This window comes from Nostoc sp. JL31 (genome assembly GCF_017114965.1).
Lineage (GTDB): Bacteria > Cyanobacteriota > Cyanobacteriia > Cyanobacteriales > Nostocaceae > Nostoc > Nostoc punctiforme_A.
The window spans coordinates 1-57,671 of record NZ_JABXKO010000042.1 but is presented as its reverse complement, the minus strand read 5'-3'; the positions used below and the strand labels follow the sequence as shown (position 1 = coordinate 57,671).

Annotated in this window: 47 protein-coding genes, 3 tRNA genes and 1 pseudogene; 23 read left to right on the top strand and 28 right to left on the bottom strand. The window is 41.8% G+C overall.

Going from position 1 to position 57,671, the window contains the following annotated elements; genetic code table 11:
• Positions 1-118: 118 nt before the first annotated feature.
• Positions 119-1,309: a transporter substrate-binding domain-containing protein gene (locus HWQ43_RS09710; protein WP_292732455.1), complete on the top strand. Its 1,191-nt coding sequence runs from the start codon at positions 119-121 to the stop codon at positions 1,307-1,309.
• Between the two features lie 194 nt (positions 1,310-1,503).
• Here the strand turns inward: HWQ43_RS09710 and mazG are convergent, their stop codons facing one another.
• Both mazG and HWQ43_RS09700 read right to left on the bottom strand, forming a co-directional pair.
• The gene (gene mazG / locus HWQ43_RS09705; protein WP_292732453.1) at positions 1,504-2,328 is read right to left on the bottom strand and encodes a nucleoside triphosphate pyrophosphohydrolase; all 825 of its coding nucleotides are present in this window, start codon (positions 2,326-2,328) and stop codon (positions 1,504-1,506) included.
• 41 nt (positions 2,329-2,369) lie between these two features.
• On the bottom strand, positions 2,370-2,960 hold the full coding sequence (locus tag HWQ43_RS09700) for a metal-binding protein (protein WP_292732451.1): 591 nt from the start codon (positions 2,958-2,960) through the stop codon (positions 2,370-2,372).
• Positions 2,961-3,103: 143 nt separating this feature from the next.
• Between HWQ43_RS09700 and HWQ43_RS09695 the strand changes: the two genes are divergently transcribed.
• A tRNA-Val gene (locus HWQ43_RS09695) sits at positions 3,104-3,176 on the top strand.
• 39 nt (positions 3,177-3,215) lie between these two features.
• On the opposite strand, the gene HWQ43_RS09690 is transcribed toward HWQ43_RS09695, so the two are convergent.
• The 6 genes from HWQ43_RS09690 to HWQ43_RS09665 all read right to left on the bottom strand — a co-directional run bounded on the left by HWQ43_RS09690 (position 3,216) and on the right by HWQ43_RS09665 (position 12,673).
• The gene (locus HWQ43_RS09690) at positions 3,216-3,602 is read right to left on the bottom strand and encodes a PIN domain-containing protein (protein ID WP_292732449.1); all 387 of its coding nucleotides are present in this window, start codon (positions 3,600-3,602) and stop codon (positions 3,216-3,218) included.
• A gap of 166 nt (positions 3,603-3,768) precedes the next feature.
• Positions 3,769-3,984, bottom strand: a complete 216-nt coding sequence (locus tag HWQ43_RS09685) for a hypothetical protein (RefSeq protein WP_292732447.1) — start codon at positions 3,982-3,984, stop codon at positions 3,769-3,771.
• A gap of 119 nt (positions 3,985-4,103) precedes the next feature.
• A complete protein-coding gene (locus HWQ43_RS09680) occupies positions 4,104-4,847 on the bottom strand; it encodes an alpha/beta hydrolase (protein WP_292732445.1) in 744 nt (247 codons plus the stop codon).
• A gap of 104 nt (positions 4,848-4,951) precedes the next feature.
• Positions 4,952-5,566, bottom strand: a complete 615-nt coding sequence (locus tag HWQ43_RS09675) for a hypothetical protein (protein WP_292732444.1) — start codon at positions 5,564-5,566, stop codon at positions 4,952-4,954.
• 96 nt (positions 5,567-5,662) lie between these two features.
• Complete coding sequence (locus tag HWQ43_RS09670) at positions 5,663-11,095, bottom strand: ribosome assembly protein 4 (protein WP_292732442.1); 5,433 nt, start codon at positions 11,093-11,095, stop codon at positions 5,663-5,665.
• A 225-nt stretch (positions 11,096-11,320) separates the two neighbouring features.
• A complete protein-coding gene (locus HWQ43_RS09665; protein WP_292732440.1) occupies positions 11,321-12,673 on the bottom strand; it encodes a P-loop NTPase fold protein in 1,353 nt (450 codons plus the stop codon).
• A gap of 324 nt (positions 12,674-12,997) precedes the next feature.
• Between HWQ43_RS09665 and leuC the strand changes: the two genes are divergently transcribed.
• Together leuC and leuD are read left to right on the top strand one after the other, a co-directional pair.
• Positions 12,998-14,401 carry a 3-isopropylmalate dehydratase large subunit gene (gene leuC, locus HWQ43_RS09660; RefSeq protein ID WP_292732438.1) on the top strand — a complete coding sequence of 468 codons (1,404 nt, stop codon included), beginning with the start codon at positions 12,998-13,000 and terminating at the stop codon, positions 14,399-14,401.
• Positions 14,402-14,489: 88 nt separating this feature from the next.
• Complete coding sequence (gene leuD / locus HWQ43_RS09655; RefSeq protein ID WP_292732436.1) at positions 14,490-15,098, top strand: 3-isopropylmalate dehydratase small subunit; 609 nt, start codon at positions 14,490-14,492, stop codon at positions 15,096-15,098.
• Between the two features lie 21 nt (positions 15,099-15,119).
• On the opposite strand, the gene HWQ43_RS09650 is transcribed toward leuD, so the two are convergent.
• Positions 15,120-15,284, bottom strand: coding sequence for a hypothetical protein (locus HWQ43_RS09650; RefSeq protein ID WP_292732434.1), 165 nt, complete (start codon positions 15,282-15,284; stop codon positions 15,120-15,122).
• A 447-nt stretch (positions 15,285-15,731) separates the two neighbouring features.
• Here HWQ43_RS09650 and HWQ43_RS09645 point away from each other — a divergent pair, with 447 nt between their 5' ends.
• On the top strand, positions 15,732-17,339 hold the full coding sequence (locus HWQ43_RS09645) for a sorbosone dehydrogenase family protein (RefSeq protein ID WP_292732432.1): 1,608 nt from the start codon (positions 15,732-15,734) through the stop codon (positions 17,337-17,339).
• A 284-nt stretch (positions 17,340-17,623) separates the two neighbouring features.
• On the opposite strand, the gene HWQ43_RS09640 is transcribed toward HWQ43_RS09645, so the two are convergent.
• Positions 17,624-18,589, bottom strand: coding sequence for an NAD(P)-dependent alcohol dehydrogenase (locus tag HWQ43_RS09640; RefSeq protein WP_292732430.1), 966 nt, complete (start codon positions 18,587-18,589; stop codon positions 17,624-17,626).
• A 113-nt stretch (positions 18,590-18,702) separates the two neighbouring features.
• Here HWQ43_RS09640 and HWQ43_RS09635 point away from each other — a divergent pair, with 113 nt between their 5' ends.
• Together HWQ43_RS09635 and HWQ43_RS09630 are read left to right on the top strand one after the other, a co-directional pair.
• Positions 18,703-19,125 (top strand): XisH family protein, encoded by a 423-nt coding sequence (locus HWQ43_RS09635; RefSeq protein ID WP_292732428.1) that lies wholly within the window; start codon positions 18,703-18,705, stop codon positions 19,123-19,125.
• Positions 19,107-19,448, top strand: coding sequence for a XisI protein (locus HWQ43_RS09630; RefSeq protein ID WP_292732426.1), 342 nt, complete (start codon positions 19,107-19,109; stop codon positions 19,446-19,448). The genes HWQ43_RS09635 and HWQ43_RS09630 overlap by 19 nt, the downstream gene beginning before the upstream one ends.
• A 105-nt stretch (positions 19,449-19,553) precedes the next feature.
• On the opposite strand, the pseudogene HWQ43_RS09625 reads toward HWQ43_RS09630, so the two are convergent.
• From HWQ43_RS09625 to HWQ43_RS09610, 4 genes and pseudogenes are all read right to left on the bottom strand, one after another.
• A pseudogene (locus HWQ43_RS09625) lies at positions 19,554-20,131 on the bottom strand (Uma2 family endonuclease).
• A gap of 385 nt (positions 20,132-20,516) precedes the next feature.
• Positions 20,517-20,732 (bottom strand): hypothetical protein, encoded by a 216-nt coding sequence (locus tag HWQ43_RS09620; protein ID WP_292732424.1) that lies wholly within the window; start codon positions 20,730-20,732, stop codon positions 20,517-20,519.
• A gap of 15 nt (positions 20,733-20,747) precedes the next feature.
• Complete coding sequence (locus HWQ43_RS09615; protein WP_292732422.1) at positions 20,748-21,023, bottom strand: hypothetical protein; 276 nt, start codon at positions 21,021-21,023, stop codon at positions 20,748-20,750.
• 1 nt (position 21,024) lies between these two features.
• Positions 21,025-21,291: a hypothetical protein gene (locus HWQ43_RS09610; RefSeq protein WP_292732420.1), complete on the bottom strand. Its 267-nt coding sequence runs from the start codon at positions 21,289-21,291 to the stop codon at positions 21,025-21,027.
• Between the two features lie 1,250 nt (positions 21,292-22,541).
• Between HWQ43_RS09610 and nifB the strand changes: the two genes are divergently transcribed.
• The 8 genes from nifB (at position 22,542) to HWQ43_RS09570 (ending at position 30,674) form a co-directional block, all read left to right on the top strand.
• Complete coding sequence (nifB, locus tag HWQ43_RS09605) at positions 22,542-23,993, top strand: nitrogenase cofactor biosynthesis protein NifB (RefSeq protein WP_292732418.1); 1,452 nt, start codon at positions 22,542-22,544, stop codon at positions 23,991-23,993.
• A gap of 117 nt (positions 23,994-24,110) precedes the next feature.
• Positions 24,111-24,467 (top strand): 4Fe-4S binding protein, encoded by a 357-nt coding sequence (locus HWQ43_RS09600; RefSeq protein WP_292732416.1) that lies wholly within the window; start codon positions 24,111-24,113, stop codon positions 24,465-24,467.
• Positions 24,468-24,497: 30 nt separating this feature from the next.
• The gene (gene nifS, locus HWQ43_RS09595) at positions 24,498-25,706 is read left to right on the top strand and encodes a cysteine desulfurase NifS (protein WP_292732414.1); all 1,209 of its coding nucleotides are present in this window, start codon (positions 24,498-24,500) and stop codon (positions 25,704-25,706) included.
• Between the two features lie 114 nt (positions 25,707-25,820).
• The gene (nifU, locus tag HWQ43_RS09590; RefSeq protein ID WP_094349931.1) at positions 25,821-26,720 is read left to right on the top strand and encodes a Fe-S cluster assembly protein NifU; all 900 of its coding nucleotides are present in this window, start codon (positions 25,821-25,823) and stop codon (positions 26,718-26,720) included.
• Positions 26,721-26,942: 222 nt separating this feature from the next.
• Positions 26,943-27,299: a group 1 truncated hemoglobin gene (locus HWQ43_RS09585; protein ID WP_104898466.1), complete on the top strand. Its 357-nt coding sequence runs from the start codon at positions 26,943-26,945 to the stop codon at positions 27,297-27,299.
• A 349-nt stretch (positions 27,300-27,648) separates the two neighbouring features.
• Entirely contained in the window at positions 27,649-28,542 is an 894-nt protein-coding gene (nifH, locus tag HWQ43_RS09580) for a nitrogenase iron protein (RefSeq protein WP_190730906.1), read from the top strand.
• Positions 28,543-28,692: 150 nt separating this feature from the next.
• Complete coding sequence (gene nifD, locus HWQ43_RS09575) at positions 28,693-30,135, top strand: nitrogenase molybdenum-iron protein alpha chain (protein WP_292732409.1); 1,443 nt, start codon at positions 28,693-28,695, stop codon at positions 30,133-30,135.
• Positions 30,136-30,434: 299 nt separating this feature from the next.
• Complete coding sequence (locus HWQ43_RS09570; RefSeq protein WP_292732407.1) at positions 30,435-30,674, top strand: DUF2281 domain-containing protein; 240 nt, start codon at positions 30,435-30,437, stop codon at positions 30,672-30,674.
• A 29-nt stretch (positions 30,675-30,703) separates the two neighbouring features.
• Here the strand turns inward: HWQ43_RS09570 and HWQ43_RS09565 are convergent, their stop codons facing one another.
• The gene (locus HWQ43_RS09565; protein ID WP_292732405.1) at positions 30,704-31,615 is read right to left on the bottom strand and encodes a Bpu10I family restriction endonuclease; all 912 of its coding nucleotides are present in this window, start codon (positions 31,613-31,615) and stop codon (positions 30,704-30,706) included.
• A 9-nt stretch (positions 31,616-31,624) separates the two neighbouring features.
• Positions 31,625-32,977, bottom strand: a complete 1,353-nt coding sequence (locus HWQ43_RS09560; protein ID WP_292732404.1) for a DNA methyltransferase — start codon at positions 32,975-32,977, stop codon at positions 31,625-31,627.
• 25 nt (positions 32,978-33,002) lie between these two features.
• On the opposite strand from HWQ43_RS09560, the gene HWQ43_RS09555 reads away from it, so the two are divergent.
• Complete coding sequence (locus HWQ43_RS09555) at positions 33,003-33,158, top strand: hypothetical protein (protein ID WP_292732403.1); 156 nt, start codon at positions 33,003-33,005, stop codon at positions 33,156-33,158.
• 86 nt (positions 33,159-33,244) lie between these two features.
• Here the strand turns inward: HWQ43_RS09555 and HWQ43_RS09550 are convergent, their stop codons facing one another.
• From HWQ43_RS09550 to HWQ43_RS09505, 10 genes are all read right to left on the bottom strand, one after another.
• Positions 33,245-34,126, bottom strand: a complete 882-nt coding sequence (locus HWQ43_RS09550; protein ID WP_292732401.1) for a DUF5677 domain-containing protein — start codon at positions 34,124-34,126, stop codon at positions 33,245-33,247.
• 166 nt (positions 34,127-34,292) lie between these two features.
• Complete coding sequence (ppk2, locus tag HWQ43_RS09545; RefSeq protein WP_292732399.1) at positions 34,293-35,246, bottom strand: polyphosphate kinase 2; 954 nt, start codon at positions 35,244-35,246, stop codon at positions 34,293-34,295.
• A 154-nt stretch (positions 35,247-35,400) separates the two neighbouring features.
• Positions 35,401-40,323 carry a DUF4011 domain-containing protein gene (locus tag HWQ43_RS09540; RefSeq protein WP_292732397.1) on the bottom strand — a complete coding sequence of 1,641 codons (4,923 nt, stop codon included), beginning with the start codon at positions 40,321-40,323 and terminating at the stop codon, positions 35,401-35,403.
• 72 nt (positions 40,324-40,395) lie between these two features.
• A complete protein-coding gene (locus HWQ43_RS09535) occupies positions 40,396-41,919 on the bottom strand; it encodes a slipin family protein (RefSeq protein ID WP_292732565.1) in 1,524 nt (507 codons plus the stop codon).
• A 616-nt stretch (positions 41,920-42,535) separates the two neighbouring features.
• A tRNA-Met gene (locus HWQ43_RS09530) sits at positions 42,536-42,610 on the bottom strand.
• Positions 42,610-42,685, bottom strand: a tRNA-Met gene (locus tag HWQ43_RS09525). The genes HWQ43_RS09530 and HWQ43_RS09525 overlap by 1 nt, the downstream gene beginning before the upstream one ends.
• Before the next feature lie 340 nt (positions 42,686-43,025).
• Positions 43,026-43,520 carry a COP23 domain-containing protein gene (locus tag HWQ43_RS09520; RefSeq protein WP_292732395.1) on the bottom strand — a complete coding sequence of 165 codons (495 nt, stop codon included), beginning with the start codon at positions 43,518-43,520 and terminating at the stop codon, positions 43,026-43,028.
• Between the two features lie 282 nt (positions 43,521-43,802).
• Entirely contained in the window at positions 43,803-44,060 is a 258-nt protein-coding gene (locus tag HWQ43_RS09515) for a hypothetical protein (RefSeq protein WP_292732393.1), read from the bottom strand.
• Positions 44,061-44,250: 190 nt separating this feature from the next.
• Positions 44,251-45,834: an NAD(P)/FAD-dependent oxidoreductase gene (locus HWQ43_RS09510; protein ID WP_292732392.1), complete on the bottom strand. Its 1,584-nt coding sequence runs from the start codon at positions 45,832-45,834 to the stop codon at positions 44,251-44,253.
• A 132-nt stretch (positions 45,835-45,966) separates the two neighbouring features.
• Positions 45,967-46,545 carry a hypothetical protein gene (locus HWQ43_RS09505; RefSeq protein ID WP_292732390.1) on the bottom strand — a complete coding sequence of 193 codons (579 nt, stop codon included), beginning with the start codon at positions 46,543-46,545 and terminating at the stop codon, positions 45,967-45,969.
• Between the two features lie 234 nt (positions 46,546-46,779).
• Here HWQ43_RS09505 and HWQ43_RS09500 point away from each other — a divergent pair, with 234 nt between their 5' ends.
• The 3 genes from HWQ43_RS09500 (at position 46,780) to HWQ43_RS09490 (ending at position 50,410) form a co-directional block, all read left to right on the top strand.
• Positions 46,780-47,433: a TraX family protein gene (locus HWQ43_RS09500; protein ID WP_292732388.1), complete on the top strand. Its 654-nt coding sequence runs from the start codon at positions 46,780-46,782 to the stop codon at positions 47,431-47,433.
• 696 nt (positions 47,434-48,129) lie between these two features.
• Complete coding sequence (locus tag HWQ43_RS09495) at positions 48,130-49,089, top strand: orange carotenoid protein N-terminal domain-containing protein (RefSeq protein ID WP_292732386.1); 960 nt, start codon at positions 48,130-48,132, stop codon at positions 49,087-49,089.
• An 895-nt stretch (positions 49,090-49,984) separates the two neighbouring features.
• Complete coding sequence (locus HWQ43_RS09490) at positions 49,985-50,410, top strand: hypothetical protein (protein WP_292732384.1); 426 nt, start codon at positions 49,985-49,987, stop codon at positions 50,408-50,410.
• A gap of 139 nt (positions 50,411-50,549) precedes the next feature.
• On the opposite strand, the gene HWQ43_RS09485 is transcribed toward HWQ43_RS09490, so the two are convergent.
• Entirely contained in the window at positions 50,550-51,434 is an 885-nt protein-coding gene (locus HWQ43_RS09485) for a glycoside hydrolase family 75 protein (protein ID WP_292732382.1), read from the bottom strand.
• A gap of 441 nt (positions 51,435-51,875) precedes the next feature.
• Here HWQ43_RS09485 and HWQ43_RS09480 point away from each other — a divergent pair, with 441 nt between their 5' ends.
• Together HWQ43_RS09480 and HWQ43_RS09475 are read left to right on the top strand one after the other, a co-directional pair.
• On the top strand, positions 51,876-54,083 hold the full coding sequence (locus HWQ43_RS09480; protein WP_292732380.1) for an ATP-binding protein: 2,208 nt from the start codon (positions 51,876-51,878) through the stop codon (positions 54,081-54,083).
• Positions 54,084-54,511: 428 nt separating this feature from the next.
• Positions 54,512-55,159 (top strand): methyltransferase domain-containing protein, encoded by a 648-nt coding sequence (locus tag HWQ43_RS09475; protein ID WP_292732378.1) that lies wholly within the window; start codon positions 54,512-54,514, stop codon positions 55,157-55,159.
• Between the two features lie 54 nt (positions 55,160-55,213).
• On the opposite strand, the gene HWQ43_RS09470 is transcribed toward HWQ43_RS09475, so the two are convergent.
• Entirely contained in the window at positions 55,214-56,011 is a 798-nt protein-coding gene (locus HWQ43_RS09470; RefSeq protein WP_292732376.1) for a dienelactone hydrolase family protein, read from the bottom strand.
• A gap of 318 nt (positions 56,012-56,329) precedes the next feature.
• On the opposite strand from HWQ43_RS09470, the gene HWQ43_RS09465 reads away from it, so the two are divergent.
• Positions 56,330-56,869: a DUF2267 domain-containing protein gene (locus HWQ43_RS09465; protein ID WP_292732374.1), complete on the top strand. Its 540-nt coding sequence runs from the start codon at positions 56,330-56,332 to the stop codon at positions 56,867-56,869.
• Positions 56,870-57,085: 216 nt separating this feature from the next.
• Positions 57,086-57,610, top strand: a complete 525-nt coding sequence (locus tag HWQ43_RS09460) for a Uma2 family endonuclease (RefSeq protein ID WP_292732372.1) — start codon at positions 57,086-57,088, stop codon at positions 57,608-57,610.
• The last annotated feature ends 61 nt before the right edge of the window (positions 57,611-57,671 follow it).

Here is a 57,671-nt window from a genome sequence, read left to right as displayed (position 1 = left end):
CCAATCCCCAGTCCCGCTAAATCTGAAAAAAATTGGTATTAGGGGGATTATGAACGTGATATTTGGTATGGGGTGGGCATGATAAATAGATTATGCACACAATCCTGAGAGAATTCTGATGATAAATGCGATCTTTAGGAGATTTCGCCAACTTATAGCTGGGAAAAACAACCCAATTGGCAGATATGACCCGAAAAACAAAACCAAGCGTTCCTTAGCACTGTATACCTGCATAGGATTAATAGGTGGAATTCTGGCATTGTTGTTAATGTCTTCCCCAGGAATGGCCCAAAAACCACAACTCCAACAACCGTTATTAGTAGCTACACGAGTTATACCGCCTTTTGTGCTATCAAACAAAAGTGAGCTATCAGGGTTCAGTATCGACCTCTGGCGCAACATCACTAACCAAATAGGTGTAGAGTCTAAATTTATTGAATATTCCAGTGTGCCGCAACTGCTTTCGGCTATTAAAGAAAGCAAAGCCAACTTGGGGATTTCAGCCATCTCAATTACAGCCGAACGCGAGCAGAATTTTGATTTCTCCTTACCGATTTTTTCTGGGGGGCTGCAAATTATGGTGAGAAACCCAGAGAGCAACAGCAGTGCCTTCCCAAATATTTTGCAATTGTTTTTCTCTACTAGCCTCTTGCAGGTAATAGGCGTTGCCCTAGTACTAATTGTGGTAGCAGCCCACATTATTTGGTTATCTGAGCGTCATCACCAAGATGGGATGATTCCTAAATCATACTTTCCTGGCATTTTCAAAGCCTGTTGGTGGGCAGCTGCCACATTAGCAACCCAAGCTGACGAAATGCCCAAAGGAGTAATGGGACGGTTAGTAGGTATTGTTTGGATGTTCATCGGAGTACTTTTTGCCGCCTACTTTACAGCCAGCGCGACTACCTCATTGACAGTGCAACAACTTCAGGGCGATATCAGGAGTATAGACGATTTACCCGGCAAGGTAGTAGCCACAACTGCGGGTAGTACAGCCGCCACATACCTGCGAGAACATAAGATTTCAGTTTTAGAAGTTACCAAGATTGAGCAAGCTTACAATGCTCTGCAAACAAAAAAAGCTGATGCCGTAGTATTTGATGCGCCTGTACTCCTCTTCTATGCTGCCAATGAAGGCAAAGGGAAAGTACAGATTGTTGGCAGTATCTTGCGTGAAGAAAGCTATGGTATCATTCTGCCCAACAACAGTCCCTACCGCAAACCAATTAATCAGGCTCTGCTGAGTCTTAAAGAAAATGGCACTTATCAATCGCTATATGATAAGTGGTTTAATGCTGAAAAATCTTGAAGAAACGAGCAGAGGAGCAGAGGGGCAGAGGAGACAAGGGGACAAGGGGGAATTATTGAACAAGTCTTTCCCTTGTCTCCCCCCTCTTCCTTGTCTACCTTGTCTCTTCTCCATGCCCCATGCCCCATGCCCCATGCCCCATGCCCCATGCCCAATGCCCCATGCCCCATGCCCAATTCCCCATTCCCCATTCCCTATTCCCCATTCCCTTCTTTCGCCAGTTGAGCTTTTGCCTGTTGCCACAAGTTTTCTAATTCATTCAAACTGTAATCAGAAAGGGGACGGTCAACAACCGCCTCCATTTTTTCTAATCGCTGGACAAAGCGTTGATTTGTGCCTTGTAAAGCGTTGCTGGGGTCAAGATTATGCCAACGCGCTAGCTGAATAACTGCAAATAGTAAATCGCCTAATTCTGCTTCTTGCCGTTCGGGTGTTTCCTCAGCTAAAGCTTGCTGGAATTCTCCTAACTCCTCATGAAACTTATCCCAGACACCCTGAATATTTTCCCATTCAAACCCGATCGCCGCAGCCTTTTGAGAAATCTTCATCGCCGCCGTCAGTGGGGGAAGAGTACGTCCATAACGAGCGAGTTTAGCACTAAATTTTTGCGCGTCTGGAGATGCTTCGCCCTTTTCCGCAGCTTTGATTTGTTCCCAATTTTGCCGCACCTCATCCACACTGGCCACCGACACATCACCAAACACATGAGGATGACGGCGAATCAACTTTTGGGAAATCCCCTGAGTGATTTCCTTGAGAGAAAATTGCCCCGCTTCGCTAGCGATTTGGGCTTGTAATACCACCTGTAATAATAAATCGCCTAACTCCTCTGCGATCGCACCCTGATCCCCACTCTTAATCGCATCCACCACCTCATAAGCTTCCTCAATCACATAAGGCGTCAAAGTTTCGGCAGTTTGAGCCAAATCCCAAGGACAACCACCATCAGGCTCACGCAACTTCGCCACCACCTCAATCAACTCCTGCAACGCCGCCAAAGTCTCTTCTTGCTTTTCCATACCTCTGCGCTTCCCTTAGCTACCTAAAGCGTTTAAAAAAATTATTTCTTTACTCTCGGACGACGACTACCACCCCTGATCACTTTCCGCCTCTTAATTTTGCCACTAGGAAGCAACCCCCGAACCCCCTGCTTTCGCACGCGCTTATAAGCCGAACCGCCCCAATCGCTAAGAGAATGACTCATCGCACCGAGTTCCAGCCCCAAAAACAGAGCGATATATTCAGTATCGTATTGCAGGAGCGATCGCCCCACAATTCCCCACAATTCCTGCCAACTAAAACTCAGATTCCAAAACCTTTGAGCGATCGCCAAAACAAAAATTGCCAAAATAGCAAGCAAACACCCCAGATAAAGTATCCGCAAAATCGTGCCAATAATCGGCCCGTGGGATAAAAAAGAACGATGCCGCAGACTTTTTTGATAAGGTAGCCAAATCCAGCGCAAGAAACCCCAGCGTTGGAATTGCACAGAGTAAATATCCAAATCGGGGCCAAACATCAGCCCGCCAAATATAAACCCGCCTGCAACCAACAAAGTCGCACTGCTACTGCGAGTCTGCCAGAAAGTAACGCCCGCCACGAATGGTAGAGCGTACATAGTAATGCGATCGTGCGTTCGACCAGAGGGCATCCTAAATCCTGTTAGCGATAGCGGGGCGTTGAGCCAGTGCTGAATAACTGAATACTGAGTCAGTATAAGAGAAAAAAAGATTTTCTTGAAACTAGTAGCGCAATGCGAAATGTTTTGCTATATTAGTTAAGAATTAGTCAAACGGGCGGTTAGCTCAGTTGGTAGAGCGCCTGCCTTACAAGCAGGATGTCATCAGTTCGAGTCTGGTACTGCCCATTCAGTAAATAAAGGCTAGAGACAGCTTAAATGCGGCTTCTAGCCTTTTTTAAATGGATTCACAATCTCTAATTGATCAGCGACTACTAACCCATCTTGCATATTTTCAGAATAGAGAATACTTGCTCTTGCGGATAGCGCACAAGAAATAATTAGACTATCCCAAAAAGAAAAATTATATCGACTGCGGATATCTGATGCAGATTCAAAAATAGTCAGATTGAACTCTACGACAGTACAGCGGCGATAAAGCGACTGAATCACAGCTTTAATTTGCCCTTCGTTAAAGGCTGCTTTTTTGAGCAAATTGGCAGCAACCTCATTCACAACTTGTGTACTAATGATGATTCCTTCAGCTTCTGTAATTGCAATAGCAATATAGCGATTCCCTGTTATGTCAGGTACAGATAATATTTTGAAACGCAAAGGGACGCAAAGTAAAGCGCAGAGGTACGCAGAGATTTGTACCTCAGCAGACTAGGAAACGCTATATTACGCTTTCTTGTTCTTTCTGCAACCTCCATCTTGTTATCGTCAAATAAACGATAAAGCCAAACATTCGTATCAATAAAAAATGCACCAGAACTCATAATTATCGGTTATAAATTTCCTCACGGCTGAATACACCATCGACTTGAATAGGATTTTCTGTTAATTCATCAATTATGTCTCTTTTTTTAGATGATTTTTTCGTCATCAAAACGATTACTTTAATATCATCTCCTTCACCAAGTTCTTGTTTGTACTCATCAGGAATATGAATTAAACCATTTTGAATCTTTGCTTGAAACTCAATCGCATTTAGCATCTTTAACCTCTCTTATATCTATGGGGCTTCATTTATTATGAGCGATACCTACGGCGGGCTGCGCCAACGCACCAGTAAGATAGTCCACTTGGGCAAAAGATTTTTGATTGCTCAAACAATTAATCACTAGTTAATATTGAGGCAAGAAGGTCAGGATGAGACAGATGTGGGCAATGTCCAGAAACTAGCTCAATGGCATCGACTCCTAAACGCTTGCGTGCGGCGTAGCGTGACCATGTAGGAGATATTATTCGATCGTTGGTACAAACAATATATTTACGCTCAACATTTGGCAAAGCTTTTAGAGGATTGGTTTCAAATATATATGCCATAGATTGTTGCGAACGACTTTTCGAGATTGCCCACTGTGTTACATCTGGTTGACAATCATGAAAGAAAAACTCCCTTAATACTGCTTCGTCTGAATAATCTTTGCCTACGGAAGCTGGTTCATACATATCAGGCTCATCGTAGAACTGTTGGAGTTTACTTGGGTCTTTTGGTTGGTAATAGAATGATTTGAGCGTGTCAGAATCGAGACGATGAGAAAATTGGTCGAGTGTACTGACTCCGGGATATGGAAGTAGCGCTGCCACAAACACTAGTTGACGCACTTTTACCGCTTCTGCAACCAAGGGAATTATAGTACCAGCCATTGAGTGACCGACTAGCACAATATCATCATCAGTTTTTGGCAGTGCTTGAATTACTACATCTGCAAGTTGGGACAAAGTAGCAGATTCATTTTCAATTGGTAAATCCATTGCTACAGTTTTGTTACCCTGTGTTTCTAAGTAGGGAATTAGCAAATCCCAACACCAGGTGGCTTGGAAAGCACCGTGAACTAGACAAAATAGACTCATATAAATTGAATAGTGGTAATGGTGGACGAGTTTTTTAACTTTTCTTATTTTTTAGCAAATTTTTAACCTTGCCCAGGTAAGTTACATCAGTACCTGCTGTATATTCAAACAGCAGTTAAAACAGGTTGAAAAGGTTGCAATAAAATACCCAAAATTTTATCAACTTCTTTAATATAGTACTCAGTCAAATCTATATAAACAGTTGTCCCTTCTAAAAATAAAAACTTCCAGTTAGTTCCACTAGTAACCGAGCCATAAATCCGCCCAACTTCATTGCCTTGATTTTGATTGAACAACTGTGCTGCAATCATTGCCGCTACACATTGACCCAAACCACCGATAATATCTTCTTTTTTTGCTTCAAAAATAAACATTACCGGAGCAGAAATAAATAATTGTTCCTGAGAATTGCTGATGATGTAATCGCAAAAGCCTTGCAAGCCTTGAGTCGCATCAACATTAAATTCATTTCCAGAGAACAGCGAGATTTTATTATTTAATAATCGTCTGACCTCTGCGAGGATTGGTGCAATTAAAAACTCCGATCTGGCTTTTTCGGTTGAAATTGCAGTTGCTAAAGGAATGTAATCTATTAAAATCGTTCTGAGTGTTTCTGATGGTGTAACAGGTTTTGTATCAACAAATAAATTCCGAGTTTCATCGAGTGTTAAATCAAAACTCTTTTTCACCTTGGCGAGACTAAAATCGCTGTATGCCATCCTTCCACCTTGTGATTATCTAGCAGTTCTCAGTTGGATGCAACACCTCTGACCTCTCTCCAAACCTCTCTCCTAAGAGGAGAGAGGCTTTGAATCTTACTCCCCTTCCCTCGCAGGGAAGGGGCTGGGGGTTAGGTCTGTCTTGCCTTGATTTGCCAACTCTTTTGCTTTCGCCTGGGAATCAAACTTTAATTTATTATCCCACTGCTGTGCTTTGTGAAACTTTTCAACAGCGCCACTAATATCATCATTTCGCGCTAACTTTTCACCTTGGATAACTAACATTGTCGCCCCTTGCGCCAAACGAGATGGAGTTTGGCATGATTGCAACTCTTCTAACACTTCTGGATGGCCAATGAAGTAATTATTCAACAAGTTGCAACCACTGTCTAATAAATTATCGAAATCCAAATCCCATAAAATTATTGTTTTGTCTTTACTAGCAGAAGCTAACTGTTGTCCATTGGGGCTGAAGGCGATGCTATTGACCGCATCGCGATGACCAGTCAAGGATTTGAGTAGTTGACCACTGTTGACATCCCAAATTTTGATAGTGTTGTCAGCACTAGCAGAAGCTAACTGTTGGCCATTGGGATTATAGGCTACGCTAATGACCTCTCTGCGACTAGACAGGGATTTGAGAAGTTGACTACTACTGACATCCCAGATTTTGATGGTGTTGTCAAGACTAGCAGAAGCTAACTGTCGTCCATTGGGACTGTAAGCAATGCTATTGACATAACTGCTATGGCCAGTAAGGGTTTCGGAGAGTTGACCACTGCTGACATCCCAGATTTTGATGGTGTTGTCAAAACTAGCAGAAGCTAACTGCTGTCCATTGGGACTGTAGGCAATGCTATTGACCGCATCGCGATGACCAGTAAGGGATTTGAGGAGTTTACCATTGCTGACATCCCAAATTTTGATGGTGTTGTCCCAACTAGCAGAAGCTAACTGTTGTCCATTGGGGCTGTAGGCGACGCTACTGACATAATTGCTATGACCAGTAAGGGATTTGAGGAATTTACCATTGCTGACATCCCAGATTTTGATGGTGTTGTCCCAACTAGCAGAAGCTAACTGTTGTCCATTGGGGCTGTAGGCGACGCTACTGACATAATTGCTATGACCAGTAAGGGATTTGAGGAATTTACCATTGCTGACATCCCAGATTTTGATGGTGTTGTCCCAACTAGCAGAAGCTAACTGTTGTCCATTGGGGCTGTAGGCGACGCTACTGACATAATTGCTATGACCAGTAAGGGATTTGAGGAATTTACCATTGCTGACATCCCAGATTTTGATCGTTTTGTCATCACTAGCAGAAGCTAACTGTTGTCCATTGGGGCTGTAGGCAATGCTATTGACCGCATCGCGATGACCAGTCAGAGTCTTAAGGAGTTTACCATTGCTGACATCCCAGATTTTGATCGTTTTGTCATCACTAGCAGAAGCTAACTGTTGTCCATTGGGGCTGTAGGCGACGCTATTACCAGTCAGGGTTTTGAGAAGTTTATCACTGCTGACATCCCAGATTTTGATCGTCTTGTCAAAACTAGCAGAAGCTAATTGTTGTCCATTGGGGCTGTAGGCGACGCTCTTGATCCCATCGCTATGACCAGTCAGGGTTTTGAGGGGTTTATCACTGCTGACATCCCAGATTTTGATCGTTTTGTCACCACTAGCAGAAGCTAACTGTTGTCCATTGGGGCTGTAGGCAACGCTATTGACCCCACTGCTATGACCAGTCAGGGTTTTGAGAAGTTTACCACTGCTGACATCCCAGATTTTGATCGTCTTGTCAAAACTAGCAGAAGCTAACTGTTGTCCATTGGGGCTGTAGGCGATGCTTATGACCCCACTGCTATGACCAGTTAGGGATTTGAGGAGTTTACCACTGCTGACATCCCAGATTTTGATCGTCTTGTCAAAACTAGCAGAAGCTAACTGTTGTCCATTGGGGCTGTAGGCGATGCTTATGACCCCACTGCTATGACCAGTTAGGGATTTGAGGAGTTTACCACTGCTGACATCCCAGATTTTGATCGTCTTGTCAAAACTAGCAGAAGCTAACTGTTGTCTATTGGGGCTGTAGGCGACGCTACTGACCGCATCGCGATGACCAGTCAGAGATTTGAGGAGTTGACCACTGCTGACATCCCAGATTTTGATCGTCTTGTCACTACTAGCAGAAGCTAAGTGTTGTCCATCGGGGCTGTAGGCGACACTATTGACCCCATCGCTATGACCTTCTAAAGTATTCACCTCGATCGCACGATTTTCTTTTGGCTCATTTGGCTTTAAGTAAACCGCCTGCTGTAAAGTTGCCACGGTTTGCATTCGGGTATCGCTTCTATGCTGTGCCCAAATTGTATGCTTGAGTTTGTTACTTGCCCTCAAAGCTGTTATTAAAGCATCTGGATGTTGTCCAGAGGCAAAAAAGGCTTCAGAAGAATTATTGATGGCGTTAATTAGATGAACATTTGCCTCTACTGCCCACTGGAATGTTACCACTGCCAATCCAGCAAATCCTAAACCTGCGGCCACGGAACTAAAAAGGGCACGTTTGAGAAAGTTATTCAGTTTTGCTTCACTCAGTTTTCTTTGTTCTCGTTCCTTTTCCAGTTCCGCCATCACCTGCTTTAATTTCGGTTCCTGTTGCTGGCGGATAAAAGTGGCGATGTAGTCATGTACCAGTTGATAACGGTCGGCGGGGTTTTCTGGTAACAAAACCACTAAGCCGGATTGGACAAAAATTTCTAACACTAAATCTAATTTACTGATTTCAGAAGCTTGTTTCTCCCTAGCTTTTGATCCCCCCGCCTGCGGCGATCGCTTTAAAAAAGGAATAGAAAGAATAAAGCCCTGTTTTTTAAGCGGGGTTGGGGGAATCTCCGAAAAGTACGGGAGCAAATCGCGTTCCAACTGGGCGCGAGTCTTCAGAGGGCGAGTTCCTTTTTCATCGGTCAGCAAATACAACAAGAATTCTGCTGCTTGCTGATTTTCTTCACCGCAATCATTAACAACTTCATGCAAATAACGCTTAACCAATTCGTCCTTAGTACCGCGTTGCCGATATTCTGCCAGAGTTGTAATATTCTCCGTTTGCAGTTGCGCCCCCACAACCTGCAACTCAATGGGACGAACTTCACCCAATTCTCCGGCTAAATCTTGTACCAGTTGTTCAACTAAAGCAGGTTCTAAATGAAAACTAGTATTTTCAGTTAAACGCTGAATAATTGACTTCGCATCAGCAGGTGAGAAGTTCCCCAACTTGTAAAGCACATTATTACTGAGAATGTCATTGCCAATAATCTTGAGACTGGACAAATCATTGCACTCTAGCAAGTAATGAATGTAATCCACCCGCAGCGATAAGATAACTTTCACCGATAGAACATTCAAACACTCTCCCAGAAACTCAAAGAATTGCTTCCTTTGTGCAGGTTCGGTGTAAACAAAGAAAAATTCCTCAAATTGATCAAAAATTAGCACTGTGCGGAGGTTGCACTGTTCGTTTTTGCGGAGTTGGGAGAGAAGGGAGTGGGGATTTTGAGTATTGGAAGTCGAAGTTCCGAGTTTAGAGGTAGAAGTTCCGAGTTCAAAGGTCGAAGTTTCGAGTTTAGAGGTAGAAGTTCCGAGTTCAAAGGTCGAAGTTTCGAGTTCAAAGGTCCAAGTTCTAAGTTCAGAGGTAGAAGTTCTAAGTTCGGAGGTAAAAGTGCCGAGTTCAGAGGCTGAAGTTCCGAGTTCAGAAGTTGAAAGTTGAGGTTCTAACTCTCCCCATTCTCCAGTTCCTGCCAAAAGCCTCCCCAACTCTTCCACCCAGTTGGTGTAAACGCGCATTACCACTGGCAAATAATCTTGAGTACCTATGGTTTTATTCTTTAAAGCAGGTATCAGTCCTGCATTCACCAGGGAACTTTTGCCTACACCCGATTGCCCATGAATTACTATCAACTTATAATCAGGGCGACCCATGCGTTCAATTAAACGTTCTACATCCAAGAGGCGACCAGATGCAGCAATTTCTGGGGCAATATTTCCTTGGGGAGAGTTTGAGCGCAATGTCTCTACAAATGCCTGTTTTGTAGCTTCTAACTTACCCGCACCAATAAAAGCCCGCAAGCCAAATTGCTGTTCAATTGAACGCCGTTGCTGTTTGATTTTGTATGCTTTGAGATATTCTTTCTGCTCAAAGTAAAGCTGCTGTAAAAACCTGAGAATATTCAAGAAAAGCCTGATATCTTCTAGGGGATTACTCACATCCCTAGCAGTTTCTAAGCTGAGAGTTGCCTGTTGAATTTGACCTAGTTGATATTGAGAACGACCTAAAATAAACTGATATAAGCTTAAATCTTTTGATTTTAAATCTCTTTCTTGAATCTCAGATAAAATCCCTGATGTATTTGGTGATTCCAGATTTGGAATTGTAGAAAAAACCTTTAAGGCTTGCTGAACAAGCTGATTTGCTTTGACCCAGTTTTTTTGAGCAAAAGCTACCTCGGCTAAAAAACCATAATCCTTGGCTAATTCTCTTGGCTGGTTGTTATTTTGATGGATTACTAAAGCTTGTTCGGAAAGACTCTGCAAGGTTTCCCACTTTTGCAAGTCTCGCAAGATATTACCGAATTTAACTACTGAAGTAGCAATTAAATCTGGACTTCTCAATCTGCTAATAAAATTTATATACTCTTGGACATAATGCCAAGTTGCTTGCCAATCTGGATGATTGATATCTTGATGTTTAAAAGCTTTTAAATAATAACAAAAGCCAATCTCACTGAGGATTTTTGCCTGTCGTTGTAAATTATGACTTTGCTGCCAGAGATGATCGGCTTTGTGATAATGCTCTAACGCCGAATCTTTTTGATTATTTATCTGTTTGATAAAACCTAACAAAGATTCTAAATTAGCTTGAATTTCTAAATTATAAAAATCTGGCTTTTTGAGTAAATATCTTTGCGCCGCTTCTAACTCATTTTCCAATTTGATATATACATCAGCACTAAATTTTAAGTTATCACTAAACAATCGATTAGCAGTTTGGATGATAAAATCTACTAATTCCTGTGTTGATATGGCAAAATTCCTTGTAGTTGCCCAACTTTCCAAATCTGGCGCCAGCTGTATTAGGTGCTTGTAGATTTCATCGTCAATCCACAACACTAGGGGAAAAGCAAAATTCTTGCGAAACTCTTCCCGCACCTGATTTGCAGAAGTTAACATCACAGGCAAATTCTGCACTGATTCCAAACCCACAACCATCACACAGGCTGGTGTTTCTGCGCCGAATTCTTCCTGAATGGCAGTATAAAGAGTCCTGTTCGATTGCTGCACCGTCAAGACACGAATTTCAACTTGACAAATTTCTTGCAGTCTGGAGATTAAGCGATCGCGCAAGCTAGCATAATTACACCGTGCCAAAATCAGCTTAAACTGTCCCACGGAGGATTCAATCGCCCAAGCTAATTGTTTCAGGGAGCGCTCGCTGTTTACATGGTTATCTTCTAATGGTTGCTGTGGACTCATAAACTTAGGGGCTTCCAAGAAAAAATTATCCAAATAAACGTAGACGCGGAGAGGCTTGCCGCAGGCTACCACAGAGACACAGAGAACACAGAGAGAGGAGAAATAGAGAGGGTTTTTGCGTTACTTTGGGGACATTTTTTTATTTGGAAGTCCCTTATGTGTTGAGTTCGTAGTAAGTACTTTAGTGCTTTCAAAGATATGGAATAATAAGCACTTTAGTGCTTACTACAAACCTAATTCCCTGGCTTCCGCTAAAACCGGATTAACATCAAACCAAGACTCACCACCATCCCGATATTCAAACACAAACCGACTGCGGATCAGTTTTTGATATCCGTGGTCATCACTCACCTTTTTCTTTTCCTTGACGTGACGTAACAATTGCCACTCATCCTCAGAAATCGGTAACATGATTTCATTCCGCCGCGAACGAATAACTTGCTCTAAGGTTTCACGAGTTAGGGGAAGACTCATCTCTTCCATAATCCAGGTATTTAGCAACCTCAGCACGTCCCGCACATGACCACCGCTAATTTGGCATAAACGCTCTAAGCTAGTAGCACTATCAAAAATCTCAGTAACTTTAGTTAAACGCTCTTCTGGTGTCATATCAGGAAAAGCTCTAGCTAGTACCATCTGCTGCATGAGTGACATTCCCTGTGTATGAACACTGCCATCAGCCCACTGCACAGGTACCATTGGTAACACCTTGGGGTCTTCCGGAAAACGCTGAGTCAGCATTCCATAATCATTGGAAAACTTCAACGACAAAGGCATGGTATAGATGAGATGACAATTCAGCTTCGTCAAAAACTCACCCTGGTCGACAAATAAATATTCTTGCTGTGGACGACCCCAAGGTTTGGCACGATTATCTATGCGGTCAAGATTATCGACAATTACCACCAGACCATTTTTACCCTGCTGTTTGAGTTTAGCGATCGCAGGTTCCAATAATTCTTGATTAATCGCTTCCAGCAGTTTAGTTTTTTGCGGTGCTAAATACTGATTGAGTTTTTCTCGCAGCGCTGGGTCGTTTTTCATCTTCGCGGTGATCTCACCAATACCCACAGACAGAGAAAACTTATCTTTATCTGCGGATAAACCGACATCACCAAGCACCGGAAGCTTAACTTTTCCCGCCGTCACCTCGGAGTTTAAGACCTTCCAAGCACCTTGCAGCAACTCATTAAACTTGTTAGGTGACTCCAGAGTAATTTTATCCAGACTTTGACTCACACGACGAGCGATCGCTAGCAACACATCAGCAATATCAACATCAGTCATTTCCAAGTCATCACTCGACTCAAAATAGACAACGTGGAAGCCTAACTTTTCCAGTTCAGCCTGTAAGCGCAATAGTTCTGTCGATTTACCACAACCAATATGCCCAGTAAATAACGTGCAAGTGGGTTCATTCGGCTTAAAAAAAGTAATCTTCTGCTTCAGCTTGCCAAGAATATCACCACCTCGTACCGAGGAAAAATCTATATAATACTTGCCATCAGAGCTATTGTTGACAAACAGAGTTCTGCTGGGATCGCTAGCCTGATAAAATTCCCGTAAATCTATGGACATAACCTGGTAGTGCAATAATCTGGTATTGTCTTAACATATCCATGTGGAAAAGGATAAAATTATTTACATCTTTGCATCTCAATATTTCGGAGAATTTTCGCTTTTACCTCTGTGCCCTCTGCGTCTCTGCGGTTCATTAAAGAAGAATAAAACCACAGAGGCGCAGAGAAGCCAGTGCGTTGCGGGGGTTCCCCCCGTTGTAGCAACTGGCGCGACACAGAGAAATAAGAGTGCAAAGGTGTAAGTAATATTAAGCGAACTGCAAAAATCGAGACTTTTTTTTGATACTATTTAAGACCGGACTCTTTAAATATTGATTGACGTATGAGCAAAGGTACCCTGTTTGATAAAGTTTGGGACTTACACACCGTTGGTACACTTCCCTCAGGGCTGACGCAACTATTTATCGGGCTTCATCTAATTCATGAAGTCACCAGTCCCCAGGCTTTTGCTATGTTACGCGAGAGAGGTCTAAAAGTCCTGTTTCCAGAGCGTACAGTCGCCACAGTCGATCATATTGTGCCCACAGAAAATCAGGCGCGTCCCTTTGCCGATAGCTTGGCAGAAGAAATGATTCAGGCGCTCGAAAATAACTGTCAAGAAAATAACATAACTTTTTACAACATCGGTTCTGGTAGCCAGGGTATAGTTCACGTCATCGCTCCCGAACTCGGACTGACTCAGCCAGGAATGACGATCGCTTGTGGAGATAGTCACACTTCTAGTCATGGGGCATTTGGTGCGATCGCATTTGGTATTGGAACTAGTCAAGTTCGGGATGTTCTCGCTTCCCAAACTCTTGCCCTCTCCAAACTGAAAGTCCGCAAAATAGAAGTTAACGGCACTCTCAACCCAGGAGTTTACGCCAAAGATGTCATCTTGCATATCATCCGCACCCTTGGCGTGAAAGGTGGTGTGGGTTATGGCTACGAATTTGCAGGTACGACATTTGAGCAAATGAATATGGAAGAGAGGATGACTGTCTGCAACATGGCGATCGAAGGTGGTGCTAGATGCGGCTACGTCAATCCCGATCAAGTCACCTACGATTACCTCAAAGGCAGAGATTTTGCACCCAAAGATGCAGATTGGGATAAAGCAGTGGCTTGGTGGGAATCCATCAAGAGCGATGCTGATGCCCAGTACGATGATGTGGTCGTATTCGACGCTGCGGAAATTTCCCCTACCGTCACCTGGGGGATTACTCCCGGTCAAGGTATCGGCGTCAACCAGTCAGTACCTCAACCAGAAGAACTGCTAGAAGAAGACCGATTCATTGCCGAAGAAGCTTACCGCTACATGGATTTATATCCTGGTCAACCGATCAAGGGCACTAAAATAGATGTCTGCTTTATTGGTAGTTGCACTAACGGCAGAATTACTGATTTGCGAGAAGCGGCAAAAATCGCCAAAGGTCGCCACGTTGCCGAGGGAATCAAAGCCTTCGTTGTCCCCGGTTCCGAACGGGTGAAGGAAGAGGCGGAAGCTGAGGGACTGGATAAAATCTTTCAAGAAGCCGGATTTGAATGGCGGGAACCAGGATGTTCCATGTGTCTGGCCATGAACCCCGACAAGCTGCAAGGAAGACAAATCAGCGCCTCTTCCTCCAACCGCAACTTTAAAGGCAGACAAGGTTCCTCTTCCGGTCGGACATTGTTAATGAGTCCGGCGATGGTTGCCACAGCTGCGATTAAAGGCCAAGTCTCTGATGTGCGCGAGTTACTGTAATTTTTTTGTCATTTGTCATTTGTCATTTGTCATTGGTCATTTGTAGAAATTAACAGGCTGTCATTGAAATGATAGGTAAATAAAGTTTATGGTGAGTGAAGTTAAAACAGTTTCAGGGCGCGGTATCCCTTTAGTGGGTAATGATATAGATACCGATCGCATCATTCCCGCGCGATATTTGAAAGCCGTTACCTTTGATGGCTTAGGCGAAGGCGCATTTATCGATGACCGGACAGCACTTAAAGGTGAACATGCCTTTGACCAACCCCAGTACAAAGGCGCGAATATTTTAATAGTCAACCGTAACTTTGGCTGTGGTTCATCACGGGAACACGCACCCCAAGCGATCGCAAAATGGGGAATCCAAGCTTTAATCGGTGAAAGCTTCGCGGAAATCTTTTTCGGTAACTGTGTGGCAATGGGCATACCTTGTCTGACAGCCGATGCTGTTACAGTTAAACAACTGCAAGATTTAGTTGCTGCCAATCCTCAAGCCGCCGTAACAGTAAATCTGGAAACCTTGCAAGTGCAAATTGGTGATTACACCGCCCCAGTTGCGATCGGTGAAGGGACAAGAAGCACATTTATTTCTGGAACTTGGGATGCTTGCGGTCAGTTAGTAGCTAACGCTGACCAAGTTCGGGCAACAGCTACAAAATTACCCTACGTCGGTTGGGGGAATTTAGCCGCGAGTTAGTATTTTCTCATTCCCTGCCTGTCAGCCAGGGAATGATGTCAACTGCGGTAAATTACTTGTGATTCCTGCGTGGTCTCTAAATACTGTTCGGTCAAGGCAAGAGACGCGATGAATCGCCGTCTCCACAATAATCAGTCTTTCGTCTTGGCGGTGATTTATCGCATCTTTGCGATCTAGAATTTTCATCAAAAAACCTTAACCAAATCGTATTGCGTGGCCTCTCCCCTAGTAGGCTTACGGTGTATACACAAGTCATCTAGATTACCCAAAAGTCCTTCTAAACCCAATACGGTTCGCTTAAAGGGAAAAGGGAAAAAGGAAAAAGGTGAATTCAAACCTTTACCCCTTACCCTTTTGACCAAGAAGGAACGCTGTTAAGACTCTCTGCATAATGGTTTCGAGGCTAAGTAACTTGAGGAATATTTTAGTTGGAAGAGCGATCGCTCTGCCTTTTTCTAACTCTCGGTTGATGAATTTTTTGATGAGTTAGAAAAAATAGCAGTAGATAAAGATATTTTAAGTGTTTAAGAAAAAGAATACCCTTGAGTTAGCTTTATTCAAGCTCTCGGTCAAATCGGCTAGCCGAGAGTTATGTGTAACATAAATCACTACTAAGCTATAGGGAAGTTAAAAATGGTTGCATCTACTCTAAAACCAACACAGATATTTGGACGCATACTATCCGCATCGCTCATGAGTTTGATGTCCTTAGAGGTTATTACCACCGCAGCGATCGGCCAACCGCCCCCTGCGTCTGTTGAAACTAAACTGAAAGTGCCTAGTACAATGACCTCTTGGCCCTTTAATGCTAACCGTTACTTGAAAGTCCCACCCAATTTCTCCGTCTCTGTTTATGCTCGCATTAGCAAAGCTCGCTTTATGGCAGTTGCTCCCAATGGGGATCTTCTAGTATCACAGCCCAGTTCGGGTAAAGTGTTAATTGTCCGCTCAAATGGCAGCAAAGACCCAATTATTTCTGACTTCGTGACGGGTCTACGCAAACCACACGACATTGTGTTTCATAAGATTGATAACACCACATACATTTATATCTCTGAGAGTCATCAAATTAACCGCTTCATCTACAACTCTGGAGATTTAATCGCAAAAAATCGTCAAATCATTGTAGTTGGCTTACCAGACAGCAGCATACAGGAACTCAAAGGCGCTTATGGTCACGAACTGAAGAATATCGCACTTGATGCCAACCACAAACTGTACGTGTCCATCGCCTCTACATGCAATGCCTGTAAGGAAGATACTCTCAGCACTCCAAAGCGTGGTGCAATTTACCAGTACAACGCTAATGGAACCAATCAGCGACTTTTTGCCCAAGGCTTACGTAATGCCGAAGGGTTAGCATTCTTACCTGGCACAAATGATCTTTGGGTAGTCGTTAATAATCGAGATAACATTGCCTATCCCTTCAACGATAGCAGTGGCAATTACGGTAAAATTATCCCCTCCTACGTAGACAACCACCCGCCAGAGGAGTTTACCAAAGTCCGAGATGGCGGTAACTACGGTTGGCCATTCTGCAACCCCAATCCTGACACGTCAAACGGCCTCAACAATATGCCATTTGACCGCGACTATCAGTTCAATGCTAATGGAAGTGTTAATTGCAATGCAATGGACAGGATTAGCAAAGGTATCCAAGCCCATTCAGCTCCCTTGGGACTAACATTTTTACAAAATACCAATTTTCCCAGCCTATACTCAAATGGAGTAGTGACAGGGCTGCATGGTTCATGGAATCGGCAGAAGAAAACGGGCTACAAAATAGCTTACTTTCCCTGGAACAGTACGACAAAGACCCCAGAGCCGGAGATAGATTTAGTCACAGGTTGGGTAGTTCCAGCAACCCAAGAAACCTGGGGGCGACCTGTGGATATGGTAGTAGACCAGCAAGGTAATTTGTTAATTTCGGATGACTTCAGCGGGACTATCTATAAGCTTTCCTACACGCCGTCACAACAGGTTAAGGTCTACAGAGACCCTAACTTTGGCGGAATTTCCCAGTCTTTTCCTACGACTCCAGGAGTATACAAATCCAACCAAGGTGACTTAAATATTGTTGGTAATGACACTATTAGTTCATTCAGTGTACCACCGGGTACACGGATACGTGTGTGCCAACATATAAATGGTGATGGTTTATGCCGTGAATATACTGCTGGTGATTATAAATCCCTTGGAAATGACCTTGATAATATCATCTCGTTTATAGAGGTCAAGTAGCACCACTCAGCGAATTTTAGATGTTAAATTTTGGATTGAATACTTTAAAAGTGTTCTACTGAACGCTGATGCCGTACCCCTCCGGGGAAGCAAGCTACGCGTAGCGTTCCGCAGGAAAGTCCAAAATTTAAAAAGGTCTGATATCAAGTCCGGTTAATCACTTATGATTATCGCATCTGTACAAAAATCGGAAACGCTTCTTTCCTCCTGCTCTCTGCCTCTTGCCCCGGCGGTCTAAATGATAAGTCTTTAGCCAGACACAATATGAGACGATATCGGGAAAGTCAACTAGAAACTGTGATGTCTACGACGGGCTGCGCCAACACAATTTTCCCCACGACACGCCCAGTTTCGCTATAACCATGAGCCGCCGCTAGTTCTTGTAAGGGATATGTGCGATCGATCACCACACGAATTTTACCCGCTTCAATCAATTCTTTCAGATAAATCAAATCTTGAGTGTTGGGTTTTTGCAAAATAAATTTCGCTTTTTGACCCGGAAGAAACGCTGTTAAGACGCTCTCTAAGAAGACTTCGGGGCTGGGTAGTGTGGTGATATAAATTCCATTGGGTTTGAGGACTCTTTTAGTTTGAGAGAGCGATCGCTTACCCACTGCATCAAAGATAATGTCATACTGCGCTATATCTTCGGCAAAATCTTGCTGCGTATAATCAATCACCCGGTCTGCTCCTAGAGATTTCACCAAATCCAAATTTTTGGTACTGCTAACTCCCGTCACCACTGCCCCTAAAGCCTTAGCAATTTGGACTGCAAAACTGCCCACGCCTCCCGCAGCCCCATTAATCAACACAGCTTGTCCTGTTTGAATATTTCCCTGATCGCGTAGCGCTTGCAGAGCCGTGAGCGCTGCTAACGGTACAGCCGCAGCTTCTTCATAAGATAAGTTCGTTGGTTTAAGCGCCACCAAGTTTTCTGGAACAGCTGCAAATTCGGCATAACCTCCTCCAGGGAAGCTAGTACTGCCATAGATAGCATCTCCTGGTTTAAAGCGCGTGACACCAGAGCCAACCTCTACGACATCTCCCGCCACATCCAACCCCAGAATCTTCGGAAATTTGCTGCCGGCAATCAAACTCAACATCCCTTGGCGAATTTTCCAATCAATGGGATTAACGCTACTAGCACGAACTTTCACAAGTAACTGCGTTGGCTCGATTTTCGGTTGCTCTACGTCTTCATACTGCAACACCTCAGTCGCGCCATATCGACGGATAACGACTGCTTTCATGACATTCCTCCTCTACCCTATTTTGCTGAATGAACTCAGACAGCCTGTTTTTCCTGATAAATCTAGTGTAGCGATTTCCTAAAATAGAAATATCAGTCTAAAACTACACCTGTATGCCAGCTAGAGACCTTTATCACAACAATGTTAAAAATGCTTTGATTAAAGATAAATGGATAATTACTCATGACCCACTGACTCTTAAGTTTGGTAAAAAAGATTTGTATGTTGATTTAGGTGCTAGACAACTGTTAGCGGCGGAAAAAGCAGAATCAAAAATTGCAGTTGAGATTAAAAGTTTTACTGGGAGATCGGATGTTGATGATTTAGAAAAAGCATTGGGTCAGTATATTTTATATCAGGATATCTTGATTGAATTGGAGCCAGAGCGAGTACTATATCTTGCAGTCCCTAACAGTGTTTTTGATGATTTATTTGAAGAACCCATCGGCAAACTGTTACTGAGAAATCATCGTTTAAAGCTAATTACCTTTGATCCAAAACAGGAGGTCATTAAACAATGGATTACACCCAATTAGACCACTATCGCCAAGTTATTGAAACTATCCTCAGTGAATATGCTTCACTACCCTATTCTTATGCCAATATTCAATCGGAAGTGGTGTTCGATCGAAGCCGCGATCGCTATTTGTGGATGGATCTAGGTTGGGATGGCGATCGCCGCATTCATGGCTGTCTGGTTCATATTGACTTGATTGATGGCAAAATCTGGATTCAAAGGGATGGCACGGAAGAAGGCATTGCCGCCGATTTAGAACGGGCTGGAATTCCTAAAGAACACATTGTTCTAGGGTTTCGTTCACCGGAGTTAAGACCCTACACTGGCTATGCAGTTGCTTAAGGTGCGTAGGCGCAGCTCGCACTTCTCTACGAGACGCTCCGCGAACGACAAGCTCAGTGACCATCGTAGACATCGCTCTTTAAAAGTTAACACGGAACATTTTCTTTATTCTTCAGTGGTAAATACAACACCTTCATACAGCAATTCAATCGGGCACTCAAATTCAATGCTCGATAAAGTGACGATATCTCCAGCCGTGTAGGGATAGTAAAGCCACATCCTACCCTCACCCCGACAGTAACGCTCAACGGAGATTTGTTCCGAGTCAATCAAGATATACTCTTGCAAACTAGGAATTCTCAGGTAATAAGTAAATTTTTCACCCCGATCTTTCGCGCTTGTACCTGGGGAAAGAACTTCGGCAATTAGCTTGGGATGTTGAATAAACTTGCGAGCATTCAGGTCTTCAGGGTCGCAACTGACAATAACATCAGGATAATAGTAGCGACTCTGGGCAGTGAGTTGCATTTTCACATCTGACACATTCACTCGACAACCTTTAGAACGCAAATGAGGGGTAAGCCAGTGTACAAGTTAAGTGCAATGTCGTTATGGGGAATTGTACCGCCTGTCATGGCAAATACTTCGCCATTAGCATATTCGTAGCGAAGGTCTTGCTGAGGTTCCCATTCCAGATATTCCTCAACGGTCATTTTTAGCGGCTGTTGGGGGATGGTTATCATAACTCAGATTTTTTCACGCTTGGTTTGATTGTAGCTAAATGACACTCTAACTTTTCACGATATCGTGAAAAGTCAGACTTCTATTTCTCTCTCGTTCTCGGCTACGGTGAACACACAAGTGCTTTCGTTCAGAACACAAGTGCTTTCGTTCAAAACACAAGTGCTTTCGTTCAGAACACAAGTCTTTTCGTTCAGAACACAAGTCTTTTCGTTCAGAACACAAGTCTTTTTTGAGCCAATGAGTGAATGAAACAGCTTTGCTTTTCAACAGGGGTTGGGGGGATCAAAAGGCTGTGGGGCAAATAGTTCTTAATAGTTATTTTTGGTTTCATGGCTGTTTGCATGGAGGTATTGTTTGCATTTTATGCTTGGTGGATTAATCAATTTACCAATCGTCTAATATCAGATTTGCATCTTCGCTAATTAGCTCTTCAGGGGATTGAGATGCCGACTCTATAATCATCTTCGCTTCAGGAGTTCGGATTTCTGCTAATGCCAGGAGAGACTTTCTTGGCACATTGAGCCATGTGTCATAATACCATCGGTATGTTAATGCCTTGGATAATGCAGGAATTGCTCTTTCATCGCGCAATACATCCAAAAGTTCAATAACTGATTAATGAAGACCATTATTGCTCTCATCATTGAGGATGTGACAAAGTATAGGTGTGTAATCCTTTGATAGGTTACGCCATGCTGCCATCATGACAAACGAAGCCCCAGGATAATCTGGATTTGAAGCATAATTTTCCAACTCCTGAATCACTTCGCTAACTGAAGGAGGTGATGCATCAAATTCCTTTTTCATTTCATCAGCAATTCTGTCAGTTTCTCTATAATTAGGAGAATCCTTGAATAATTTCAGATATTTTTCAACTGTGTTCCTTAGCATCTTATAGCCTCTTAATATTATTAATATTTTCGTTAAAAAAAGCAACTCCATTAGGGCTAAACCGAATGGCACGCTTGAAAAGCTCTAAGCTATATGGGATAAGCGCTACAGATTTTAAAGTGATTATTGAGTGAAGGTCTTGGTATAAGACAGGCGATTGTGCTTGATGCAATCCTTCGTAGCTTGCTGCCGTAGACATCGCTAAAAGCGTTGAGTGGGGGTTTTGCTCTTGGCGTAACCGCCCGCCAGAGGCGATCGCAACCATCATTTAAATAATTTTATTCCCCAATTTTTAGCTGCTGCTTCTAAAAAACGTCTTCAAATTTATTGCATTTTACTTCAAGTTATTGTTCACAAGGCTGTTCCTGACCGTCGTGCTAGAAACGACCGACGAGTTCGTAAACGTCGCTCGAAAGCCTGCCCCCTAATGACCACTCGGCATGAATTACGAAATATGAAAGCAAACTGCTTAACCCACAAGTGTTTCAGCTAGAGCATCGGGAAGGGGGTGAGGTTTTTTGTTAAGGTTTGTAGTGAGCAATTCAGAAAATTCATTGCGATCGCTCAATCATGTTAGATTATAGTTTGTTGTTTCTCTCAAACACAAAACCTGAGAGTCTCCTACCCATCTCCTCATTGTGGGAATGAAAAAAAAGGGGTTAAAAGTTAAGTTTTTTGAAAATTATGTGCAGCAACACGTCTATTCCCACTAACTCATAAGGCTTACCAGATAAGGCTTAAAGACATAATTGAACATCATTGTCAAAGAAAAATTAAAAGAATATGAAGTGCATTTTTACCCTCAAAAAAATGATATGTTAGATACAGAATTGAATTTCGCATGTTTCTGGAGTAAAACAATATAGATTACTCCAGTTTTTCACCCTCAAACCCTTGGCATTTATTGCTTTTGACGCAAATTGAGGGCAATCTGAGTACACATTTAAATAACCAAAATCCAAGTTGCAATTAGATTAAATTCTTTGCTGGGATTGGGTTGTGGCTGAGTACAAAGAAATCCTGAACCCCCATCTATAAACACTAGAACCCCAACCAAAAAAGACTAGAACCCCTACCTGAAAAAAACTTTTTTAATTCTTGTAATGCTTGAAGAATTAGGGTTTTTGCTATTTGAGTACAAATGTAATAAATCCAATAAATTCTATCCTAGAGAGACGCAACATCTGGCTGGGAGACGGCTGCTATAAATCTTATATCGCCAATCACCTAACGCTCTGAAACAAAACAAAGCGAAGGGTGAGTGGAGGGATGACATAGCACCATGCCTGAAGTGAAGAGAAGTCGCGGCTGTAAGCACAAATTCTACCCAAGAACCGAACGTTGACACACACCAGCCGAACATCAGATATCTATCGCCTGCCTGACTTGAAAACAAGTCGCCCTCACCCAAGGGTTTGCAGGCAGTGTGGAAGACGCGACTTCAATTCTGGGCATGAAAGAGTAGCAACGGCATCTCCCACAGTGGCAGCCAAGTCCACCGACCTTTTGCGAAACTAAATGACATCACCGTCTACACGACTCCTCAACTCCAACGCTACGGAATCGCCAACCCAAGCAAAATCAGGTGGTTGCGGCTGCGACAGCCCGAGTAGCGCCACCGTGGAAAGGGACGAAAAGCTCGAAGAACGTATTGCGAAACATCCCTGCTACAGCGAAGACGCTCATCACCACTACGCCCGGATGCACGTTGCAGTTGCTCCAGCTTGCAACATCCAATGCAACTATTGCAACCGCAAATATGACTGCGCTAACGAAAGCCGTCCTGGAGTAGTTAGCGAATTGCTAACACCAGAACAAGCAGCACACAAAGCTTTGGTCATTGGCGGCAAGATTCCCCAAATGACAGTTGTGGGAATTGCCGGCCCTGGCGACCCTCTGGCGAACCCAGATAAGACTTTCCGCACATTTGAGTTGATTGCAGAACAAGCGCCAGACATCAAGCTGTGTTTATCAACCAATGGTTTAATGCTGCCCGACTACATCGATCGCATTAAACAATTAAATATAGATCACGTTACGATCACCATTAACATGGTAGATCCAGAGATCGGTGCTAAGATTTATCCTTGGGTTCACTACAGACGCAAGCGTTATAGAGGTCTTGAAGGTGCGAAAATCCTCCACGAAAGACAGATGGAAGGATTGCAAGCCCTGAAAGATGCTGACATCTTGTGCAAAGTTAACTCAGTGATGATTCCCGGAATTAATGACCATCACTTAGTCGAAGTGAATCGAGTCATTCGTGAGAAAGGTGCATTCTTGCATAACATCATGCCATTGATTTCTGCACCAGAACATGGCACACACTTCGGTTTAACCGGTCAACGCGGCCCCACACCCAAAGAACTCAAAGAAGTTCAAGACAACTGCTCTGGTAACATGAAAATGATGCGTCACTGTCGCCAGTGTCGTGCCGATGCAGTCGGATTGTTAGGAGAAGACCGCAGCCAAGAATTTTCTAAAGAGAAATTCTTGGAAATGGCTCCCGAATATGACATGGAACAACGCGCTACTGTTCACGAAGGAATTGAGAAGTTTAAAGAAGAACTTAAAGTAGCCAAAGATAAGGCGCTAGCTGGCAAGAAAATTGCCAACAGTCCGAAAGTTTTAGTTGCAGTAGCAACCAAAGGCGGCGGATTAGTCAACCAACACTTCGGTCATGCGAAAGAATTCCAAATTTACGAAGTGGGTGGGGACGAAGTTCGCTTTGTTGGTCATCGCAAAATTGACCAGTACTGCCAAGGTGGATACGGCGAAGAAGCTTCTTTTGAGCATATTATGAAAGCGATCGCAGATTGCAAAGCAGTTTTAGTCTCCAAGATTGGTAACTGTCCTCAAGAAAAATTGCAAGAAGCTGGAATCAAGACTATTGAAGCTTACGACGTAATTGAAAAGGTTGCTTTGGAGTTCTACGAGCAATACGTTAAGGAATTAGGGAATAACGAATAGGGCATGGGGCAAGGGGCATAGGGCATGGGACAAGAATTATCCCTAATGCCTTACCCTAAACCCAATCCTCAATGCCCACTTGCCCACTGCCCCATTCCCAAAAAAGGAGAATAAATCATGGCTTACAAAATTCTTACTAGCCAGTGTATTTCCTGCAATCTCTGTCTAACGGTATGTCCCACAAATGCAGTTAAAGTGGTTGATGGACAGCACTGGATTGACTCTGAACTTTGTACAAACTGTGTTGGTAGCATTCATACCGTGCCTCAGTGTAAAGCTGGTTGTCCCACCTGCGACGGTTGCATTAAGCAGCCTAGCGATTACTGGGAAGGCTGGTTTGCTAATTACAACCGTGTAGTCGCTAAATTAACAAATAAACAAGATTACTGGGAACGTTGGTTTAACTGCTATTCCCAGAAATACTCGGAACAGTTGCAAAAGCGCCAACCCCAAAAAATGGCAACAGAAGCTTAAATAATTCGTAATTCTTAATTGAAGACAACAATGCAAAATAACTGCATCTATCTCGATAATAATGCCACCACTAAGGTAGACCCAGAAGTTATAGAGGTAATGCTACCTTACCTGACGGATTATTACGGCAATCCCTCCAGTATGCATACCTTTGGTGGGCAAGTTGGTAAAGCAGTGAGAACAGCAAGAGAACAACTTGCAGCTATCCTGGGAGCCGATGAGTCAGAAATTGTCTACACAAGTTGTGGAACTGAGGGAGATAACGCCGCAATTCGAGCCGCACTGTTAGCGCAACCAGAAAAGCGACACATCGTCACTACTCAAGTAGAACATCCAGCAGTACTCAATGTCTGCAAACAATTAGAAACCCAAGGTTATAGTGTTACCTATCTATCAGTAAATAATCAAGGGCAGCTCGATCTAGATGAACTAGAAGCTTCCTTGACGGGTAACACCGCCTTGGTGACAATTATGTATGCTAATAACGAAACCGGCACGGTTTTCCCGATTGAGCAAATTGGGTTGCGCGTCAAAGAATCTGGCGCTATCTTCCATGTAGATGCGGTGCAAGCAGTGGGAAAAATCCCCTTAAATATGAAGACTAGCACCATCGATATGTTAACTCTGTCTGGTCATAAGCTGCACGGTCCCAAAGGAATTGGTGCTTTATATATCCGGCGCGGGGTTCGGTTCCGTCCCTTCATTCTTGGGGGACACCAAGAACGCGGACGGAGGGCGGGAACTGAGAATGTTCCAGCAATTATCGCCTTGGGCAAAGCTGCGGAACTAGAACTGTTACACTTAGAAGAAGCGATCGCAAAAGAAAGAAAGCTCCGCGATCGCCTCGAACAAACTTTACTAGCTACAATTCCCGATTGTGTCGTTAACGGTGACGTTACGCAGAGATTGCCAAACACCACAAATATCGGCTTCAAGTATATTGAAGGTGAAGCAATTCTACTGTTATTGAACAAATACGGTATCTGTGCATCATCCGGTTCTGCTTGCACCTCCGGTTCTCTGGAACCTTCCCACGTCCTGCGGGCAATGGGCTTACCCTACACAACTTTGCACGGTTCAATTCGCTTCAGTCTTTGTCGCTACACCACTGAAGCCGAAATCGATCAAGTCATAGAGGTAATGCCCAGTATTGTGGAACGTTTACGCGCCCTCTCACCCTTCAAAAATGATGAAGCAGGTTGGTTGCAAGGACAAGAACAAGCACTAGCGCATCGTTAATTAGGGAATAGGGAATAGAGAATAAGAATTTACTATTCTCTACTTCCTACTCCCCACTCAGCACGGGCTAAACGCCCCGCTACCGCTAACAGCACTCATTACTCAACACTAAATATGTGGGACTACACTGATAAAGTATTAGAACTGTTTTACGATCCCAAGAATCAGGGAGAAATTGAAGAAACGGGCGAAGCTGGAGTTAAGGTTGCAACGGGCGAAATCGGTAGCATTGCTTGCGGCGATGCTCTGAGATTGCACCTGAAAGTGGAAGTAGAATCTGATAAGATTCTAGATGCTCGCTTTCAAACCTTTGGTTGTACTAGTGCGATCGCATCTTCTAGCGCATTAACCGAAATGGTCAAAGGTTTAACCTTAGATGAAGCTTTGAAAGTGTCCAATAAAGACATTGCAGATTACCTGGGTGGTTTACCAGAAGCAAAGATGCATTGCTCTGTTATGGGACAAGAAGCGCTAGAAGCCGCTATCTATAATTATCGTGGCATACCTCTAGCTACCCACGATGATGATGATGAAGGTGCATTAGTTTGCAGTTGCTTTGGCATCAGCGAGTCTAAGATTCGTCGCGTGATTCTAGAAAATCATCTTACGGATGCCGAGCAAGTAACAAATTATGTAAAAGCTGGTGGCGGATGCGGTTCCTGTCTGGCGAACATTGATGATATTATTAGATCAGTTCAACAGGAATACGCCTCACCTGCTCTCAACAATTACGGCGTAAAAGTTGCCACAGAAATTGTTACATCTAAGGAACGAGCGCTAACAAACGTCCAAAAGATTGCTCTAATTCAAAAGGTTCTTGATGAAGAAGTCAGACCCGTACTCATTGCAGACGGGGGAGATGTAGAACTCTATGATGTCGAAGGCGATCGCGTTAAAGTTGTACTGCAAGGTGCTTGCGGTTCCTGTTCTAGTAGTACAGCAACTCTGAAAATTGCGATCGAAGCCAGATTACAAGATCGTGTCAGCAAGAGCCTTGTAGTCGAAGCAGTTTAGGAATTGCTGTAGGACTTAACGTATTCTACAAATACGCTCTAATATGCATTCAGCCAGGAACAGAAAGTAGGATTTGAACCATATAATTGTCTCCACATCAATGCTTCAATCCTACCGACAACCGATAGCTAAATTAGCTATGACGGCTAACAGCATATAGGCAAAAAGATTAAGCGCCTACTTGCAAATTTCATCATCCAACTCGCTTCAAAGGAACAGGATATGAGCACATTGTACGACAACATTGGTGGACAACCAGCTATTGAACAAGTAGTAGATGAACTCCACAAACGCATTGCCGCAGACAGCCTCCTCAATCCGATTTTTGCTGGTACAGACATGGCAAAGCAACGTAATCATCTAGTTGCTTTCTTAGCTCAAATATTTGAAGGGCCAAAGCAATACGGCGGTCGTCCAATGGACAAAACCCACGCTGGAATGAACCTACAGCAACCACACTTCGATGCGATCGCCAAGCATCTCGGTGAAGCAATGGCTGTGCGTGGAGTGTCAGCAGAAGACACCAAAGCTGCACTAGATCGCGTCACAAATATGAAGGGTGCTATTTTGAACAAGTAATAGGACTTATGCATTGATTGTTGACAAATAACAACATCAAGTCCTATTGAATCTTGCAAGCTGAAACACATTATGACGTATTTGTAAATCGCGTAATTTTCTTTGTTCTTTGTCAAAACAAATGACAAAGGACAAAGGACAAAAAATCAAAAGAAAAAAATTTTAACGAGGAAGATCGATGAACTTACTGTCAATAATTTTGGCTGTGGAGCGATCGCCCCCAGCAGGCATTTATGCCAACGCTACCAACGATGCTCTACACGCGCTCACTACTGTCGCTCAACTGGCGTGAACGCAACTGACAAACGCACAGACCCACCAACCAACCAATTGCAGGGAAACACGAACAATGACTGACGAAAACATTAGACAGATAGCTTTCTACGGTAAGGGCGGTATCGGTAAATCTACCACTTCCCAAAACACTTTGGCAGCTATGGCAGAAATGGGTCAACGCATCCTCATCGTCGGTTGCGACCCTAAAGCTGACTCCACCCGTTTGATGCTGCACAGCAAGGCTCAAACAACCGTTCTTCACCTCGCCGCAGAACGTGGTGCAGTAGAAGATATCGAACTCGAAGAAGTAATGTTAACCGGTTTCCGTGACGTTCGTTGCGTAGAATCTGGTGGGCCAGAACCCGGTGTAGGTTGCGCCGGTCGTGGTATCATCACCGCCATCAACTTCTTAGAAGAAAATGGTGCTTACCAAAACCTAGACTTCGTATCTTACGACGTATTAGGTGACGTTGTGTGCGGTGGTTTCGCAATGCCTATCCGTGAAGGCAAGGCACAAGAAATCTACATCGTAACATCAGGTGAAATGATGGCGATGTATGCTGCTAACAACATCGCTCGTGGTGTTCTTAAATATGCACACACAGGTGGCGTGCGTTTGGGTGGTTTGATTTGTAACAGCCGTAACACTGACCGGGAAATCGAACTAATCGAAACCTTGGCAAAACGGTTGAACACCCAAATGATTCACTTCGTACCCCGTGACAACATCGTTCAACACGCAGAATTGCGCCGGATGACAGTTAACGAGTACGCACCAGAAAGCAACCAAGCTAACGAATACCGGACATTGGCTCAAAAAATTATCGACAACAAGAATCTAGCTATTCCTACACCCATCGAAATGGAAGAACTAGAAGAATTGTTGATTGAATTCGGTATCCTCGAAAGCGACGAAAATACCGCAATGCTAGTTGGTAAGAGTGCTGCTGAAGCTCCTGTAGTATAATTCGCTGCTAATAAATAACGCTTTAGCACAAGGAAAAAGGAAGAGTTTCATATCTTCCCTTTTATCCTCTCCTTTGCATCTCCCCCCTAATCTTAGAGGGGACTCCTAGTCCCCCTATGCCCCGATCCTTACGAGTCACAGAGGCTAAATATGACACCTCCAGAAAATCAAAACATCATCGAAGAAAGAAAAGAACTAATTAAAGAAGTTCTAGAAGCTTACCCCGACAAAGCTAAGAAAAAACGGGAAAAGCACTTAGGCGTATACGAAGAAGGTAAGGCCGATTGCGGCGTTAAGTCTAACATCAAATCCCTTCCTGGGGTAATGACCGCTCGTGGTTGTGCTTACGCCGGTTCTAAAGGTGTGGTTTGGGGTCCTATTAAGGACATGATCCATATCAGCCACGGGCCTGTAGGTTGCGGTTACTGGTCTTGGTCTGGTCGTCGTAACTACTACATCGGCACCACAGGTATTGACACCTTTGGTACCATGCACTTCACCTCTGACTTCCAAGAACGAGATATCGTTTTTGGTGGTGACAAGAAACTTACCAAGCTCATCCAAGAACTTGATGTACTTTTCCCACTCAACCGTGGTGTTTCCATTCAATCTGAATGCCCCATCGGTCTAATTGGGGATGACATCGAAGCAGTAGCTCGGAAAACATCGAAAGAAATCGGCAAGCCAGTTGTACCCGTTCGTTGCGAAGGCTTCCGGGGTGTTTCTCAATCTTTGGGACACCACATCGCTAACGACATGGTTCGTGACTGGGTTTTCACCAGAGCAGACCAAGCGAAAAAAGACGGTACACTTCAGTTTGAAGGTACTCCTTATGATGTAGCCATCATTGGTGACTACAACATCGGTGGAGATGCTTGGGCTAGCCGCATCCTGTTAGAAGAAATCGGCTTGCGCGTAGTCGCTCAGTGGTCAGGTGATGGCACCATCAACGAAATGTTGATGACCCCCAATGTGAAGATGAACCTCATCCACTGTTACCGGTCGATGAACTACATCAGCCGTCACATGGAAGAAGCTTATGGTATACCCTGGTTGGAATACAATTTCTTCGGCCCCACCAAGATTGCTGAATCTTTACGGGAAATCGCTTCCAAGTTTGACGAAACAATCCAAGCAAACGCTGAGAAAGTTATCGCCAAGTATCAGCCCACAATGGATGCGGTAATTGCTAAGTACCGCCCCCGTTTGGATGGTAAGACCGTTGCCATCATGGTTGGTGGTCTACGTCCTCGCCACGTTGTCCCAGCTTTCCTAGACTTGGGCATGAAGATGATTGGTACAGGTTATGAGTTCGCTCATAATGACGATTACAAACGTACCACTCACTACATCGAAAACGGCACCATCGTTTATGACGACGTTACCGCTTACGAATTCGAGGAATTTATCAAAGCGCTGAAGCCTGACCTAGTAGCTTCTGGTGTGAAAGAGAAGTACGTCTTCCAAAAGATGGGTCTTCCTTTCCGTCAAATGCACTCTTGGGATTACTCCGAACCTAGCGATCGCTCCTCAACATCATATAATGCAAGGTTTTCTTGCGGCGAGAGAAAAAAGAGCCTATTTCTAGCCTAAATGCAAGTTGCAGGGTTATTTAGGAACAATCTGTTTTGATGCTTTGGATAGTATAACTCTTATGCAGTCTAGTTTTTAGATTTTGCTTGCATTTTGCTCAAAGAATAACTGTAAAATGAAAGACTATTTATAATGACGATTTTTTAGATTAAATGGTGCGATCGGTTAAATTGGACAACACCAGATCAAATTTGCATCCACACTAGGATGTTTTGTTCGTTTGCTCCAGAAAGTGTTAGCCTGCTAAACTAAAGTGATTGGACGCGAAAAAGACGTATAAATAACGTCTGGAGGTTCTCTTGAGTATTATACAAACTGCTACTGAAAAAATGCGATCGCTCCCACCAGATAAGCAACAAGAGGTCTTAGATTTTATTGAGTTTCTGCAAAGTCAGCTAGCAACAAAAAATACAACCATTGAACAAATTGAGCCTATTTCATTTTTGGAAGCAGCTCAACAATTTGCTGGTTGTGTTGATGGTGGCCCCGGTGATTTGGCGACGAACAAACAATATCTTGAAGGTTTAGGAACTGAATGAAGCAGCGAGTCATCCAAGTATGCAAGCTTCTAGAAATGCCCCTGATTTAAAACATTTTCCATTGATGGACTTGTATCGTCAATTAGAGTTTGGATCTTATCGATCATTCTTTGAAACACATCATGGTGGTACTTAGAAGAATCCAAAAAATCCACATATTCCTGCCTATGAAGCTGTCTTTCATTTGGTGTTCGATATTCTTGTCTAATATTAGAAGACATACGCTTACTTTTCCGCACAATCAAAACGTGATCAATTTGAGTTGAAATTATTGAGATTGGTGTCATATCAAGAAATTCACAAATCAGGAAATATAAAGATCCAGGAACAGCTATTTTTAAATCTCTACTTGTTGCCACCGCTTCTTGAAACATCGCCTTATCTAGATTGGTCTTGCATTCCGCGCACACATATCCCAGATGTGACTCAATCAACTTGTAATCTTTAAATTCTGGATCAAAAGATGATTTTAGATATAGCTTTTTGCCAAGTATAAAATCTTGATCCTTAGTTCTAATGCTCGGTTCACCACCTTGACCAAGATTACCAATAGAAGATAAGAAACTCAGTCCAGAAAACGTATTTCTTGGGCCTAGTTCAAAAGAATCATCTATTCCTCTTAAACTACGGTAAACCACTTGTGGTAAGAATTCTTCTAAGATTGTATTATCTAGTTTTAGCTGACCCTTTTGCCTATACAAAAAATTGTCTGAGCTATCAAATATTAGGTCAAGCTCAATAAAACGTTTATATCGGTTAGTAGCTTCAACTAATTTTTCTACTGTATCTGTTTGACCACGCTCAATTGCCTCCAGCTCAGCGATCCACTCATGGTATTTTCTAGTAGCTTCTTCTAACCGTTCTTTATCAGATCCAGGTAGCCGAGGGTTCTTGAGACATGCTGTTAGTTTTGTGTAATGAGGACGAGAGAGTTCAGGCATAGCTTGGATCTATTTGGAAGGTGTAGGATTTGCTACTGGGACAGACTGATACGGTTGATAGATATGGTATTTCTTATCTAATGTAATAGTTTTTCCAATGTCCTGAGCTTTTTCAATTGCATCTTCTAAATATTTAATGTTTTTTGAAGAAACCAAAGTAAGACCATTATTCAGTACCTCAAATGCTATTTCTCTTGCAATTTGTTCAGTTATTTCCCTATGACATTTATATTTTAAGTTGCGAAAATTAATTATTTCTTCTCTAATAATTTTCCCAAATTTATTTTTAAATTTTCTATTTTGTCTCAAAACTTTTTGAAAAAGACCCGATTTTACAGCAAGGTTTTCAATAATATCAGCGTTGTAAAAAGGCACTTCAAGAACATTTGATTCGTGTCCTACAACAAATATGATTCGAGCATCATATTTAGTCACTCTTGAAAGCTCTCTTAGAATATCAGCCATATCTAGGCAGTATTGCACTACTGTATAGAAGCGATTTCCTCTATTAGCTCTGTTAGACCCAATTTCCGATTTTGCTATCTTTAATAAATCCCATCCTAAAATCTCAGCAGATTTCCGGTAGTTCTGATGATAGTTAAATACATTTATGTAAGGTGGAGATGTCACAACAAAATCTATCTGATTGTCTTTAAGAGGGAGACAACGAGCATCAGATAAACCAACTCTTATTTGTCTTTCTGAATAAGGGAACTTTTCAATTACGTTGATTAAATCAGTGAGCTTAGTTTGGATAAAATCATTAGTAATACTATTGTTTGCAATGTCAATAAGAATCACTAAAGCATCAAATATTTTTATTGATTCTTCATCTAATTCACTTTTGATGTCTCTGACAATCTCTGCTAAATCTGGACTACTATTTTCAAATATTTTGACCGAAAATTCTCTATCTATTTTATCTCGAACCTTTTTGATAACCTCTGTTCTTTGAGAATTGTTTATGAACTCATATGTTCTGCTAAGAATCCAAGCTGCTGGATTAATTTCAAAACCATATGCCTCAAATATGAAAGTACCCGCCTCTAATAAAACAGTTCCACTACCTGCAAAAGGATCAAGAATAACTGAGTTAGGTAGACAATATGAACTTAATATGACTTCAATAAGCTGTGGCGAAAACTGACCACGCCAAGCAAATAGGTTGGATCTGGTCTTCTCAACAATGTTGAGACTTGCCTGTAGAATGGGTTTATCAAATTCCTTCAATTGCCAACCTTCCTTATTTGTCAACCTATTCTCATAAGACTCAGTGTAGTTTAGCACTGATCTTTGAACATCCAAAACAATGCTTGTTAATTTATCATCAATGCGAGCTGCATCGCCCCAACTCGACAACACGCCACTGCATATTTAGAGATTGTGTGTGAGATGGATAAGAACTAGACTATTGTTGCGATCGCCCTCACTCAACAATAAACTAGGCGATGTCTACGACGGGCTGTTCGGTGTCGCATTAAACCGTCCAATCCTCAATCAACAATCCGTGTACTTTGCCCAAATCCCGATGATTGCACGTTGATTAAAACTACTTTACGAGATAGTGCGTAGGCGCAGCCCGTCGTAGACATCGCAATCATGTGTCAACGAAATTGAAGCACATAACAATTAGGTGTATGGCTTCAAATAGCAACGCTCACGCCGACTCAAATGATCAGTTAGTTCAGTGAGCCTATTTTGTATATCATTTGGTAAACTGTAAAACTGATTTGGAAACTCCATTAGAGTTAGAAATCGCTTGCATAGCTTCATACTTTGACGGCACTCATATTTGATTTCTTTGACTTCAACTAATGCTTCAAAAGTTAATGACTCACTTAAAATTAGTGTACTTATGTAAAGGGCAAAAAACCTAGCCTGCAAAGTGTTTGAGGCTTTCCAATAGGAATAATGTATGTCATGATCCTCTCGATAATTGCCAGAAGCAACCATATTAGGGTGAGTATGCTCACTCAGGAATGGAAACATGATTGTATGAATTGCTTGATCATACTTATACTTGCTTCGAGAAACTAAAGTTGATATACCTACACCATAGGGTAAAGTTTCGCCAGTTTCAGTATCTATAACTTGATTTGATAACTTTCGTCCTTTTTGAGAAACTGAGTGCTGTAAGCGCCCTGTATAAAGACCAATTTTTTTATGCACAAAATCGTCTATATTCTCTGGATTTTGGATCACATATATGATGTGCAGATAGTTTTCATAGACGCTACGTAATAAGCTCATCGCATCTTCAGGTAGTTGATTCTCAAGGAGAATTGATACAGCTATCAAACTTTTACATGCTTTGGTAAAACAGTAAAATACATAATCATGTACAACATACTCTTGAGAAAAATCATTCTCCTTAATTGCGTCAACTGTGCCATATGCAAAAACAATACTTTGACAAAGTTTAATTTGTTCATTGAGCCTTCGCTTGAAAGCTGTTAATAATCTGAGTAGTGCTGTTTTTTTACGTATATTTGACGAGTCTGTGTCAGTCATTAGGTCTAACTTAAAAAGTGTTGTAAGAAGAATTTATTATCAAAATTCGGATTCTCCACAGGAGTCGGTGTCTATGCAACACCCATAGATAACGTTTGCACAAAGCTTTCGACTTCTCGCTATATTCAATTATTAGTGAGAAGTTGCTACACAAAAGTGATGTTGCCTAATACACTTGAGGGACAAAAAACTGCTCATTGCGGGGAGCGCGAACATAATCCTCAGCCACAGGTCTAGACGGAAGCTCTAAGGGAGGCGGGGTCATATCTTCGTAAGGAACTTTGCTCAACAAATGATGAATGCAGTTGAGCCGCGCCCGTCTTTTATTATCTGCTTCAATGGTAAACCAGGGAGCTTCTGGAATATTTGTGTAAGCAAACATGGTATCTTTTGCTTTGGAGTATTCTACCCAGCGATCGCGTGATTCTAAATCCATTGGGCTGAGTTTCCAGCGCCTTGCTGGATCGTGACTGCGAGAGAGAAAGCGTTCCTCTTGTTCATCATCGCTGACGGAGAACCAGTACTTGATTAAAACAATGCCCGAACGCACCAGCATTCGTTCAAATTCCGGGCAAGATTGCATGAATTCTTGATATTCTGCTTCAGTACAAAAACCCATCACCTTTTCAACTCCGGCTCGGTTGTACCAACTGCGATCGAAGAGGACAATTTCGCCTGCTGTCGGCAGATGTTGCACGTAACGCTGAAAATACCACTGAGTTTTCTCGCGATCAGAGGGGGTTCCCAGTGCAACTACACGACAGCCACGAGGATTGAGTGGATCGGCAATGCGTTTAATTACTCCTCCTTTGCCGGCTGCATCGCGCCCTTCAAATATGACGACAACCCGATAGCCAGTGTGCTTAATCCAGTATTGCATTTTGACTAGCTCAATCTGGAGTTGCTTTAGTTCAGTTTCAAAAGTCTTTTTGGGAATTTTCTTAGCAAAAACTTCTGTGCTACCATCAAAAATCCGTTTGGATTTTTTAGCTTTTTTCTTGTCTTTTGCCTTTACTAGTTTTTCTATTAAGTCTGTAGAGGGTTGAACTAGACCATTATTTTGTTGGTTTTCAACTTCATCAATTGACATTGCAGTGACTCCATGCCATTGAATCGGCATAATTATCTATAAGGTATATATTTTAATGCAAACTGAGTGTAAATATACACCTTTGGAAGTATGGCAATACCAAAGATGTAAAATTTTTATTTTTTAGTTTAATAGCAGAACACAGCAAGACCTATCGAAAAGCGATCGCGGACGAACCTTTTAGCTATTTATTTTGTTGTAGTTGTTTAATTTTTTCTATCAACAGACGAACTTGAACAGGTTTGTTACGAAACCAGTCTGTTGACCAAATGCGGTGAATTTTCCAACCAAGCCTTTCAAGCACCTGTTGTCTGAGGCGATCGCGATCTCTGGCAGTAGGTGAACTATGGTAAGATGCACCATCACACTCAATTCCCAGTAAAAACTCACCAGGGCGATCGCTATTGACTACACCAAGGTCAATTCGGTATCCTGAACATCCAACTTGGGTGCGGATAGTGTATCCCTGCTGGACTAAAGCATGGTAAACATCTTCTTCAAATGGCGAGTCAAAGTGAAGCTTATCTGTGTAAGAGTTGCCTTGCAGTCTTTCTCCACCACTGGCTGCATACTCCAGGTAATCATGCAGTAATTTTACACCTTTACTTTGAGCGCGTGTTTTGTCGATGTCACCAGCCACAATGGAAGAAACGAGTGTAATTTTACTTTTTGCTCGCGTGACAGCGACGTTGAGTCGTCGTTCTCCACCTTGCCGATTCAGGGGGCCAAAGTTGAGAGAAAGTTTACCTTGATCATCACGAGCATACCCAACGCTGAGTATAATGGCATCTCGCTCATCACCCTGAACGTTTTCTAGTGCTTTGAGAAAAAACTGGGGTGAGTTATCACTGCAAAATGTCTCCAGATTGGGGTGATCTTTCCCCAAAATCTCAATTTGCTCCCGAATTGCGTCGGCTTGGGCTTCGCTAAAAGCAATAATACCAAGGGATTGTTCGGGAAATCGTTGAAAATGCTCCAACGCTAACTGAGCAACCACTTCAGCCTCGCGTCGATTATCTCTGCGTTTACCGCGATCGTAAACACCATCAGAAACGTGCTTAAACCAAACTCCCAAATCTGGATTTTGAACTGGATTTGGAAATGTAACTAAATTGTTGCCGTAAAAATGACAGTTGGAGAAAGCAATCAAACGCTCATCCTGACTGCGATAGTGCCATTTCAACAGGTGTGCAAACATAAATTTTGAACATTCATCCAAAACGCTTTCATAGCTTTCATCATCCTCATCATCGATATCTTCTTCACTATCTCCGGTTGAAAAGAATGAAGTGGGAGGAAGCTGTTTATTGTCCCCAATCACAATCACTTGATTTGAACGGATAATTGAAGGAACAACATCCTCAGTCCGAAGCTGAGATGCTTCATCAAAGATGAGAACATCAAAATGAACTACATTTGGATTGATATATTGACTAACAGAAAGTGGACTCATCATCCAGCAAGGCTTTAAGGCTTTGACGAGATTTGGTATTCCTTTTTGTGTATCATTGAGGAGTTTACGGATGGGCAAATGTCGGCTTTTTTTAGTCGCTTCTTTTTTCAAATTTGGTATCTCAGCTAGAGCAAGTGAAGTCTTTTCCCAGTTTTGCCAGCGTTGCACATGAAGCTGCTTTAGACGTTTTCTAGCAGTATCTAGTTGGGTAGAATCTAATTTAGAAAACTCTTTTATTTGTCGTTCGTGTACTTCCAAATTAAAGTTCTTTAATTCAGGCTTTCTGGCAAGAATAGCATCAAGACAGATTTGATAAATTCGCTGTTCTAAAACTGGAAACCATTGCTCTGTTGGGATTTGATTATCACGAAAAGTATCTAAAAACTTATTATTTCCCAGATTTTCGAGTTTCTGGTAAGTTTCTTTATAAGTCAGCCATTCTTGAAAATAAGACAATTCAGATTGAGCCAAGCTTAAGAAGCTTTCTAGCTCGACAAAAGTAATTTGATTACGAGTTAAATAATAATCTGTAATGTCACTTTCATGAAAGTGCGATAAAAGAAAATCTAATCCTTGCCTAATACTCTGATGGGCTGACTCATATTCCTCAACTAATTCAGCCATTCTGCGCCGTTTAGAAGGAGAATTTAGAATGCGCTGGACGGAATCAGCAGAAAGCGAAAACTTTTGTAAGCCAATTAACCAATTTAAAGCTTTTTCAATTTCTTTTAACTCTGCTTCACCACAAACTTCTGGATTAAACAAAGATCCCAAAACCTGACGAGGCTGGTAGTTAATATGACGTAGCCTATTTTGTACAGACTCAAGAGGATTAGGTTTATTGTCGCGCAAAGCATCTAAGAAATCTTGGACTCCTAAATTTTCTAGTTGCTCAAATATTTCTTTATATGTCAACCATTGGCGAAATTCTGGTAAGTCTAATTGAGCTAGATTTAAAAAAGTTGCCAGTTCAGTAAATGAAATTTGATTATGAGGCACATATTGCCCAATAATATCATTCTCATTAAAGTATGAGAATAAGAAATCCATACCCTCTTTAATATCTTCAGGAAAGGATTCAAGTTTCTTAACTAATTGATTCAGTTCACGCCGTCCAGAGGGAGAATTTACAATCTGTTGGGCTGACTCAGCAGGAAGTGAATACTTTTGTAAGCCAGTCAACCAACTTAAAGACTGTTCAATTGCTTTTAATTCTTCTTCACGAGAAACTTCCGGGTTAAATAAAGATCCAAAAATCTGCCGGGCTGGGTAATTACTTTGATATAGCTTGTTTCGTGCGGCTTGTATTTGAACAGCTTGTGTCAAATCACGTTTTAATTCGTTGTGAGAAATCTGTCCCTCTTTAGTGCTTAGTTTCTTCAAAAGTTTGATATCGCGCCTATACTGGGGATTAAAAATTCTAATCAACCAAAAGCGACTATATTTTTGATATCTGTTAGCTAAAGCAGGTAATTCTGAAGAGAATAATTCAGGATTATATTTTTGTTTTAAAATTGTCTCAGTTTCTTCTAGTAACTTAATATCCCCTTTCAACTTACTGAAGGCATCCTGAGCAGTTGAAATATCTAATTCATGCCAATTTTCGGGTAACTTATCTGGAACTTTCAGTATATGCTTAAGAGCAGGAAAGCAAGCTTCTACATTTTCCAAATTTAATAAGGGTTGAATCCTCATAATCATTTGAAGCTGTTGGCTAGCTGTCTGAATCAAAGAAATTGCTTGTTTCAATTTATTGATTTTATTCTTAATTTCTAGCTCTAGAGTCTCAGAGCAAGAGTTTAAAGTACTTTGTGCCCAAATGGTTGTTTTTTCTCCTCTTAAAAATGGGAGATATGAAGAAAGCCGACTCAACAAATTTTCGGCTTCTTGCGAAAGCTTATTCTTTTCAATCTCTTGAACGTCTGTTTGCAGAATAGTGAAAGCATTCTGAGCAATTGCAATATCTACTCCAGTCCAGTTTTCTGGCAGATTTAATGGAGCTTTTCGTATGTAGTCTATAGCTGGATAACATTTATCTAGAGACTCTAAATTCAATAAAGGTTGAACTTGGAGAGTCTCTTGCAATTCTTGATTAATCTTTTGGACTAAAAAAATAGCTTGCTGAAATTGCTCTATTTTCTCCGTAATTTCCAATTCCATCTCATAAGAATAAGAATTTAGAGAACTTTTTGCCCAAATAGTTGTTTTCTCTCCTTTAAAGAAAGGTAAAAATTGCGCCAATTGATTTAATAAATCTTTTGCTTCTTGTAATCTGCTAGGATTCCATTGGCTAAAATTGGAAAATATAACATTAATATTGGGAATTGCTTCGCGCTCTTTTTTCAAAAGCTCACCAAATATCTCAAATGGTGATTTATCTAGAGGTTTTTCTTTAGTGTGTAAACTTGTCAGATATAATTTTAGCGATTGACGACTAGAAACAAGCCGCTCAAAGAATAGATGATTATTTTCTTCACCGTAAATTTGTTTAAGATATTCAATAGTTTTCGATAAATTATTTACAAGCTCCCGCTTATCTGTTGTACCACTGTGATGGAGATTAAGACATATATGGTCTAAACCACATTCAGCCATGCGCTTATAAACTACACTCAGCGCTGTTTCTTTTTCTGCAACTAATAAAACTGATTTGCCATCCCCAATCAGTTCTGCAATCATATTTACAATAGTTTGACTTTTACCTGTTCCTGGTGGCCCTTGAACAACAAAGCTAGAACCAGCTTTTGCTGCTTCAATTACGACTTGCTGGCTAGAGTCAGCATCAAGAATTTGAAATATTCGCTCAGGTTTAACTTGTGAATCTAGAGCAGATGCAGATAGGGGTTCTCTATAATTAGACTGATAAGTAGTTAAATCGCCACTAATAGCTTGCAAAATTGGGTGGTCAAAAATTAGAGCTTCATTTTCGATAATGTCCCGAACCATTGCAGCCTTTGCATAAGAAAATAGAGAGAGAAATACATTCTCTTTAATTTGCCATGTCTTTTGTGCTAACAGTTGGCGAATCTGGGTAATTAATTCGCTATAAGTTTTTCCTTGTACTGCTTCTCCCTCTGGAAGCTCAATCCCAAAAGTTTGCTTTAACTTTTGTGTCAGGGTTGGATTTAATACAACATCTTCATCTAATAGAGATATTTTATAAACATCTCGTCTAGGTTCTTTAATTAACTCTACAGGTACTAAAATTAGTGGTGACAACAGAGCATCATCTGGCTTATCTTTGTCATACCAAGTCAAGGTTCCAAACGCGAGAAATAGGCTGTTTACCCCTCTTTCTTCAAATGAGCGTCGCGCCTCAAGACGCAATTTATTTATCCGCTTTAGTTGCTCATCTCCTCTTTGACGAGTAATTAATTCGAGAGGATTTTTTTCTCCTGATAATGCTTTAGGTTTTTTCTCCTGATTAATATCTTGATGTTCGCTCTCAATCATTAGAAAACGAAGCGATTTTTTCTCTTCTGTTAACTTTGTAAAGATAAAATCTGGTTCTTCTGTCAGAATTTCTAAAGTTCGAGGACTATCTTGCCGAAACTTGATGAGAGGATTTCGTCGTCCTAAGTCAGCCAGCCCAGCTTTCCACTTTTCAATTTTTTGAGCAAGGTTTTGTTGAGAGTCTGAAGCTGACTGTCGCATACTCGCTTTTCTCGTAAATAGACCTACTGTTATTATACTGGCCTTTTCCTGTGCGAGTATTTACCCCGATCGCTACGGATTCATCCGAATCAAGTCTGTCAAAATACTATCCAAGCTGCCGTTAACTTGAATTCGATCGATCTTTTCTGCAATCCGCTCTAATACTTCGAGTTCCTTCAAACGCAATGCGACGGGGTTATCCTCCATCACTTTGGCAGTGTTTAGCATACTGCGGGTAGCAGCCGTTTCTTCTCTACGTCTGACTACGTTGGCTTGAGCGGCTTTTTCTGCCTCGACTACTTTGCTCAAGATAGTCTTAATCTCACCAGGTAAAATAATATCTTTGACACCAACAGAATCAACTTCAATTCCATAGTCTGCTGCTTTCTGGCGAATATATTCAGAGATACTTCTATCAATTGCACCTTTATCTTCTAATAAACCATCTAAGTTGCGTTCGCCGACTGCACCACGCAAAGCAAATTGTAATTCTTTGTACAAGAAGCCGGAAATATCTGATAACCCGTTTTTTGCCCTCAATGGGTCTTGGATACGGTAGCCAGCTGTCAAGTTTAACCGCAGAGGTACTTTATCTTTAGAGAGGATGTCTTGACCGGATACTTCCATATTTTGTAGTCGCAGGTCGATGGCTTCTGTTTGAAAAGAGCGGCCAAATAACCACCAAGCGTGTACTCCTGGCGATCGCTGTCCTTGAAATTCTTGATTAATGTATACTAGTCCAACGTGTTGTGCAGGCACTTGGCAAATATGCAAACAGTTGCGACTGAGCAATTTCACCTCTGTTGAACCCTCAACCAACTCAGCCACTAAGTTAGGCTGTAACTGAGCATCTGCGTTGATGTCGAGAATTTCCACTTCAACACCCTGCCAAAACAACTTGCGGCTGGTGGGTGGCAAAATAGAAATTACTTTCCCTCGATAGCGCACAATTGCAACTTGCGAAGTCTGTAATTGCACGGGTTCACAGTAGGCAGCAATAAAGTCGGGATGTTTTTCAATGAGTACATCTTCCAGGGGAAAGTCTGGGTTAGGGATAATCCGGCTCAGAATTCGGACTGTAACATCTCTATCTACCGACCAAAAAGCATACTCTCCTGGTTCTAGAGGTCGCACAAAATTATTTTGCAGATATAGTAAACCAATCTCATACTCTGAGATTTGGAACTTTTTCAGTCCATTCAATGCAACTGAGCGCAATTGCTGTACAAAGGAAGCAGGCAATTCTAAGCTTTCTTCTAAGTTGAATAGATGAGACTCTACCTCAATAAAACCACGCCAAAAAGCAATCAATTTATTTGGTGCAACGCTTACCCAATTCTGACCGTAGCGGACTAACGCAACTTGATTGAATGCGGTTCTGATAATCAATAAATGTTCTTGTAGTTCGGCTTCATGATTTCGCAATAACAGTTCTAGGTTTTCAATTTGAGCTAGTGGCTGATTTAGGTCATAAATTTTTACTTGCCAATGGCGACCAAAATATGTGTGTGTACCGGGCTGCAAAATTTTCTTAAAGTCACTGCGGTGATATAAGATGCCGATTTCGTTAGGTTTGAGATAAAACGTTTGCCACATAGTGATTTGCATAAATAATTTGTGTGATAGTTTAAGTAAGCTAGGCGATGCCTGCGGCGGGCGTAGCCCGCAACTAGCTAAGAAGATTTGCTCAAGACATTTATAACCTTCCTTGAACTCAAATACCACTCATTTTCTTACAGCTTAAATACTAGAGTTCTTGGAGGTTGCAACCTTGTGGAAAAAGCCTAAAGGATTAATTTTAGCTGCTTGTATTACTGTATATTACAAAATTTTTAACTCTGCAAGTGCAAGTGTTTACAGTTTAGGTGTGGGCAAAAGATTCTCCAAAGCTGGATTAAGATTGCTGTTACTTTTCTCAAACTGCTCTATGGCAATCTAGAAAAAAGAACCGCGCTCAAATATGCCGTTCATTTGCCAATCCAGAATCCCGAAGAAAAACTAGATGTAGAAAACGAAGGGACATACTCAAGTTAGGAAGAAATGCAGTTGCGCTTACTCCTTAACTGTGGCTACCGAACATTACCCTTACGAGTGATGACCGACAGCAAAACACTTGCACGCAGAGTTGAGAAAATGAGGGGTCTCGAATCTGTTAAGATCCGTACCATATTGGCTACCTTGGAAGGGTATTGTCTTTTAACCCGGACAGGGTTGGGTGAAAGTATAGGAATCGAACCTACAACACATCGATTATGAGTCGATTGCTCTACCAGTGAGCTAACTTCCTGGAGTTTGATACAGGACTCGAACCTGTGACTAATCGATTATGAGTCGATTGCTCTGCCAACTGAGCTAATCAAACGATGGTATAGTTTAAAGTACTCGGCGGTATACGCTGATACTAGAGGTTGGCGCACCAGTTAGGCTTATGAAACCTAAACTATAGCTTTGTAACTTTAATTACTATCCCGCTTCAAATCTAGCATAGGAAAAACTATCTGTGGTAGCGGCACAACAATGCTTGCGCGTGTTAAACGAAAGCCGGGGCGAATGGAATTCGCGGCTACACAAAAAAAGTCCGCCTTCGCGGACTAAAGAAAAATTGAGTGTTTGAAACCCACGGAGGTGGGTAAAGCCTCGTGTAGACGCGGTTTATAACCGCCCTTTTCATGTTAAGTTGACTTACCTGGAAATAGCTGTATTTATTCTTTGGGAATTCCTAGATGTTCTCTCAAATCAACGTAAGGTGTTCTATTGCTTTTACTGAGGGGTTGGTGCCAAGCTAGGAGATTATTTAGCGCTTGCACACCATCTTCATTGGGTTTGAGGGTCAATATCAAGTTTTCACAGCGTCCACTGACTTGATTTGCGGTGCAAATCACATTTTGCCCATTCATTTTACCGACAGTAATAAACCTCAAGTTTCTGTTGCGGCGATAAGTTTCCAAGCGTTGGCTTACTTCTTGACAGCGCGTCAGTTTATTGTAGCCAGCGTCTTTGAAGTAATTAGAAGTCCAGCGAACCCAAGGCTCAATAACACCTTTAGGATTTTTGTACACCGTCACAGGTTTGTTTCCTGATGTGTCACAATAAAATCCTCGCCTACTTTCGGCTTGACTTGGCTGATTGATGGTTGCAGTCGCACCGAGAGCGATCGCACCTGCAACCAAAACATTTGTCAATGATGCCAATTTCATGAGTATCTCTCAAATCTTGAGTAAAAAGTTTTTATTTGCCTTGCATTTAACACTCTCCCTACTAAAAATAGAGAGATAATATAACGTGAGTTCGACAAGTCTTATTTGACCTCTCCCCCAGCCCCTCTCCGACACGGAGAGGGGAGCAAAAAGCTGAATTTTTCGTTGCTCCTCCCTTTCCGTTTCGGAGAGGGAGGTTGGGAGGGAGAGGTTCATCGAACTCACGTTAATATAAGAAGATTTAACTTCTTATATTCCAATTGCTTAGAGTTTCAGGCATTTTTACTTGTATATATAATGAGCCGCAACCCACTTGCGACCATGATTTGTTTTTTCCCAATGTGCAGGAACTAACACTTTCTTTTTCACTGGTGGTGTATAACGCTTAATTTGTGGTGGTTTTTTTGCGATTATTTGAGCAGGTCTATTAGGACTATGGGGATTAACAATAACCTGTGATGCTGACGCTTGCGAAGGAATGGAAGTAACAGCAAATGGTAAAAGAAGCACTGCACCAGCAAGAATTTGTTTGATATTCATGACTAAATTTCCTTTGGTAAATTGTATGATTAAAGTTCTGGAAACCTTAATCTGGTTGATGTCTCATGTTTATAAGGATATGATTTCAAACAGCTATACACTAGTGATAAAAGTAACTAGTTAAATTATGACTTAAGTAATATCTCATGTCTGGGTTTATCAATGTCATATACTCATAAAGCTTTCTCTGTCACCTTCTCATGATGGTTGTCATAATCTTAAAAAAGCCGAATGCTCCATTTAAAACACCTGCTGTTTTCACTCCACCCATCATCGCTCCCATAATGCCGAGTGAAAGTGTATCGACGCCGGTCAGGTATAGATTTTTAATTGGTGTTCTAGCCCCGATCCAGGATTGATCCAGGCGTTCAGGAATACAGGGAATGCCGAAGATAGCACCGCGATCGCTAGCATCAAAGTGTTCCACCGTCAGTGGAGTCGAGAGTTCGGCATACTCAATCAAATCCTGAAAGCCAGGATAGTGGCGCTCCACTAACTGAATCAGGGATTGGGTAATTTGGGCTTTCAGTTCAGTGTAATCCGCGCCTCGCCGTCGCCAGGATTGTTCCTGCCACTGCGAAAAGAAATCATAGTCAACGTAGGCAATGATTTCTGCCGTATGCCCCTCAGCTAATGGATCTTTCAGCGATGGAAATGAGAGATAGCAGAATTTAGGTAAATTATCAGCAGAGATGGGTGGATCTTGGACAATTGCGTCGTGGTTATAGGTCGTGTAAATCCAATGGTTCTCACCCTGAAACCCTAGTTGCTGTGGACTCTCTTTTAACCCTAAATATACCGTCACCATACTGTTACTTTTTGGAAACGCTTGAATTTTCTGGCGCTCTGCCAGCGGGTAGTTGGGTGGAATCAGCTTCACATAAGTATTGAAGGCTCCGGCATCAGACACCACAATAGGTGCAAAGTACGTTTCCAGGTCTGCCTTGGCATGTGCTGTATCTTGGGCTTTCACTCCTACTGCCACCCCGGATTCCAACAAGATTTCTGTGACTCGGCGTTGGGTGATGACGACACCACCCCCTTGTTCAATCACGGGAATAATGGCTTGCGCGATCGCCTTTGCCCCACCCACAGGATACCAGCCGCCCTTAAAATAATGGGTAACAATCGCACCATGAATGCCAAAGCAACTTTGGGATGGCGGTAAGCCATAATTTCCCCACTGGGAAGCCAGTAATGCTTTGAGTTGGGCATCTTGAAAATGTCTGTTCAAATAATGCTGGGTCGTTTGTCTAGCAATGGCCCCAAAATGACGAACAAACCGCCTGAGTAGAGGATGCAGCAATACCGGAAATAGCTCCAACATTGAATGCGCCCCAAACCAAAATGCCGCTTTCTGGACATCCTTAAAGTACCGCCGAATGGCTGTCTGCTCGCGAGGAAAGCGCTGGATTAGATCAGACTGAAAGCGATTGGGGTCAGAATAAACCTCAAAGGTGAAGTTCGGGTAGACAAATTTTTCAAACGGATCGGGCATCTTGTGCCAATTCAAATTGCCATTGGTGAGATAGTCAAACACAGCTTTGCCAGTGCCTCCATCTCCCATATTTCCAACATAGTGCAGCCCCACATCCCAAAGAAATTTTCCCTTGCGCTCAAAGGTATGAGTGAATCCCCCAGGGGTGAAATGCTGTTCTAACACTAAAACGCTTTTGTGATAAAGCTTAGATAGGAGCGCGGCAACCGTCAACCCACCAATTCCAGAGCCAATCACAATTGCATCAAACCGCTGCTGTCGAGTTGTTGTTAGCATAGTTCCTCTCACAAAATATTGAAAGCAGGAGTATTATTAATTTGCCCCAACTCCGCAAAAAATAAGTAGCTCAAAGTCTACGATGAGCTACACGCTTGAATTTGATAGATGCTTACAATTCCTTGTTGTAGCTCAGTCTGGAAAAGCTAAACCAGTCATGGGGTCACGAATATACAACCCTAATGTGAGACTACGCATCGCTTCATCCCAAACGGGTATTAGTTGTTCTGCTTGGTCTGCCCAATAATCGAATGTAATTAAGCATTGAACATTCGACCCCAAACCAATGCAAGTCCGCGAAAAAGCTTCCCGTGGTTCTTCTTGAGTGTCAATGAACTTCATTTCTGTCCAGACAATTCTGGCGGTTTGACGCTTGACGGTAATAATTTCTCCTTTAGAAATGATGTTGCGGCTGTCGTCTTCCAGGACTTTCTTCAAGGTGGATTTTAGCGGAAACTGGCTCCAGTCGTTGGGTGGCAGGCGATTAAAAGATACTTCTAAGCAGCAATCATCGTTAGGTGGTTTTTTATCGAGGAACTTGAAAGATTTTTCTTGCGGCTCAAAAACCCAACTTTGGGGAACATTCAAGCGAACAGCGCCTCTATCTGCAACAAAAATTTTGTAGCCTGATGGAGATTCCCAGCGATGGTCAGGTTTTAGTTCAAGCGTTTCTTTTATCCACTGAAGATTACTTTTTTTACGCTTTGCCATAGTGTTTCTGCATTTTATGCTGAAGAGGGCGTCACCGATAGCGTAGCGTAAAGCCTTTGGCGTAGCTTGCTTCTCCGTAGGAGTACGCTTAGAGCGACGCTGGAGCGTCACAGCCCGTCGTAAGACATTGCCCTTTTTGTTAATGTTATCAAATTGCTAGTATTTTGAATAACTCTTATATTAAATAAAATTTTCGGGATTTTATATCAAGGAATCCAAGGTAACTGTAACGTTGTGATTAAAGTTTCAGCTTTTAACATTAAAATCTTAGCAGCAGTATTCATGGTTATGGATCATGTGTGCTATTTGCTAATGCCAGAGTTGGTAATCTTGCACTTGTTAGGGCGATTGAGCTTTCCCCTCTTTGCATGGCTTCTGGCTGAAGGCGAAAAACATACCCGTAATGTACACCGCTATGGGGGGAGACTATTAATTGCAGCAATAATATCTCAGCCAATCTATAGTATTGTTTTCCAGAGCTTATCACTTAATATTCTGTTCACGCTTCTTTTGGGACTTGTGATGTTGCGCTTAGTAAAGCGTTACCCAGAATTATGGCAGCAATTAATAATTATTGGCTTGTGTGCAGCAGTTGCCGAGGGCTTGGGCGTTGAATATGGAACTTATGGGATTGGAGTAATTTTCTTGATGTCCCTAATGGACAAACTCAAACCCAAAGTATGGTTGCTCTACTGGTGCATTTTTCACTTTTTTATTTTAGTAATCCTATCCATGCTTAATATATTTCAAGGTTGGGCAATTCTTGCGGGATTCATTGTTTTTCAATTTAATGGTCAACAAGGTTCGCGAGCTAGATGGTTCTATCTCTTCTACCCGGCTCATTTGATAATTTTAGGTATAATTAATTATTTAATTCACTCTAGGTAAGATTGACTGACTATATTGCCCTACAGATAACCTCAAAACAATTGGCTTCACGAATTGAGGCAAAGCATCCCCTAACTAAACGGCGATCGCAAATAAAATAAATTTTTATTTAACCTAGTATCCGACCCTTTAAAATCAATAAGGGCTGGCGGTGACGCGCATAAGAATTTTGCTAACATCCATGTCATCAGGTTGTTCGATTGCATCTGCGATCGCTCAAGCAATAGCCTCTGGTGGAATATAAATCTGGCAGAAATCCTGCATCCCCCGATGTGCCTCACTATCCGAAATACTATCGGCCAGTTTTAAACAAAGTTGAGCAATTGAGCAATTGTATTTTTATTGCTAAAAAGGTCTAAAATGCAGATACATTTATCTATATAGATAGATACTATATACCCACATATCTTTCTTTAGGAAGATATATTCTTCCAAATAAAACTTTTATTAAACTATGAATTTGAAAAAATAGTGGATATACATTTTCTTCAATGATATTCATCAGATAAATATTCTAAAGCTTAGTCTTTTGTTAACGTTTAGCAGTTATGATGCCATAGTGAATGATAATAATTCGGATTTGGATATCTAGAGATAATTGTGTCATCCAAGAAAAATGCTCTAGATTTATTCCCTAAGCTGCAAAATTGTAGCTGAAAGCAACTACTGAATAGCTAAATCTTTAAGGTAATAAGCATGAGTTATACTATCGATTCCGCACGCAATATTTTCTCTAGCACTCAAGTGGCAGATGCTGTTCCAGCTACTACAGCAATGTTTGCTAAACTCAACATTGAGGATCAACTAGCATTTCTTTGGTATGCCTACGCTGAAATCGGTCGTACAATTACTCCAGCTGCTCCCGGAAAAGCTAATCTCCAATTAATGGAAGGTATATTCAACGATATTAAGCGGATGTCTCATGAAGAGCAAACGCAATTAATGAGTGATTTAGCGAGTAATGCTGATACCCCTATTAGCCGTTCCTATGCATACTTTGGTGTCAATGCCAAGCTGGGATTCTGGTGGCAGTTAGGAGAGTGGATGAAAGAGGGTATCGTTGCTCCTATGCCAGTTGGCTATCAAATGTCAACTCAAGTTAAAGCAGTGCTAGAAGCTGTTCAGAGAATCGATCAGAGTCAGCAAATTACTGTACTACGCAATACTGTAGTAAATATGGGCTTCGATCCGTCTGTGGCTGATAACAAACAGGCAGAAGTCATAAACTTTAAGTTTCCACGTACATCCCTAAGTCCCCAATTTACTATTGAGGGAGTTACAGAACCGACAGTGCTGAAATACATTGAAGCGATGAATGCAGATAACTTTGAAGCTGCTGTTGCTTTATTTGCTAATAATGGTGCGCTGCAACCACCTTTCCAAAAACCAATTGTTGGTCGAGAAGCTATTACTTCCTACCTAAGAGATGAGGGACAAGGGTTAGTAATGAAGCCAACCAAAGGCGTTTCGGAAACTATCGAAGATGGTTATACACAGCATAAAATTACTGGTACGGTCGAAACCCCTTGGTTTGGAGGTAATGTTGGGATGAACATTGCTTGGCGATTTTTACTCGATCCTCAAGGTCAAATTTACTTCGTGGCTATTGACTTACTTGCTTCTCCAAAAGAACTGCTAAACTTAACTCGCAAGTAAAATTTCTTTGCTTTCTTAAATTGCGTTTCTCTAAGATGATGTTTTAAAAGGGTTTTTTGCTCTCATAGTTAGGAAAGTATTGCATCTTAGTACATAGTTAAAACCTTAATTTGGCGTTGTACTTAACCCACGCAGAACTGCAAAATTATAACTTTTAGGGCTTTTAAAACATCTTCTAAGAGGTTGTTTGAAAAGTAGTTGGCTGTATCTTTGCACTTATTGATCCCCCCTAACCCCCCTTAAAAAGGGGGGAACTGGAATCAAAGTCCCCCTTTATAAGGGGGATTTAGGGGGATCTAAAAGGATTTGATACATCACTAAGAACTTTTCAAACATCCTCTAAGCGTCATGACGATCATCAAATAAAATTTCAATCCATGCTTGGTTCACCTAAAACCGAGCTTTAGTCATGTTTTAGCAATTTCTACCAGTTGTTTGGATTGCTCCCTTGAGGCACTATGTTTTGCGATCACACTACCATCACAACGATCAAAACTAGTCATTGCAGCGCAAAAATATAGATAAAGTCAAATTTAGTTAGCAAAATAAGCTTTTACTTACTCAAAAGCAGCTTTTACTTTCTCATTTTGGTGTTTTCCGCAAGTCAAATGAGCTTTTACTTACTCAAAATGAGCTTTTGCTTTCTCATTTTAGTGTTTTCCGCAAGCAAAAGCAGCTTTTACTTACTCATTTTGGTGTTTTCCGCAAGCAAAAGCAGCTTTTACTTTCTCAAACCCCAGTTTGCTTTCTCATTTCAGTATTTCGCGCATTCATGACAAATATCGCGCTTGTAGCAAAAACCATTGCAGATTTGCCAGAATTCTCTCAGGCTGAACTATACGTAAGCCTTTTAAGGTAAAGAATATTAACCGTACTGTATTACAAGGTGCAGATCGTGGCTCGTAGAAAAAGAACTTCCCTAATGTTAGAAAGAGCAGTGCGTCGTGCGGCTAGCATAAACTCTATTGATCCGAATTTAGATTTAGGCAATGGACTCACTTTACCTGCCTTCTCAACCCTGATCGAAACGATGCGAACTAGAGAAAATGCCTACAACACTGCTCTTTCTACTTTGGATAAATTATATCGTGAGATGCTAGAAACAGAGAGCGAGTTGGGAGATATGACAGAACACATGCTAATGGCAGTGGGGACTCGATATGGCAAAAGCAGTGTGGAGTACGGGATGGCGGGAGGAGTTCCTAAAAATCAGCGTCGTAAGGGACTGCGAGGGGAGTCGCCAACTCTCAATGATGAGCAACCGTCATTCGTTGCCAGTGTGGAGAGCAAGAATGGAAAGAAACCAGTAGCAACAACTTAGAATATGCTATTCTACTCAGAATTTTTTCAAGCAAAAATGATTGCGTAGACGCATTCGCAAAGCGTCTTGTAGACATCGCTCTCCGAAAAAGAGACGTAGCAGTGCTACGTCTCTACTGCAACTAAATTTGCATACACTTTTATAGAGACTTTATCCGTTCTACGCCACCCCATATTTCAAAGAATCGTTTAGTTTCAGCTTCTATCTCTGAAATTGTTCTTGGCTGTCCATTCCCAGAACCCGGAAAAACAATATAAACGATATCCTTGGGAATTCCTCGCCTGACTCTTGATTGTACTAATGGATCGTTTCCCAGAGCCTGAGACAAAGCTATTGAACCCTCTCCAATCTGGTTTTTAGGCCCAACATCAGCATAAATTGCAAAAGCAAGTTTTTCATTGTTAGTGTTGTAAACAACTACAAAATCTCCTAATTTAACCCCTGTAGCCTTTCTAAAATCACCATTTCCCGGAAGAACAATATACGGAATCTTTGTTGAATCAACATAGCGACGTGGATTTTGTTTAACAAATCCAGAGTCAAATAATGCAGTTGTAGAAATATAGTATCCAGGATATGGATCAGTACTGCCTTGAATAAATGGATTGCCATTTTTATCTACAGCGAGTGCCCACCAGTTATCTGAATACCCAGCATTTGCCAAAAAATCAATCCCCCTATCTGCGGGGTGATAAGCATTAGGCGCACCATCAGCATTAATGCTCATCCCTGCTTCATAGAAAAATGCAGATTCTCCATTTGCCTGGAGAATGGGAATTTCACCAATTTTAAGCACAGTCTTGATAGAAAATTTTGTGACTGGACTCAGGAATTTTTGAGCGACAAAACCTTCTAAAGTTTTTCCTTCAAGAATAGTTGCAACCCTCCACCACTTTTCATGATCCGAATTTTTAATTTTAGATACAATACATCCTTTTGGAAGAGCTGCTATTTGATTAGCTTCATCAATAATCGGTGCTGAACGTATATTCAAACTATCTGATGTTACTTGAAATTGCTGCATAAATTACTCCCAATTTAAAAGTTGAACTCATGGAATTAATAAAAAAACAAATTTTGTGCTAATGCTATTATTAATATCTAGAACATCTCAAACTCTGATTTTTTTGTGTCACGCCAGCAGCGACAATTGGGAGTCAGCCAGTTGGGCGGGCAATGCCTGATTTCCCTGTGGGGAAACAAGGCAATACAGGTGAAAAAAACCCCGCAACGCGCTCTACATCTAAATGTCACTTACTAAATCGCTGGATTTAGATCCCTGACTTTTTACAGACACCCGGAGGGTAGAAGTTGGGAATTTGGGCAGCAATTTTTGCTTGAGGAAGTAACATTCCACCCTATAGACGCTTTTGACTTGACAAAAAAATTTAAAAAAAGGTGAGTATGCGAACATCTTGGGAACTATAAAAGCAAATCAAATCAGCACAATTTTTAGCTTCCAGCAATGAAGACTCCCTATTTCAGAAAAGCTAAGGCGTTCCCATTACAGATTGTTCTTATTGTTCCCTTCCTTATCCAAATTTTTGCAGCGGTCAGTTTAGTGGGTTATTTGTCTTTTAAAAATGGACAAAGAGCAGTTAACGACCTAGCCGAACAGTTGATAGATCGCACCAGCGATCTAGTGGACGAGCATCTGAAGTCTTATCTTTCCATTCCGCAAACCCTTAATCAGATCAACGCAGATGCTATTCGTAGGGGACTATTGGATGTGGGCATAGGCAAAGCCAGCCGTAGGCATCGCCAAACCCTTGGCAAGTATTTCTGGGATCAGATGCAGGCTTATGACCTAACTTATATTGGTATTGGACTAACGACAGGTGAGGGGCTAGGAGCTGCTCGTTATGATGGCAAAACTATTACCATTGATGATTGGACTGCCAAGCTTCCCAATAATACTTCCACTTATGCCACAGATAATCAAGGTAATCGAACTCAAATAAATACTCGATGGACTTGGAACAATTTTACTGAATCTTGGTATACCCAACCCATCGCTGCTGGTAAACCTATTTGGGCAAAGATTGTGACTGCAAATTTTCCAACGGGGCCTTACATCAGCGCCTCTGCTAGTCGTCCGATTTACGATTCGCAAAATCGCTTATTAGGAATGATTGCAACAGACATTCACCTACTAAAACTCAGCAATTTTTTACGCAGTTTGGATATTAGTCAGTCTGGGCAGGTGTTCCTTTTGGAGCGGGATGGCACATTAATTGCCAGTTCCGGTACAGAGAAGCCTTTTGTCGTGGTTAATCAAGAGATCCGGCGATTGCGAGCGAGTGACAGTTCTGACCCAATAATCCAGAACGTTGCCAGACATTTCCAAACCTCTGGGTTTGGGTCTATCACCCAAGACACAGATTTTCAACTTCAGGTGGAAGGAAAACGGCATTTTGTAGATATTGTACCTTGGCGTGACAAGTATGGTTTGAATTGGCTGATGGTGGTGAGTGTGCCAGAAAACACATTCATGACCCAAGTTAACGCCAACACGCGCACTACCATCGCCCTTTGTTTTGGCGCATTAGTCCTTGCCTCAGTGATGGGCGTGTTTACCTCTCATTGGATTATCCGCCCGATTTTGCGGCTGAATCAGGCAAGTAAAGCAATGGCATTTGGTAATTTAAGTCAGACAGTAGAAACTAGCGGTATTCGAGAACTTAATACCCTGTCTAACTCTTTCAACCACATGGCAGGACAACTCCATGAATCGTTTACTGCTTTAGAGAAAAGCAAAGAAGAACTAGAAGAACGGGTGGAAGAACGCACTACTGAACTTAAAAATGCATTAGGGGAATTGCAGCGTACTCAATCTCAAGTTATTCAAAGTGAAAAAATGTCTAGTCTGGGACAACTAGTGGCTGGAGTCGCACACGAAATTAATAATCCAGTCAACTTTATTCATGGCAACCTTGCCCATGTGCAGGAATATACCCAGGATTTATTAGCACTGATGCAGTTGTATCAGCAATATAATCCTTACCCTGCTGATGAAATTCAAACGGCTGCTGAAGACATCGATTTAGAGTTTTTGCAGTCAGACTTGCCAAAAATGTTGTCTTCGATGAGAGTAGGCACCGAGCGCATTCGTCAAATAGTACTGTCGCTGCGGAATTTCTCTCGCATTGATGAAGCGGAATTTAAACGCGTCGATATTCATGAAGGCATCGATAGTACTTTGATGATTTTGCAGCACCGCCTTAAAGCTAAACCAGAACAACCTGAAATTGAGGTGATTAAAGACTATGGCGCTGTACCCCTAGTAGAATGCTATGCCGGACAACTCAATCAGGTATTTATGAATATTTTAGTCAATGCGATTGATGCCTTAGAAGAAAATAATGCCAAGCTTACCTATCAGGGGATAGAGAACAATCCTAGTAGAATTAAGATTCGCACATCGATAGTTAATTCAACTTGGTTAGAAGTTGCGATCGCTGATAACGGAGTCGGTATTTCTAAAGAATTTCAGCAACGAATATTCGATCCCTTTTTCACCACCAAACCCATTGGCAAAGGAACCGGAATGGGTATGTCCATCAGCTATCAAATCGTCGCAGAAAAACATGGCGGTAAACTGGAGTGTATCTCAACTCCTGGAAAAGGAACCGAGTTTATCATTCAGATTCCTCTGCGGCTCACGAATGGTTGAACTCTGAATTATGGCTGAGGCTGTGGGGAACAGGAAGATGTAGAGAGTTTTGGATTATACAGCAGATTTTAAGTTGAGGAGGGGTGTACTTCATTGATTTGTCAAGTGCTGTAAGTAACAATACCTTTGCTAATTTACGAAGCTTGAACAATGGTGTTTAGGGGGAATCACTCTGCATTATCGTAACAGTGCCATTGGTGCGATCGCTATTTTTGATAATACACCAACCGCTCTTGTCACCTCGCTGCTATACATATTGTTCGGTCAAAGAATATCAGAGAATATGTCTATTATGAAGTTTTTTTATTGGTAAGAGAATATACAATGAAGTTTTTTTATTGGTAAGAGAATATACAATTTTTGGTCGCTAACAGCTTATACAGTTGAACAGATAGTTCAAATCAGTAGTTCTATTTGTTAAAAAATCTATGCAAATACACCAGGTGATTGAAACCTACGATCGGGGATCGGTGGATTATGACGCAATTATGAAGCGTTACTGGCACATCGAGCGTGAACCATTAATTGCTTCCTTGCAGCTAAAGCCAGGACAAACTGCCCTGGATGCTGCCGTAGGAACTGGTCTTAATCTTCCAGCCTATCCTGAAGGTGTAAGTGTCGTCGGTGTCGATCTTTCTGAGAAGATGATGAATGAAGCACGTAAAAAGTCGATATCCGCAGACATCACTTTCAAGGTATCGGATCTCTGCAATCTTGATTTTCTTGATAATACTTTTGATGCAGCAGGATCGGGATTTACTCTTTGTGTCGTTAGCGATCCAGTCCGCGCCCTTGCAGAGATCCTGCGAGTTACTAAGCCTGGTGCCTTGATTGCCATTCTCGATTACTGCAAATCACAAGATCCAGAGATTCAGAAATGGCAAGAATTAATATCTGATAGTTCTTCACAGCTAGGCTTCCCAACTGGCAAGATCAAGTGGGATGCATTAATGGATTATGACGAATTGATTTACAATAGCAAGCTTCCCATTGAAGTGCTTGCAGACGATCGCATCGAAAGTCAAAACCCGTTTTTGTGTGGTTGTCAATTACTGCTTAAAAACGCAAAAGCTTAAAGACTAAAGTATCGCACTCTTGTTCAATGAGTGCGATATCTACGACAAGCCGGATCACAAGTTGTTTTGAAACAGTTCTAAAACATGTTGCCAAGCATCAGGAGCAGCTTCTGGGTTATAACTTGGGTGCTGGGCTAAAAATGGGTATTGGTCCTTGAAGAATCCAGCGAAAAATCCGTGTCCGGCATCGTATCGAAATACACGATGGTTTATATGATGTTTCTTTAATTCCGCTTCAATTTGCTCGTTTTCTTCTTGGGAAACTAATGCATCTCTTGTACCAAAAAATGCATAAATAGTACCTTTAATTTCCGAGGTGCGATTAATGGTTGGAGTCTCTTCACCATAACTAGCAGTAGTAATCCCGCCACCATAAAACGAAGCTGTGGCTTTGATATCGGGTAAAGTTGCAGCCATATAAGCAACATGACCGCCAAAACAGAAACCAATGACACCGATCGCATCATCTTTGACATTGGGTAAAGTTTTGAGGTAAGTAATGGTAGCTTGAATATCGCTGAATATCTCTTGATATTTTACTTGTTGATAGTACTCCAAACCCAACCGATAGGCTTCTGGACTAAACCCAACATCTTCAGCGCTAAAATCAGCCTCAAAACCGGGAGCAGTACGTTGATACATCGCCGGGGCGATCGCTATATATCCTTCTTTAGCGATTAGTTCGGTGATATCTCGAATATTACTATTGATGCCAAAAATTTCTGGAAAAACTATAACTGCGCCAAAGGTTCCCTTTTGTGCTGGTTCAGCTAAGTAAGCATCGATTTTTAAGCCATTGTTAGGTACTTTGACATAGGAAGTGTGAATTTCAACGTTTGTTGTTTCTACCATCTTTGTTTTGGCTGATTTTATACTAACTCATCTATTTTGACTGTTTTTTGGTACCAATGGGCGATGTTTACAACGAGCAAAAACACTAAGAATATTGCTCTACTCAATAGATATGATATTTTCAGAAATTAAATATGTGTTATCCAGAACCTTTACTGGGGGGTAGTCCTGCTACCTGTATCCATGCAAATCAGATGAATTTCTAACTTTTGAATAAATGGTATCTCAAACTTCTGGATGATACTAAGGGTTTTTGATTTGTGCGACCTTACATAAGGTAAGCATAAAGACTCAAAATTAATAACCACAAGAAAAACAATGCCAGATCAAAGTTTTAGAACAAATATTCCAGAAGTTGACCCAACAGAGATTGAAGATACTCGAACTGCGATCGCTGATGAACATCACTCCTTTCTTGAAAAGGTCATGGTTCGAAGCGGATTTGCAGATTTGTATGACGCAAGAGACTTTACCGAAGTTGTGTATCGCGTTATGCGTGACTTAATGACCGCGGACACAATCGATCGCGTCGAGTCAGAACTGCATACAGAAGCTATACCTACAGATGAAAAAGCACTCCAGTTTGAAGTGGCTGAACTCTGGAAAGACACCAATCCGATTGTGAGATTTTTAAGTAAAATCCGTCAACCTTTAAAAGGCCCGGCTCCCATTGGAATTGATTCCAAGCTATTTTTAACGCGAGTTGCTAATGAAGGAGGGGTTCCAGGATCAGTAGAGGCAGAACAGGCAGTTAAAGCGGTATTTTCTGCTACCAAAGACGAACTTTCCCCAGAGCGGATTCAGGAAATTGCTGGCGCACTGCCGGATTATGTACGTGAGCTTTGGGAGCAAGCTTAATTAGAAGTATAAAAAAGTTAAGTCTGTTTGCGAGTAGCGATCGCAAACAGACTTTTCATATAAAAAGTGAAAACAGAGGTAGCAGTGCTATATATTTAACAAAGGTTTTCAATAAGGCATATTTAATTTTTTGAGATGTCTATTTATTAATTTACAACCTAATCTGTGACAAAATAATATTGTTGTCTTATAGCCAATGCGATCGCTTACAACTATATGATTTCTACCATCTCGCGCCGCTACAGCTTAGATGAATATCGTGCGATCGAAGAAAAAGCCGAAGGACGCAGTGAATATCGAGATGGAGAAATTGTACCCATGCCTGGAGGAACGCTCAAACATAGCCGCATCGGTGGCAATATTTTTGCCTTTCTGAAGTTTTTGCTCCGCGATACTCAATTCGAGCCAATTAACAGCGATTTGCGGCTGTGGATTCCTGAACATCGACGCGGAGTATATCCAGATGTAATGATTTTTGACGGCGAACCGCAACTAAATGGCGATCGTTTAGATGAAGTATTAAATCCCGTGCTGATTGTTGAAGTCTTATCTCCTTCCACCGCAGATTACGACCGACTCAGTAAATTTCGGATGTACCGCTCAATTGAGAGTTTTAGCGAATATTTATTAGTCGAGCAAGATGAACCTTTTGTAGAACGCTATACCAAGCAAGACAAAGGTTGGTTGCTCAGTGATTTTAGTGGCTTAGAGTTATCTATTTCTTTGAACCTATCCCACTAATAATAGTTTGTTAATCCAGATATGAATTGTAGCAAGGTCAATGAATGCGTCAAAGTAAACT

What these genes read in the sequence shown, in the direction of transcription:
- HWQ43_RS09610 (WP_292732420.1), bottom strand. Translation starts at nt 21,291, where the DNA reads ATGATGGTTGCGATCGCCTCTGGCGGGCGGTTACGCCAAGAGCAAAAC.
- HWQ43_RS09670 (WP_292732442.1), bottom strand. Translation starts at nt 11,095, where the DNA reads ATGAGTCCACAGCAACCATTAGAAGATAACCATGTAAACAGCGAGCGC.
- HWQ43_RS09480 (WP_292732380.1), top strand. Translation starts at nt 51,876, where the DNA reads ATGAAGACTCCCTATTTCAGAAAAGCTAAGGCGTTCCCATTACAGATT.
- HWQ43_RS09615 (WP_292732422.1), bottom strand. Translation starts at nt 21,023, where the DNA reads ATGCTAAGGAACACAGTTGAAAAATATCTGAAATTATTCAAGGATTCT.
- HWQ43_RS09550 (WP_292732401.1), bottom strand. Translation starts at nt 34,126, where the DNA reads ATGACTGACACAGACTCGTCAAATATACGTAAAAAAACAGCACTACTC.
- HWQ43_RS09710 (WP_292732455.1), top strand. Translation starts at nt 119, where the DNA reads ATGATAAATGCGATCTTTAGGAGATTTCGCCAACTTATAGCTGGGAAA.
- nifB (WP_292732418.1), top strand. Translation starts at nt 22,542, where the DNA reads ATGACATCACCGTCTACACGACTCCTCAACTCCAACGCTACGGAATCG.
- HWQ43_RS09520 (WP_292732395.1), bottom strand. Translation starts at nt 43,520, where the DNA reads ATGAAATTGGCATCATTGACAAATGTTTTGGTTGCAGGTGCGATCGCT.
- HWQ43_RS09540 (WP_292732397.1), bottom strand. Translation starts at nt 40,323, where the DNA reads ATGCGACAGTCAGCTTCAGACTCTCAACAAAACCTTGCTCAAAAAATT.
- HWQ43_RS09510 (WP_292732392.1), bottom strand. Translation starts at nt 45,834, where the DNA reads ATGCTAACAACAACTCGACAGCAGCGGTTTGATGCAATTGTGATTGGC.
- HWQ43_RS09460 (WP_292732372.1), top strand. Translation starts at nt 57,086, where the DNA reads ATGATTTCTACCATCTCGCGCCGCTACAGCTTAGATGAATATCGTGCG.
- HWQ43_RS09505 (WP_292732390.1), bottom strand. Translation starts at nt 46,545, where the DNA reads ATGGCAAAGCGTAAAAAAAGTAATCTTCAGTGGATAAAAGAAACGCTT.
- ppk2 (WP_292732399.1), bottom strand. Translation starts at nt 35,246, where the DNA reads ATGCCGATTCAATGGCATGGAGTCACTGCAATGTCAATTGATGAAGTT.
- HWQ43_RS09585 (WP_104898466.1), top strand. Translation starts at nt 26,943, where the DNA reads ATGAGCACATTGTACGACAACATTGGTGGACAACCAGCTATTGAACAA.
- mazG (WP_292732453.1), bottom strand. Translation starts at nt 2,328, where the DNA reads ATGGAAAAGCAAGAAGAGACTTTGGCGGCGTTGCAGGAGTTGATTGAG.
- nifU (WP_094349931.1), top strand. Translation starts at nt 25,821, where the DNA reads ATGTGGGACTACACTGATAAAGTATTAGAACTGTTTTACGATCCCAAG.
- HWQ43_RS09700 (WP_292732451.1), bottom strand. Translation starts at nt 2,960, where the DNA reads ATGCCCTCTGGTCGAACGCACGATCGCATTACTATGTACGCTCTACCA.
- HWQ43_RS09515 (WP_292732393.1), bottom strand. Translation starts at nt 44,060, where the DNA reads ATGAATATCAAACAAATTCTTGCTGGTGCAGTGCTTCTTTTACCATTT.
- HWQ43_RS09630 (WP_292732426.1), top strand. Translation starts at nt 19,107, where the DNA reads ATGGATTACACCCAATTAGACCACTATCGCCAAGTTATTGAAACTATC.
- HWQ43_RS09535 (WP_292732565.1), bottom strand. Translation starts at nt 41,919, where the DNA reads ATGTGGCAAACGTTTTATCTCAAACCTAACGAAATCGGCATCTTATAT.
- HWQ43_RS09635 (WP_292732428.1), top strand. Translation starts at nt 18,703, where the DNA reads ATGCCAGCTAGAGACCTTTATCACAACAATGTTAAAAATGCTTTGATT.
- HWQ43_RS09475 (WP_292732378.1), top strand. Translation starts at nt 54,512, where the DNA reads ATGCAAATACACCAGGTGATTGAAACCTACGATCGGGGATCGGTGGAT.
- HWQ43_RS09680 (WP_292732445.1), bottom strand. Translation starts at nt 4,847, where the DNA reads ATGAGTCTATTTTGTCTAGTTCACGGTGCTTTCCAAGCCACCTGGTGT.
- nifS (WP_292732414.1), top strand. Translation starts at nt 24,498, where the DNA reads ATGCAAAATAACTGCATCTATCTCGATAATAATGCCACCACTAAGGTA.
- HWQ43_RS09600 (WP_292732416.1), top strand. Translation starts at nt 24,111, where the DNA reads ATGGCTTACAAAATTCTTACTAGCCAGTGTATTTCCTGCAATCTCTGT.
- nifH (WP_190730906.1), top strand. Translation starts at nt 27,649, where the DNA reads ATGACTGACGAAAACATTAGACAGATAGCTTTCTACGGTAAGGGCGGT.
- HWQ43_RS09565 (WP_292732405.1), bottom strand. Translation starts at nt 31,615, where the DNA reads ATGCCTGAACTCTCTCGTCCTCATTACACAAAACTAACAGCATGTCTC.
- HWQ43_RS09465 (WP_292732374.1), top strand. Translation starts at nt 56,330, where the DNA reads ATGCCAGATCAAAGTTTTAGAACAAATATTCCAGAAGTTGACCCAACA.
- HWQ43_RS09640 (WP_292732430.1), bottom strand. Translation starts at nt 18,589, where the DNA reads ATGAAAGCAGTCGTTATCCGTCGATATGGCGCGACTGAGGTGTTGCAG.
- HWQ43_RS09470 (WP_292732376.1), bottom strand. Translation starts at nt 56,011, where the DNA reads ATGGTAGAAACAACAAACGTTGAAATTCACACTTCCTATGTCAAAGTA.
- leuD (WP_292732436.1), top strand. Translation starts at nt 14,490, where the DNA reads ATGGTGAGTGAAGTTAAAACAGTTTCAGGGCGCGGTATCCCTTTAGTG.
- nifD (WP_292732409.1), top strand. Translation starts at nt 28,693, where the DNA reads ATGACACCTCCAGAAAATCAAAACATCATCGAAGAAAGAAAAGAACTA.
- HWQ43_RS09650 (WP_292732434.1), bottom strand. Translation starts at nt 15,284, where the DNA reads ATGAAAATTCTAGATCGCAAAGATGCGATAAATCACCGCCAAGACGAA.
- HWQ43_RS09675 (WP_292732444.1), bottom strand. Translation starts at nt 5,566, where the DNA reads ATGGCATACAGCGATTTTAGTCTCGCCAAGGTGAAAAAGAGTTTTGAT.
- HWQ43_RS09685 (WP_292732447.1), bottom strand. Translation starts at nt 3,984, where the DNA reads ATGCTAAATGCGATTGAGTTTCAAGCAAAGATTCAAAATGGTTTAATT.
- leuC (WP_292732438.1), top strand. Translation starts at nt 12,998, where the DNA reads ATGAGCAAAGGTACCCTGTTTGATAAAGTTTGGGACTTACACACCGTT.
- HWQ43_RS09485 (WP_292732382.1), bottom strand. Translation starts at nt 51,434, where the DNA reads ATGCAGCAATTTCAAGTAACATCAGATAGTTTGAATATACGTTCAGCA.
- HWQ43_RS09645 (WP_292732432.1), top strand. Translation starts at nt 15,732, where the DNA reads ATGGTTGCATCTACTCTAAAACCAACACAGATATTTGGACGCATACTA.
- HWQ43_RS09495 (WP_292732386.1), top strand. Translation starts at nt 48,130, where the DNA reads ATGAGTTATACTATCGATTCCGCACGCAATATTTTCTCTAGCACTCAA.
- HWQ43_RS09665 (WP_292732440.1), bottom strand. Translation starts at nt 12,673, where the DNA reads ATGTCCATAGATTTACGGGAATTTTATCAGGCTAGCGATCCCAGCAGA.